Origin of the sequence: Anaeromyxobacter soli (genome assembly GCF_022808855.1) — a bacterium.
Lineage (GTDB): Bacteria > Myxococcota > Myxococcia > Myxococcales > Anaeromyxobacteraceae > Anaeromyxobacter > Anaeromyxobacter soli.
On sequence record NZ_JAKZLF010000015.1, the window covers coordinates 56,637 to 99,972 of the forward strand.

The window sequence follows — 43,336 nt, forward strand, 5'->3', positions numbered from 1 at the left end:
TCGCCGCGCGGCTGCGCGAGCTCCGGATCGACGTCGCGTTCGTCGCGCTGCACGGCCGCTGGGGCGAGGACGGCTGCGTGCAGGGGCTCCTCGAGTGCATGGAGATCCCGTACACCGGCTCCGGCGTCACCGCGTCCGCGATGGGCATGGACAAGACGGTCTCGAAGGCGATCTTCAAGGCGCTCGGCCTCGACGTCATCGAGTACCGCGCGTTCCCGCCCGGGCGCGCCGCCGAGATCCGCGCCTCGGACCTCCCCTTCGGCGTGCCCTGCGTCGTGAAGCCCGCCGGCGAGGGCTCCTCGGTGGGCGTGCAGATCGTGAAGGACGCGGCCCGGCTCGCCGACGCGTGCCGCGAGGCGGCCCGCTACAAGGGCGACGTCATCGTCGAGCGCTACGTGAAGGGCACCGAGGTGAACGTGGCCGTGCTCGAGGGCAAGGCGCTCGGCGCGATCGAGATCGCCCCCGCGAACGAGTTCTACGACTACGCCGCCAAGTACACCGCCGGGACCACCAAGTACTACTACCCGGCCCGCATCCCCGAGGCGCACGTGGCGCGCGTGATGGCCGCCGCGGAGGTCGCGCACCGCGGGCTCGGCTGCAGCGGGGTGAGCCGCGTGGACTTCATCGTGGCGCCCGACGGCACGCCGTTCATCCTCGAGGTGAACACCCTCCCCGGCATGACGGCGACCTCTCTCGTGCCGAAGATCGCCGCCGGCCTGGGGCTCGCCTTCCCCGATCTGTGCGAGCGCATCCTCGACGGCGCCGCGCTCAAGGCGTAGGCCGCGCCGCCGGCCCCTCCGCCCGCAGCAGCGCCGGGACCTCGAAGCGCCACACGTAGCCGACCCGCAGCTCGAGCGGCGGGGCGTCCGCGGTGACCCCGGCGTTCAGCGCCGCCCTGAGCTCGCCGCCGCGCACCGGCACGATCGCTCCGAGCCCGAGCACGCTCGGGCGATCGGCGAACCGCCACCCGGCGTACCCGCGCCACTCGAGCTCGACCGCCGCGCCCGACGGGCCGCTCGCGCGCAGGGTCCCGCCGTAGGCGAACGCGTCGTCCTGCCGGTTCTGCGCGAACTGCCAGGAGACGAAGCCGACCCGCCCGAGCGCGCGCAGGCGCGCCGCGCCGAGCGCGCCGACGTCCTTGCCCGCGAGGAGGTCGATCGCGTAGCCCGGCGCGTTCGTGAACCGGCGCGAGGCGAGCCCCTTGCCCGTGGCCGACTTCACGCTGAGCCGGAGGCCGATCGCGGGCGCCGCGCGCTCCCGGAGGAGGAGGAAGCGTGCGCCGAACCGGGCGTCTCCCGGGGTGCCGTCCGCACGGTAGCGCGCTCCGAGCCGGTGCTGCGTCGCCGTGGAGGTGCGCCAGATCTCGATGGGCGTCCCGTCCACCTCCAGCGCGGCGGTCTCGCGGAACGGAAACAGCAGCCGGAGGTAGGGGGTGGCGGCGTGATCCCGGAGCGCGAGGCCGGAGACCTGTGCCGCGGCGGACAGCTCCACCTCCACGCGCGTCCCGATCACGGGGTCGACGTTGGGCAGGACCGGGAGCGCGTTGTAGCCCATCATGCCGGGGACGAGCGGCCAGTCGGGCGAGCCGGGCCACGCCGCGGTCGCAGCGGCGGCGAGGGACGCGAGCAGCAGGGACGCGCTCAGCACGTTGGCTGACGCTAGGTGCGGGCGCTGCCCGCGCGCGACTCCCCGGTCGCGCCGGACGCGCCGCGTCGGCCCATCGACCGCGGGCGCAGCCCGCGCGCCCTTCCCCCGATGGTGTCGCGCGCGACGCGCATGCATGCGAGACTGCGCCGCCGCGCCCGGGACGCGGGCGCGCGACGCAAGGAGAATGCCCGATGCGCACCCCCACCCTCGCCCTCGTCGCCCTGCTCGGCGCCCTCGCCGGCCTCGCCGCCTGCGATCGCCGCCCCGGACCCGGTGAGCCGGTGAGGATCACGGTGACGAAGCGCGGCTTCGAGCCCTGGAAGGTGCAGGCGAGGAAGGACGTCCCCCTCACCCTCGTGGTCACGCGCACCACCGACGAGACCTGCGCGAAGGAGCTCGTGCTCCCCGAGCTCGGCATCCACCAGCCGCTGCCGCTGAACGAGCCGGTCACCGTCTCCTTCACGCCGGCGCGCGCCGGCGAGCTCAGGTACGCCTGCGCGATGAACATGTTCCAGGGCGTCATCGAGGTGCGGTGACGCCGGCGTGCGCCGCGCCGCGCTCCGGGTATACCTCTCTGCCGCTCTCCGAAGGTCCCCTTGCGCACGCTCCTCTACGTCCTCTCCATCATCGCGGTGAACGCGGCCTTCGTCGTGTTCCCGCCCGTCCGGCCGCCCTGGGGCGGCGTGTTCTCGTTCGCGACGCTGCTCGTGGGCGCGACGTTCATCCTGCGCGACTACGCCCAGCAGGAGATCGGCGGCAAGGTGTGGCTCGCCTCGCTCGCGGGCGCGCTCATCACCGCCGCGTTCAACCCGCGGCTCGCGCTCGTGTCCGGCGGCGCCTTCTTCGCGGCCGAGCTCCTCGACCAGCTCGTGTTCACGAAGGTGCGCGGCTCGTTCCGCGCGCGCGTGCTCTGGTCGCAGCTCGCCGGCGTGGCGCTCGACACTGGCGCGTTCCTCGTGGGGATCGCCTTCGCCCTCGGCATCCCCTGGAGCTGGGCGAGCTACCTGACCATGAGCGCCGGGAAGCTCGCGGCGCTGTCGTACCTCGCCGTCGCCCGCCGGCGCCCGGCGCCGCCGCGGGGCGCGCTCGCCTGACCGGGAGCGCGCTCGGCTCAGCGCTTCGGCGCGAGCGCCTCGAGGCGCCGGATCCACTCGTCCGAGAGGCCGCGCGCGCGGGCGCCGCGAAGCAGCACCTCCAGGTAGGCGGGTGACGGCGGCGCGTCACTCGCCAGGCGGCGCGAGTTGGTGGCGCGGTAGGCGATGGCGGGGACGTGCGGGCCGCCGTCGACCGGCGAGAGCTCCACCTCGAACGCCTCGTACAGCCCTGAGACCGCCCCCTCCCTGTGATCGGCGAGGCCGCGCGACGCGCCGGGCATGGGCAGCGCGATCCCCTCGACGACGTCGCCCGGAGAGCGGGCGAGGTTCGCCACCGCGCCTCCCCACGCGCGGGAGAGCACGTCGAACGCGAGGCGGTAGCCGACGAGCCGCACGCGCCGGGCGCCCTCGAACGACGGCGCCGCGTAGCCGTGCTCCTGGGCCCACGCGGCGAACGCCTCGCCGTCGAGCGACGAGCCGTACACGAACCAGACGAAGTCCGGCCCCGCGGTCGCCTCGTGCGCCTTGCCGAAGAGGGGGAGCTTCATGCAGTCGGCGATCTACCGCGGAACGTCGCGGGGCGCTCGTGCCCGGGAGAGGCGCGCGCCGCGCGGCGGCTTCCACGTGCGCCGGCACCCCACCTCGCCATCCATCGTGACGCCTCCGTTCTCCGGAGGGCGACGATCGCCCAGACGGCCCTTCACGGCGAGTACCCGTGCGGAGCGTGAAAGCCCATCGGCCGAACCGCGGACCCTCGGGCGGCGGCGACTGCGCTACGGCGCCCGGCCGCTCTCGCCCCGCTCGAGCCGCTCCCTGAGATCGCGCACGCCCTGGCGGTCGTCGGACCAGAGGAGCCCGAGGTGGATCGTGCGGGGCGGCACCCCGTCGTCGTCCGCGACGTCGTAGAGCGCCTTGAGCCGCCAGCGCTCCTGCTCGCAGGCCTTCTTGATCTCGAACCGCACCTCGTGGCCGGTGCGCCGCAGCGCCTCGAGCGCGGCGGCGGCTTCGTCGGGGAGGAACACGGGGGGATGAGAGCACGGAGTGACCGGCGGGCCAAGGGCGCGGGGCAGCCTCCGCTTCCCGCGGCGCGCCCTCCCGAGCGCTCGCTCGCAGCTCGCGACGGCGCCCCGGCCGCGAGCTCGCGACCGGGGCGCCGGGGTGCCGCCGAGATGATCAGTAGCTCGTGACTTCCGTCCCCCGGGTGAACTCCCGCGTCACGCCGGAAGCCGGCGTGACGAAGTCCGGCCGCATCATCTCGTTGTCCTCGTGGTCGATGATGTGGCAGTGCCAGACGTAGTTGTACGTATCGTCGCCCGATGGGTCGAACGCGAACCTCGCCGCCGCGGTGGTGGCCGTGTCGGTGGGCCCCCACCGCACGAGGATGCGCGTCACCATCCCGGGCGGCGCCTGGACGGTGTCCTTCCAGCCGCGCTCGTAGGTGACCGCGGGCAGCACCGGCCCCTGCAGGTAGGGCGTGACGTCGGGGTTTCCGCCCACGACCGGGACGCCCGTCCGGACCGGGTAATCGCGGCGCAGGGCGGTCGGGATCGTGCGCGAGGTCGCCTGCGGCGAGTCCTTCGTCCCGTACGCGAGCGGCGGGCCGTAGCCCGGACAGTAGGTCGTGCCCATGGGGTCGACGGGCGTGCAGCCCGCCGGGAAGGCCAGGGCGTACGCGGCCGCGTACTTCGCGGCGTCGAACCTCTGCCGGCTGAGGATCTGGAACTGCACGAGGTGGAGGTGGATCGGGTGCGCGTCGGCGGTGGTGTTCACGATCTCCCAGACCTCGACGTCGCCCTCCACCGGGACCTCCGAGTAGGCGAGGTCGTCACCGTCCCGAGGCGTGAAGTCCGTCCTCGGCTCGCCCATCGCCGCGACGCCGGTCCACTTCGTGTTGTTGACGAGGATCTCGAGCGGGCCACCCGGATACGCGGTGAGCGCGCCGTTGATGGGGTTCACCGCGGTCATCGGCATGCCCATCACCTCGTTGAGCGTGAGCTGCCGGACGAGATCGGGGGCGACGCTCGGCGTCACCGCGCCGGGCTGGACGAGCCGCCGCATGGGCTGCTTGCGGACGATCGCGCCGGGCGCGGCCGGATCGTAGGGGGTTCCCTGCTCCGCAGGGCCGATCTGGAGCTGGAGGATCTGGCCGGTCGTGGCGCCATTGGGCGTCTCACCCCCAGGATAGGGCGCCCGCGCCGTGTTCCGCAGCAGCAGGGTCTGGCCGGCGTACTTCGTGAAGTCGACGATCACCTCGTACCGCTCGCCCGGCATGATCACGAGCTTCTGCGGGATCGTCTTCGTCGCGCTGGGGTCGATCTTCGCGGGCGCGTCGAGGTAGCCGCCGTCGGTCCCGATCACCCACAGCGCCGGGCCGTTCACCTTCGTCTTCGGGTTCGTGAGGAAGAGCTCGTAGGTGCGCGCGTTCGAGCCGTTGAGAATGATGAAGCGGTGCCGCTTCGCCGGGATCGCGAGGCGCGGCCAAACCTTCCCGTTCACCGCGATCGCGTCGCCGAGGAACTCCGGGTTCCAGTACGGGTGCTCGGGGTTGAGCGCCCAGCCCGGGCTCGGCGCGGTGAAGCCGCCGTTCAGGCCTGCGGTGAACCAGAGCTCACCGTTCGTGTAGAACCTCCGGTCCTGGATGACGATGGGGATCGTCTCCTCGACGGCCGGCAGGAAGTCCGCGAGCTTCGCCGGATCGTCCTTCAGCGGGTACGCGCCGGCGAGCCCCGCGTAGACGTTGAGGCGCGTCGCGCCGAGCGTGTGATCGTGGAACCAGAGCGGCGCGGCCTCCTGGACGTTGGGGTACGTGTAGACGGCCTTGCCCGGCACGGCGTCCGCGGGCCCCTCGTAACCCTTGGTGTAGTACTTCGGGCCGAACCGCGAGTCCTCGCCCAGGTCCGGGGTGAACCACGAGTCCGGGGAGCCGTCGACCTCGGCCGGCACCTCGCCGCCGTGGAGGTGCGCCACCGCAGGGATCGGTCCGCCGTAGTTCGATGCGCACGGATCCCCCGGGGGCGGGTACATGACGAAGTTGTTGTTCGCGTCCTTCCACTCGTTCATCGCGGCCTTCATCATGCAGCCGAGGCTGAGGGGATCCGCCCAGTGCAGCGTCTGGTCGGTGCTCGTCCGGTACGCGTCGAGCTTCGTGGTGGCCACCGTGCCGAGCTCGTTCACGTACGTGATCTCGGTCGGGATGCCGCGCTGCGCGACGACGACGGGACCGAGGTACGTGTCGAGAGTCTTACCCGACGTCGGACAGCCTCCGGCCCGGTACGCCCACGTCGTCGTGGGGCCGTAGAGCTTCCTCGGCAGCATCTGCACCCTGACCTCGCACATGTGCAGCGAGAGCTTCCCGGGCGTCCTCGTGGAGGGGTCGTACCCGTAGTGCGTGTCGATGGTCCAGGGCGGCGTGTCCGCGGCCTCCCCGCCCTGGAGGTTGATCCGCGGTAGCTCCTCCATCCACTTCGGGATGGCGCTCCCGGCCAGCACCGTCGGCGGCACTTGACCCGCTCCAGCGCTCGCCCACCCCGCCGCCAGCAACGCCGCCACACCGCGCAGCCACCTGCCCGTCCGCCTCGTCGTCTTCATGTTTCCCCCCCTGCCGACTCCCACGACGCTAGGTGCTCGTGTGGCACGACGTATGCCGCCCGATGACGCTACGAGGAGACCCCTAGCCCAGGAGTCGAGGTACCGGCCGGGCGATGCACCAGGGCTTTCGCGGGCGTTTGGAGAATCGGTCGATCGAGGTCCGCTCGAAGAGGGGCACCGCCGAGCGGTAGAGCGACCCACGAGAGCCCGAGCGCCGGCAGGGGCGAAAGAAGGGACGGCGGCAGGTGGAGGTGGCGACGGGCGTGTGCCCGAAGATCGGTCAGTTCACTGCGGGTGACCTCGACCTCGACCTCGACCGTCCTGCCCCACACCGGCTCGGCCCTCCCCCGCATCAGGGCCGGCCAACCCGCTGATCGGACTCGCCCCTGGGTCGCGTGTAGGTCGAAAACTTGCGGCCCCCCGGCCCTCTGCCATCCTCCAACATCGGGCGATACCGCCCGGAAGCGCGGCGGCCGTGTGCGGCGGCCCCGTGACCGGGCGCTGGGGAGCGGCGGTGGCGCGGGGTCCGAACCGGCGGCGCGTGGACAGGGTTCCGGGGGAGCGGCGGCGCAAGGCCGCGGCGGCCCTCCGCTTCGCGTTTCCGTTCGCCGTGCTCGCCCTCTGCCTGGCCGGTGCCGGGTTCGGCGTCTGGCGCGTGGCGGTGGTGGGCAGCCTGCTGCGCATCGACGAGATCCGCTTCGAGGGCCTCTCGCGCGCGACCGCGCAGGAGCTGCTCGAGCTCTCTCCGGTGGCGGTGGGGGACCACCTGCTCGCGGTCGATCCCGACGCGGTGGCGGCGGCGCTGCGGCGGCACCCGTGGATCGCCTCGGTGGAGGTCCGCCGGCGGTTTCCTGCGGCGCTCGAGGTGGCGGTGGTGGAGCGGCGCGCGCGCGCCCTCGTCGATCTGGGTGCGCTCTACCTCGTCGACGAGCGGGGCGAGGTCTTCAAGCGGGCGACGCCCGGAGACGGGCTGGACCTGCCGGTGGTGACGGGTATCGGGCGCGAGGAGTGGGTCGAGCACCGGGACGACGTCGAGCCGCGCCTCGCGGGCGCGCTCGCGCTCGTCGACCGCTGGACGGAGCGCGGCCTCGACAGGCGCGCGCCCATCTCCGAGATCCACCTCGACGCGGATTACGGGACGACGCTCTGGGCCGGCGAAGAGGGCGTCGAGATCCGGCTGGGACAGGGGGAGCTTCCCGAGAAGCTCTCGCGACTGGAGCGCGTGCTCGCGGCGGTCGACGCCGAGGGGCAGCGCGCGGAAGTGCTGCATCTCGACAACCGGCGGCGCCCGGACTGGGTGGCCGTGCGGCTGTCGCGCGCGAAGGGCTCGCCTGAGCAGGCGAGCCCCTAGCGCGGGTCGAGCTTCGGCTCGCGGCGCGGCCGGTGGTCGGCGCGGCGCGAAGGTGGTGGCGGTGGTGGCGGTCCGAGAGGGCCGCAGGTTGGGCGAAGCGCGACGGCGCCAACTCGCCCGGAGGTGGTCAATGGCGAAAACCGGGGACATCCTCGTCGGCCTGGACATCGGCACGACGAAGATCTGCGCCATCGTCGGCGAGGTGACCGACGACGGCATCGACATCATCGGCATCGGCTCGCACCCGTCGAAGGGGCTGCGCAAGGGCGTGGTCGTCAACATCGACGCCACGGTCGCCTCGATCAAGCGCGCGATCGAGGAGGCGGAGCACATGGCGGGCTGCGAGATCAGCACCGTCTACACCGGGATCGCCGGCGGCCACATCAAGGCCTTCCCCTCGCACGGCGTGGTGGCGGTGAAGGACAAGGAGGTCCGCCAGCAGGACGTCGACCGCGTCATCGACCAGGCGAAGGCGGTCGCGATCCCGCTCGACCGCGAGGTGATCCATGTCCTGCCGCAGGAGTACGTGGTCGACGACCAGGACGGCGTGAAGGAGCCGGTCGGGATGAGCGGCGTGCGCCTGGAGGCGAAGGCGCTCATCGTCACGGGCGCGGTCTCGTCCGCGCAGAACATCGTGAAGTGCGCGCAGCGCACCGGCCTCAACGTCGCCGACATCGTCCTGCAGCCGCTCGCGTCCTCGCTCGCGACCCTCTCCGACGACGAGAAGGAGCTCGGCGTCTGCCTCGTGGACATCGGCGGCGGCACGACCGACATCGCGGTCTTCCACAACGGCGCGATCCAGCACACCGCCGTCATCTCCCTCGGCGGCAACCACCTCACGAACGACGTGGCGGTCGGGCTCCGCACCCCGACGCACGAGGCCGAGCGGATCAAGAAGCAGTACGGCTGCGCGATGGGCTCGATGGTCGACAAGTCCGAGACCATCGAGGTGCCGAGCGTGGGGGGCGGCCAGCCGCGCGTCCTCTCCCGCCACATCCTCGCCGAGATCGTGGAGCCGCGGGTCGAGGAGATCTTCATGCTCGTCCAGCACGAGCTGCAGAAGTGCGGGATGGAGGAGATCCTCGCCTCGGGCATCGTCATCACCGGCGGCTCGACGCTCCTCGCCGGCATGACCGAGATGGCCGAGGAGGTGCTGGGCCTGCCGGTGCGCAAGGGGATGCCGCGCGGCATCGGCGGCCTGGTCGACGTGGTGAAGAGCCCGATGTACGCGACCGCGGTGGGCCTCGTGATCTACGGGGCCCAGCAGCAGGATCTCTCGCCGTACTTCAAGATCCGCGAGGAGAACGTGTACCGGAAGGTGAAGAACCGGATGAAGGAGTGGCTCGGGGAGATCTTCTAGCCCGCGGGGAGCCTGCCATGATCGAGTACACGGACAAGCAGGACGGCGCGCGAATCAAGGTGATCGGCGTCGGGGGCGGCGGCGGCAACGCGATCAACACGATGGTCGCGGGGCGCCTCGACGGCGTCGAGTTCATCGCCGCGAACACGGACGTGCAGGCGCTCGCGGCCAACAAGGCGAGCGTGAAGATCCAGCTGGGGCGGAGCGCGTCGCGCGGCCTCGGCGCGGGCGCGAACCCGGAGGTGGGACGCACCGCGGCGCTCGAGGAGCGCGATCAGATCGCGTCGGCCCTCGAGGGCGCCGACATGGTGTTCGTCACCGCCGGCATGGGCGGCGGCACCGGGACGGGCGGCGCCCCAGTCGTGGCCGACATCGCCAAGTCCACGGGCGCCCTCACCGTCGGCGTCGTGACGAAGCCGTTCCTCTTCGAGGGGAACAAGCGCCGCAAGCAGGCCGAGCAGGGGCTCGCCGAGCTCAAGGCGGCCGTCGACACGCTCATCGTCATCCCCAACCAGCGGCTGCTCTCGGTGGCGGGTGAGAACATGTCGCTCGCCGACGCGTTCAAGCGCGCCGACGAGGTGCTGCTCAACGCGGTGCAGGGCATCTCCGACCTCATCACCGTGCACGGCCTCGTGAACGTCGACTTCGCCGACGTGCGCACCATCATGAGCGAGCAGGGCCTCGCGCTCATGGGCACCGGCCGCGCCGGCGGCGACCGCCGCGCGGTGGAGGCGATGCAGGCCGCCATCAACTCGCCGCTCCTCGAGGACGTGACGCTCGACGGCGCCACGGGCCTGCTCGTGAACATCAGCGGCGGCCCCGACCTCACCCTGTTCGAGGTGAACGAGGCGGTGTCGATGGCGCAGGCCGCGGCGGACCCGGACGCGAACATCATCTTCGGCTCGGTGATCAACGACCACCTCGGCGACGAGGTGAAGATCACCGTCATCGCCACCGGGTTCCACCAGCGGGAGGTGAAGCCCACCGCCCGGCCCGCCACGCAGGTGCAGGTGCCCATCACCGCGCCGGTCGCGAAGGCGATGCCGCCGCCGCTGCCTCCCGAGGCGAAGAAGGATCCGATCCGCCTCGCCAGCCAGACCGTCCCGGCGACCGCGCCCGCCGTCGTGCGCACGCCGGTCTCGATCCGTCGCGAGCCCGCCATCTACAAGCCGCTCGACGAGGACCAGTACGACATCCCGGCGTTCCTGCGCCGCGGCGGGCGGGACTAATCGGCCGATCATGATTCGCGAACAGGCGAGCGAAGCGAGCCCGCCGGGGCGACGCCGCGGATGCGGCGAAGCCGCTCGCGGCGGCGCACGGGACCCGGCGAGCCGGGGTGGGGCCCCGACGAGCTTCGCTCGGCGGGGCGGGGGCGCAGCCCCAGTTCGAACATGGCTGAACGACAGTGTGATTCGCGTCACCGAAGGTGATCGCGAATCACGAACTGTCGTTTAGAGCGGCGCCGGCTCCCGGTGACGCCAGGAAGAGAGCGGCCGCCCCTCGGGGCGGCCGTTCTCTTTCGATCCGCGGGCGCCCCGGTCTGAACGTCCGATCACGGTTCGCGACGGGCGAGCGACGCGAGCCCGCCGGGGCGCAGCCCCCGTTCGAACATGGCTGAACGACAGCATGATTCGCGTCACCGAAGGTGAGCGCGACCACGAGCTGTCGTTCAGCGAAGGAGCCCCGTCACGTTCACGTCGACGCGGATCGTCGCGGTGATCTCGACGGTGGTGTTCGAGGCGGGCGGCGCGCCGGTCGCCTCGATGCCGAGCGTCGGGGACTGGCCGGTGAGGTACGGCTTCAGGTCGACGTCGCCGTGGACGTCGAGGTCGAGCGCGCGCGTCCCGGCCGGCAGCGCGCGGACGCCGTGCTTCTCGGCGACGACGACGGCGGGGAGGCCGTCCGCCCGGGCGCGCAGGACGAGGTCGTCGAGCCACGTCTCGAGGCTCGCGCCCTCCCGCACCTCGAGGTGCAGCCGGCGCAGGTGCGCGGAGTCGATGTCGCCCGGGTCGATGCCCTGCGCGCGGAGCGCCTCCTGACCGCCGAGGTCGATCGGGGCGAATCCACCGATCGCCCCCGAGGGTCCGCCGCCGGGGGTCCCCGGGATGGTGAGCGTCGCGGAGCGCGTGAAGTCCACGTCGTCGAGCCGTCCACAGGCGGTCACGGCGAGCAGGAGCGCGAGCGTGGTCCTGGCCATGTCTCCAAGCTAAGGCCGGGCTTCGCGCTGGGACGCGGCGGTGAGCGGCGGCCCGGTCCGGCGGGGCCCGCCATCTACGCGCGGGGCACCTTCGCCCCCACCCGGGAGGCAAGGGCGGCGGGCTACCCCGCGGGCTCGGCCGGCTCGGGCGGGACGGGCGCGTCCGGCAGGTCCGGCGCGGGGGCCCCCGCGAGCCCCAGCCGCTCCGCGATGGGGATCTGAGCGCGGATGACGAGCGCGACGACCTCGGGCAGCGGCGCCCCGATCTCCTCGGCGCCCCGCCGGATGTACTCGCGGTCCACCGAGCGTGCGAACGCCTTGTCCTTCATCTTCTTCACCACCGACTCGGGCGGCAGGTCGACGACGCTCCGCGACGGCCGCACGAGCGCGCAGGCGCCGACGAACCCGGTGAGCTCGTCCGCGGCCACGATGGCCCGCTCCATGGGCGTCTCGCGCGGCACGCCCGTGTAGAACGCGTGCGCCCCCACCGCCTTCACGATGGCCTCGGGCCAGCCCTGCGCGCGCAGGATCTCCATGCCGCGGAAGACGTGGTCCGCCTCGGTCGGCCAGCGCTCGTAGTCGAAGTCGTGCAGGAGGCCGACGACGCCCCAGGTCTCGAGCTCGCCCGGCTCGGTCACGCCGGCGCGCCGCGCGAGCGCCCGCATCGAGGCCTCGACGGCCAGCGCGTGCCGGCGCAGGGGCTGCGTCTTCGTGTACTCGCAGAGGAGCGACCAGGCGGCCGCGCGGGAGGGGACGATCATCCCGGCATGATAGCGGAGCCCCGGGCCGCGCACCCGCGCGCCGCGCGCCGCGCGCCGACGCGCGACGCCCTACCCGCGCGCGAGGCGCGGGACGAGGAAGCGCAGCGAGGCGTCGAACCGGTAGTTGATGCCCATGTGTCCGTCCTCGAACTCCTCGTGCACGACCTCGACGCCGCCCGCCCGCAGGGTCTCGACCACCATGCGGGCGCCCCAGCGCAGGTGGTACTCGTCGCGCGTCCCGCAGTCGACGAACACGCTCGCCAGCCGGCGGTAGGCCTCGAGCGCCCGCGGCGCGAAGCGGACGGGATCGTGCTCGAGCCAGCGCGCCCACACGTCCTCGCGGACGCGACCGGAGGGCAGCTCGAAGGGTAGCGCGAGGCCGAGCGGCGCGCGCGGGTCGGGGCCGTAGTGCGCCGCCATCGCGAGGACGTTCAGGACGGGGTGGTCGGCCCCGCCGAGCTTGGTCTCCGCCGCGCGCCGCTTCGCCTCCGCGAGCCACGCCGCCGCGTCGCCCGAGGCGGAGAGCGCCGCCGCCGCCTTCGGGAGGTCGGGGAGGTAGCAGTACTCGAAGTAGGCGTCCCCCGCGTGGCAGGCGAGGTGGGCGAACACGTCGGGCCGGTCGCGGCCCATGACGAGCGCGCCGTAGCCTCCCGAGCTCTTCCCGACGATCGCGCGCCCCTCCCGGCGCGGGAGGGTGCCGAGCGCGGCGTCGACGTGGGCGACCACGTCCTCCGCGACGTAGTCCTGGTAGCGGCCCACGGCGGGCGCGTTCGTCCACTGCGTCCCGCCGAGCGCGGTCATGCCGTCCGGGAACACCCCCACGACCGGCGGGATGGCGCCCGAGGCGACGAGCGCGTCGAGCCGCTCGGGCACCGTCGGCGCGAACACCGAGGTGTTCGACCACCCGCGCGCGCTCCCGGTGAAGCCGTGGAGGAAGTAGACCGCGGGCAGCGGCGCCGCACCGTGGCCGGGCGGCAGGTAGGCGAGCACGAGCCGCCGGTCCGGATCCCCGAGCGCGTTCCCGGCCAGCGCGCGCGACTCCACCTCGAGCTCGACGAGCTTCCCGTGCATGCCTTCCCTCCCTCGCGATCGCGGCCGAAGGGGTACTCCGCGCCCGCCCGTCCCGCAACCCGCGAACGAGGACGGCCGCCCCGAGAGGCGGCCGTCCGTTGACGCAGCGGCTTCGACGCTTCGATGATCGGGCGGCTACAGGTCGAAGCGGCCGCGGACGCCGAACTGAACCCACTCGTGGGCGTCCTTGTCGGTGATGTCGGCGCTCGCGGAGTTCCCCAGGCTGTCGGAGTACTTCATCTCGCCGTAGCGGCCGACGCTGAGCATCAGGTAGGGACCGACGGCGAACCGAGGAGAGGCGAAGTAGTCGCCGCCGAGCTGCAGGTTCAGGACCTCCCAGCCGGAGAACGTGAACTCGAGCTCCTCGCCGCCGCCCTCCGCCTTCACCCGGTTCCGCTCCCAGCCGGTGCCCACGCCCGCCCAGGGCTGGAACTGGCCGGTGGTCGAGAACGCGTAGGTCGCCTGCACGCCGAGCCGCAGCACGCCGCCGGAGCAGTCCACGCCGTCGAGGTCGCACACGTTCTGGTTCGTCCCGTCGAGATCCAGCGTCCCCTTCGACCAGCCGTAGGACGCGTAGCCGCCGAGGGCGAGCTGGGGGGTCACGCGGACCATCAGGTCGAGCTGCAGCGGGATCTGGCTCTTCGTGAAGTCGCTCAGGTCGACGCTGGAGCCCCCGGCGTCGCCGCCGACGTTGCCCATCGCCGGGGCGAAGCCGAGCCGGGCGCCGAGGGAGACCTGCGCGGACGCGGCGGCGGGGAGGAGGAGGGCCGCGATCGCGGCGAGGAGGGCGTGCTTGCGCATGGAGGTATTGACTCCCGGTTGGAGACCCGGGCGAGCCTGCCCTGCCCCGCGGCGGACCGCAAGGAAGGGGTTGTCGTACAGTGAACGTGGAGCGGGGGGCGACGGCGACGGGCGGCGACGGCCGCGCGGCCGCGCGTCCCTCGGGCGCGGGACGCGCGGTCAGCTGCCGCGCGCGAGCACCACGCTGCAGCGCGCGGCGAGCTCGGTGGTGCGCGCGAGGAGCGCCTGCGCCTCCTCGTAGAGGGCGGCGGCGTCCCCATCCGCGCCGGGATCCGGCAGCTCGCCGATCTTGTCGAGCAGGTCCGAGACGCGCAGGAGGTGCTGGTGGGCGAGGAGGAGATCGCGGCCGAGCCGCGCGCCCTGGCGCGTGAAGATGAGGCCGGTCTGGAAGAGCCGCCCGAGCGCGCCGCGGTTCACGTCGGTGACCGTGCGGCAGCGGGCCTGGAAGTCCCTGAGCCGCCGCGCCTCGCGCGCTCGCGCGAAGTCCACGATTCGTGAACGTCGGCGCTGCGGACGCGGGCGGGGGACCGGAGCCATCGTGCGGGGGAGGATCGTAGGCGGGGGGCGCGGGCGCGGTCAACGCCGCGCCTCGCTTGACACCCGCCCCGCCACCCGAACGCGGTCCGGCGTTTCCCGGGTGACTCGCCAATCACCCGAGCGCGGCGGCGACGAGCTCCTGCACCTTCGCGAGCGCCCGCTCGAGCCCGGCGGGGTCCGAGCCGCCCGCCTGCGCCAGGTCCGGCTTGCCGCCGCCGGAGCCCCCGACGAGCTTCGCCGCCTCCTTCACGAGGTCGCCCGCCTTGAGCTTCGCGGTGAGATCCTTCGTGACCGCGACCAGCAGGATCGCCTTGCCGTCCTGCTCCGCGCCGAGCGCGACGACGCCCTTGCCGATCCGATCGCGCAGCTTGTCCGCGAGCTCGCGCAGGCTCTTGCCGTCGCCCTGCACGCGCACGGCGAGGACCTTCGCGCCGCCGTTCACCTCGCGCGCCTGGGCCACGAGATCACCCGACTGCGCCGCGGCGATCTTGCCCTTCGCGTCGTCGAGGGCGCGCTCGAGCTCCTTCACGCGCCGCTGGCTCTGCTCGATCTTCTGCGCGACCTCGAAGGCGCCCGCCTTGAGGAGCGCCGCCGCGCGCCGGAGCTCGTCGGCCTCGCGCTGGGAGAGCTCGACCGCCTTCGGGCCCGTGTACGCCACGATGCGCCGCACGCCGGCGGCGATCGACTCCTCGCTCGCGATCTTGAAGAACGCGATGTCGCCGGCGCGGCGCACGTGAGTCCCGCCGCAGAGCTCCTTGGAGGGCCCGATGCGGACGACGCGGACGACGTCGCCGTACTTCTCGCCGAAGATCATCATCGCGCCGGACTGGCGCGCCTCCTCGAGCCTCAGCACCGAGGTGTCCGTCTCGGCGTTCTCGCGCACGAGCTCGTTCACCCGCCGCTCGACGGCGAAGAGCTCCTCGTCGGAGAGCGGCTGGAAGTGCGAGAAGTCGAAGCGCAGGTAGTCCGGCGCCACGATCGAGCCGGCCTGCTTCACGTGCTCCCCGAGCGTCTCGCGCAGCGCGAGCTGGAGGAGGTGCGTCGCCGAGTGGTTCGCGCGGATGAGGTCGCGGCGCCGATCGTCGACGGCGAGCTCCACGACGTCGCCCACCGCGAGCGCGCCCTCCTCGACCACGCCGGCGTGGACGACGAGCCCGGGGACGGGCCGGTGCGTGTCCTCCACCCGGACGCGCACGCCGGCCGCGGTGATGGTGCCCTGGTCGCCGACCTGGCCGCCCGACTCGCCGTAGAACGGTGTCGCGGCGGTCACGACCTCGACCCGGTCCCCCTTCGCCGCCCTCGCGACGCGCGCGCCGTTCGCGACGAGCGCCTTCACCTCGGCGCGCGCGCTGGGCGCCTCGTAGCCGAGGAAGCGGATCTCGCCGAGCTCGCCCGCGATCTGCTTGTGCAGATCGCCGGTGGCCTGCTCCCCCGAGCCCTTCCACTCGGAGCGGGCGCGCTGCTCGGCCATGTGCCGGTCGAAGCCCTGCTCGTCCACGTCGAAGCCGCGCTCCGCCGCGATGACGCGGGTCAGGTCGAGGGGGAAGCCGAAGGTGTCGTAGAGCTGGAACGCCACCTTGCCCTCGATGACCGGCCGCTGGCGCTCGGGCGGCGGCGTGGCGGGCTTGCCGAGGTGCGTCTCGGGCGCCGTGAGCTTGCGCATCTCGGCCTCGAGGATCGCGAGGCCCTTGTCGAGCGTGCGCCGGAACGACTCCTCCTCCTGCGCGGCCACCTTGGTGATGAAGGCGCGGTTCTCGCGCGTCTCCGGATACGCGTCGCCCATCTCCAGCATCACCGCCTCGCACACGTCCGCGAGGAACGGCTTCTCGAGGCCGAGCCGCTTCCCGTGGCGGATGGCGCGCCGCATGATGCGGCGGAGCACGTAGCCGCGCCCCTCGTTGGCGGGGAGCACGCCGTCGCCCACGAGGAAGGTCGTGGCGCGGGCGTGGTCGGCGATGACCCGCATCGACACGTCGTCGTCCGCGTCGGTCGCCCCGTAGCGCTTCCCGGCGAGCTTCTCGATGGCGCGGATGATGTTCTGGAAGACGTCGGTGTCGTAGTTCGAGCGCTTGCCCTGCGCGACCGCCGCCATGCGCTCGAGGCCGGCGCCCGTGTCGATCGAGGGCTTGGGCAGCGGGGTGAGGCCCCCGTCGGCGCCGCGCTCGAACTGCATGAAGACGAGGTTCCAGATCTCGAGCCAGCGGTCGCAGTCGCAGGCGACGCCCTGGCAGGCGCGACCGGCCTTCTCCTCCGCGCAGGGGATGTCGTTCCCCTGGAAGAAGTGGAGCTCGGAGCACGGGCCGCAGGGCCCGGTGTCGCCCATCGCCCAGAAGTTGTCCTTCGCGCCGAGCTTGTGGATCCGCTCCGGCGGGACGCCCTGCGCCTTCCAGAGGTCGTAGGCCTCCTCGTCCCAGGGCAGGGTCCCCTCGCCCGCGAAGACGGTGGCAGCGAGCCGCTCCTTCGGGATCGCGAGCCAGCGCTCGGAGGTGACGAGCTCCCACGCCCAGGCGATCGCGTCCTTCTTGAAGTAGTCGCCGAACGAGAAGTTCCCGAGCATCTCGAAGAACGTGTGGTGACGGGCGGTGAACCCGACGTTCTCCAGGTCGTTGTGCTTGCCGCCGGCGCGGACGCACTTCTGCGCGGTGGTGGCCCGGGAGTAGTCGCGCTTCTCACGTCCCGTGAAGACGTCCTTGAACTGGTTCATCCCGGCGTTCGTGAAGAGGAGCGTCGGGTCGTTCTGCGGGACGAGCGAGGAGCTGGGGACGCGGCGGTGCCCCCTCTCCTCGAAGAAGCGGAGGAACAGCTCGCGGATCTGGGCGGCAGTCTTCATGGCGGAGAGCGTTTTCTAACAGAGGGTTCGGCGCCTGGCTACCGGCCGGAGGAGCGCTGCGCGTCCGGGAGGACGACGCGCCAGCGCCCGTCCTCGCGCACCATCTCGACCTCCGCCGGGCCGGCCGCGCCCTCGACCTGCACGGCGAGCAGCGCCGCGTCGCGCGACTCGCGCCGGACCGTCACCGAGGCGAGCCGGCCGGCCGTGGGCGAGAGGTCCCCGAGCACGAGCTCGCGGCCGGTCGCGGGCAGGACCCCGGGAGCGGCGCGCGCGGCCACCTGCCTCGCCCGCTCGTCGAGCTCGGCGCGAGAGCGCTCCGAGAGCATGCTCCACACGGTGTCGGCGTCGCCCGCCCGCGCGGCGGCGGCGAAGACGCGGTAGCGGTCGGCCGGCCCCTCGGGACGCCGGCAGGCGATGGAGAGGAGCGCGAGCAGGGCGGCGCCGAGGGCCATCCTCGTGAATCGAGCGGTCATCTCGCCAGCATAGCCGCAGGCCGTGCTTCTCCGGGCACCCGGGTCGCCGTGCCGGGCGGGGGCCCGGCGTGCGGGGCGGCGGGCGAGCAGAAACGCGCGTCGTGTGGCTCGGCCGCTCCTCGCTCGGCCAGAGTCCACATATTTGGCACCGGCGGCGGCGCAGCGGTGAAGCCCGCGCGCTCGCCCGCACCTTCGGGTGGGGCTCGCCGGCCGATGAACCCGCGCACAGCATTTGCGCATCAGGAGGGGGAGAAGAATGCAGATCCGCAAGATGGCGCTGGCGTTGCCGTTCGCGTTCGGCATCGCCTGCTCGACGTCCCACGCGAACCGCACGGCCCGGGCCGAGGGGACCACGCCCGCGACCGCCAGCGAAACGACGGCGCGATCCGGAACGCAGAGCGACACCTATGGCACCTCGGGCAGCGCGACCGCCCAGAGCCCTGACATCAAGGGACACGACAGCGACAAGGTGCTGATGGGCAAGGTCGCGAGCGTGTCGTCGAGCTCGGTCTCGATCCAGTCGGACATGGGCGACAGCAGGACGCTCCAGGTCGTCCCCGAGACGATCGTCACCGTGGACGGCCGCACCGGCCAGATCTCCGACATCCAGCAGGGCCAGGACGTCCGCGCCAGCTTCAACGAGCAGGACGGCAAGCAGGTCGCGGTGAAGATCGAGGCGGCCCCGATGGCCGGCGGGACCAGCGGTCACATGGGCGGCGACATGGGTGGCCACATGGGCGGCGACACCAGCACGCCCAGCAGCGGCACGACCAGCGACACGGGCGCAGCGACCCCGGGCACGGGCAGCGGGACGGGCAGCGGCACGGGCACCACCGGCAGCGACACCTCCGGCAGCAGCACCCCCGGCACCAGCACCCCGTCAGACACCGGCACGAGCAGCGGCTCGACGGGCACGGGCGGCGGCTACGACACGTCCGGCACCGGCACGCGCCGTTAACACAGCGTGAAGGCCTCGACGCGGCGAAGCGCGCGGAGCGGCCCGGAAGACGACGCCCCCGGCCACGCGGCCGGGGGCGCTCGCGTCTCCGCTCGCCGTCACTCCGGCTTGCGCATCCGCAGGCGCCACACCGGCTGACCGGTCTCGAGGTAGCGCTTCTCGCGCGTGGAGGGGATCTCGTCGGGCGGCCGCTCCGCGAACGCGCCGGGCCCGGCCTCGTTCTCGAACCCCGCCTCCTCGAGCCGCACCACCGCCTCCCGCGCGTAGCGCTCGACGTCGGTGCGGAAGTCGAGCAGCCCGCCGGGCGCGAGGAGCCCGAGGAGCAGGGTCGACATGCGGTCGTCGACGAGCCGCCGCCGGACGTGCCGGCGCTTCCACCAGGGGTCCGGGAAGTGGACGTGGATCGCGGCGAGCGATCCCGCGCGGAAGAGGCGCGGCGCGAGGATGCGGGCGTCGCCCTGGATGACGACGAGGTTCGCGTGCCCGCGCCGCTCCCGCTTCTCCGCGACCTCCTCGGCGAAGGCGCGCCGCTGCTCGATCGCGACGAGCGCCCGGTCGGGGTACGCCGCCGCGAACCCGAGGGCGAAGCCGCCGTGGCCGCAGCCGATCTCGAGCTCCAGGCGGGCCGCGGAGGGCCCGAGCCGGGCCGCCCAGTCGGGCGCGAGGTCGAGCGCGATGGGGGCGTCGTCGTCGTTCGAGAAGATCATGAGCGCGCCTGTTTAGCATGCTAAGAAACCCGCGTGCTCCGCCGCGCGGCCCCGGCACTGCTCGTCGCCGTCGCGCTCGCCGCCGGGTGCCGGGGGTGCGGCTGCCGGGAGGCGGTCCGCGGTGCCCCCGCGGAGCGGTTCCTCCCACCCGGCGTGCGTGCGGCGGTCCTCGCGCCGGAGCTGGGCCGCGCCGCCTCCGACCTCGCCGCCCTCCACGCGACCGCCGCGTCCTTCCCCGGCGCGGGTGAGCTCGCCGGCGTGCGCGGAGCGCTCGCCTCCCAGCTCGGCTTCGATCCGCTCGACGGCGCGAGCCTCGCCGGCGCCGGCCTCGACCCGCGCCGCGCCGGAGCGCTCGCGCTCGCGGGCCCCGGCGGCGCGACGCCGCTCCTCGTCCTGCCGGTCTCCGACGCCGGGCGGGTCGAGGCGCTCCTCGCTCGCCTCGCCCGCGAGCGGCTCGGGGCCGCGGTCCGCAGCGACGCGACCCACGGCGGCCAGGCGATCGTCGTCCTTCGCCGCGCCGCCGGCGCGGCCGCCGCCCTCTCCTACGCGATCGTCGAGCGGACCGCGCTCGTCGCGCCCGGCCCGGACGGCCCCGCCGTCGTGGCCGAGGCGGCCGCGCTCACGCCGGAGACCGCGCTCGGCGCCACCGCCGCGTTCGGCGCCGCGCGCGCCGCCGCCGCCGACGGCGCCGCCGCGCTCGTCTACGTCCCGGGGGGCTCGGCCCTCCTCGCCGAGCTGCCGCAGGCGCGCGACGGTCTCGGCATCGGGCTCTCGGCCACGAAGGATCGCCTGCACGCGCGCGCCGCGCTCCTCGCGGGCGGGCGGGCCGCGGCGCTCCGCGCCCTCGAGGCCAGCGGCTCGGGCGGGGCCACCGCCGCCCACCTGCGCGGCGACGCAGCCGTCGTCCTCCGCTGGGACGGCGATCCCGCCGCGCTGGGCGAGCGGCTCGTGCCCCTCCTGCCGGAGGAAGACCGCGCCCGCCTCGCCGCGCACGGCGTCGACCTGCGGCGCGATCTGTTCGGCGCGCTCGCCCCCGGCGCCGCGGTGGCGCTCGCGATCTCCCCGCGCGCGGCGGTGAGCGCGCTCTCGCCCGAGGCGCTCCGCGCCGACCCGCTCCAGCTCCTCGAGCTCGAGGCGATCCTGCCGGTGAAGGTGGAGGCCGAGGCCGCGCTCCGGCGAGTCGCGGCGGCGCTCGCGGAGACCGTGCCGGGCGGACCCAGGCGCGGCGGCGCGGCGCGAAGCGCGCACCGGCGCGGTGGGCTGCCGGCGGACGGCCCGGACGACGCGCTCGCCGCGCCCGACACCATCGTGCGGATGCCCACCGCCTCCGGCGAGATCGCCTGGCGGCTCGAACCGCGCGCGCACCGGCTCGTCCTCGCCGCGGGCGCGGCCGGCCGCCTCGACGCGCTCCTCGCCCGGCTCGGCGGCGAGGGCGCGGGCTTTCGCGCCCCCACCCCGGGCGCGGAGGCCGCGCTCGCGGGGGGGCTCGGCGGCGCGGTGGTGGACGTGCAGCGGCTCGTCTCGAGCGTGCGCGCGCTCCCGCCCGAGGCGTTCGGGACCGGCCCCTCGGGCTTCGTGGTGCGCGCGCTCGCGGAGCGCTTCCTCGAGCCCGCCGCGCGGCTCCGGGCGCTGTCCCTCGAGACGCGCGTCGCGCCCGGCCCGGGCGGAGCGCCCGGCGCGCTCGTGCTCGACCTGGACGTCGAGGCGCGTGCCCCCGAGGCCACGGGCGGCGGGGGCGTCCAGCGGTGATCCGGCTCCGCGGCGTGAAGAAATGCTTCCGGGACGGCGCGAGAGAGGTGCCCGTGCTGCGCGGCGTGGACCTCGACGTCGCGCCGGGCGAGCTCGTGGCCATCGTCGGGCCGTCCGGCTCGGGCAAGTCCACCCTGCTCCACGTCGCGGGCGCGCTCGACCGCGACTTCGAGGGCGAGGCGGTCGTCGCGGGGACCTCGCTCGCGGGGCTCGGCGAGGCGGCGCGCGCGGAGCTCCGCAACCGCGCCATCGGCTTCGTGTTCCAGGCCTTCAACCTGCTCCCGACCCTCTCCGCGCTCGAGAACGTGATGCTGCCCGGCGTCCTCCGGCGCGCCGGCCCGGGCGGCGGGATCGGGGAGGTCCGCGCCCGGGCCCGGGACGCGCTCCAGCGCGTCGGCCTCGGCGACCGGGGCGGCGCGCCGCCGGCGCGGCTCTCGGGCGGCGAGCGGCAGCGCGTGGCCCTCGCGCGGGCGCTCCTCTCCCGTCCGGCGGTGCTCCTCGCCGACGAGCCGACCGGGAACCTGGACGCATCGAGCGGCGCGGACGTCATCCGGCTCTTCGTCGAGCTCGCCCGCGACGGCGTGTCGGTGCTCGTGGTCACGCACGAGGAGCGCGTGTCGGACGCGGCGACGCGCGTGCTGCACCTCCTCGACGGGAGGCTCGCCTGATGGCGGGGGCCCGCGGGATCCTCTGGCTGGCAGGGGCGGCGCTCCGGGCCGACCGCCGCGGGGCGGCGGTGAACGCCGCCGCGGCCTGCGTGGGCGCGGCCGCGCTCGTCCTCTTCCTCGCGCTCGGCCTGGGCGTCGGCGCCGCGGCCCGCCGGCTGTTCCCCGCCGACGCCCGGCTCGTGGAGGTGGTCCCCGCGCGCGTCTCGCTCGGCGGGGTCCTCGGGGGCGGCCGCCTCGACGACGACGCCGTGGGGCGGCTCCGCGCGCTCCCCGGCGCGGCGGCGGCCTGGCCGCGCCTGCCGCTCGGCGTGCCGGTCTCCGCCTCCGAGCCGGCGGGAGGCCTCGGCGGACGCTGGCCCTCCGGCCTCGCGCTGCAGCTCCCGATCGTCGGGGTCGATCCCGCCCTCGTGGAGGAGGACGTGGCGCCGGGCGCGTTCGCCGATCCTCCGCCCGGCGCGCCCATCCCCACCGTCCTCGCCCGCCGCCTGGTCGAGGTCTACGACCGCACCCTCGCGCCCGCCTGGAACCTGCGCCGCCTGCCGCCGGGCGTGTCGCTCGTCGGCGTCGAGCTGCCGGTCCGGGTCGGGCACTCCGTCGTGGCCGGAGCGAGCGAGGCGCGCGTCGAGCCCGAGCGCCTCCGGCTGGCCGGCCTCTCCGATCGCGTGCCGCTCTACGCCGTCGCGGTGCCCCTCGAGACGGTCCGCCGACTCCACCGGGAGTACGGCAAGGGCGACGCGGCGTACGGCCAGGTGACGGTGCTCGCGGCGCGCCCGGAGGACGTGCCCGCCCTCGCGGCCGCCGCGCGGCGCATGGGCTTCGCGGTGGACGAGGGCGAGCGCGCGACGGCGGAGCGGGTGGCGCTCATCGTGAAGGTGACGACCGGCGCGCTCGTCCTCCTCGCCGTGGCGATGTGCGCCCTCGCCGCGCTCGCGATCGCCCAGGCGCTCTCGGCGAGCGTCCGCGGCCGGGTGCGCGAGCTCGCCGTGCTCCAGGCGCTGGGCGCGGCTCCCGCCGACGTGCGGCGGATCGTGCTCGCCGAGGGCGCGGCGATCGGGCTCGCCGGCGGGCTGGCGGGCGCGCTCGTCGCCCGGGGCCTCGCCGCGCTGGGCGACGCCGCGGCCGCGCGGCTCCTCGCGGACCTCCCCTTCCGGCCGGAGAGCTTCTTCCTCTTCCCGCCCTGGCTCCTCGCGCTGGGCGTCGCGGTCCCGGCGCTCGCCGCGATCGCCGGCGCGCTCGGGCCCGCCGCGGCGGCGGCGCGCGTCGATCCGGCACGGACGCTGTCCTGAGCGGGGATTCGCGATCACCTTCCGGGGTCGCGAATCACGCCGCCTTCGAGGCTACAGAGCCGCTACCCGCGCTCGCTGTAGACGACGAGCTTCTTGCCGACGAGGAGCTTGTGGCCGTTCGGGTTGTGGATGCCGTTCCAGCGGCAGAGCTCGGAGAGGTCCACGCCGAGCCGCTGCGAGATCGACCAGAGGGTGTCGCCCGCCTGGACGCGGTGGGTCGTGCGGGCGCGGCCGGCCGGGACGCGGACGGCGGTCCGGGCGCGGGCGCGGGCGGTGGTGGGCTCGAAGGTGGGATCACGATCGGCGGACGCCACGGCGGAACCAGCGCCGATCGGCTTCGGGATGAGGAGCTGCTGTCCCACGCGCAGCTTCTTCGCGGTCTTCATCCCGTTCATCTCCAGGATCCCCTGCATCGGGACGCCATGGCGATGCGCGATCGACGAGAGCGTGTCGCCGCGGCGGACGACGTGGCCCGCGAAGGTGAGCCGCACCTTGGGCTGCATGGCCGGCCAGCTCGCGGCGAAGGTCTCCGCGTTCGCCTTCGGGATCTTGAGGGAGTAGGGGCGCGGCGGCGTGCAGGAGCGGCGCAGCTCGGGGTTCAGGTCGATGAGCGCGCGCTCCTCGATGCCGGCGGCCTTGGCGAGCACGGAGAGCAGGGTCGCGGAGGGGATCTTCACCTCCTCGTACTCCGTCCACGACTGCTTCTCGATCTCCTCGTCGGTGAAGCCGAAGGCCTGCGGGTGCTTCGAGAGGATGGCGGCCGCCATGAGCTTCGGGACGTAGCCCTTCGTCTCGGGGTGGAGGACCTTCTTCCCCGGCTCCGCCGCCATGTCCCAGAAGTCGTCGTAGCCCGCGTCCTTCGCCCGCTGGATGCGGCCGCCGCCGCCGTTGTAGCCGGCCCACGCGAGGCGCCAGTCGCCGGTCTGCGTGTAGAGCTGCTTCAGGTAGCGGGCCGCGGCGCGCGCGGAGCGCTCCGGATCGCGGCGCTCGTCGACCCAGAAGTCCTGGCGCAGGCCGAACGCCTTGCCGGTCGAGGCGATGAACTGCCACGGCCCGGAGGCGCTCGCGTGGCTGTACGCGAAGTTGCCGAAGCCGCTCTCGATCATGGCGAGGTACACCGTGTCCTCCGGCAGCCCCTCCTCGCGCAGGATGGCCCGGTAGTGATCGAGGTAGCGGTGCGAGCGGCCGAGCCACTTCACGAAGTGTGCGCGCGCGGCGGGCGACTGGAAGAAGCGGACGTAGCCGACCACCGCCTCGTTCACGTCGATGGGGATGTCGTACTTCGCGCGGAGCTGGGCGAGGTCCATGTCCAGCTCGGGCAAGAGCTCGATGCGGCCGGCGCCGGTCTCGTGCGGCACCTTGCCCTCTACCGCCGCGTCCTTCGCGCCGTCGCGGACGTGCGCCTCCTCCTCGGCGCGGCGCACCGCCTCGATGTCCGCGGAGTCGCGATCGATCTCCTCCGCGATGGGCGGCTCGTCGGGCACGTCCGCCCAGGCCTCGATCTGCGGCGCCCGCGGCGCGGGGGCGGCGAGCTCGAGGGCCGTCTCCACGACCTCCGGTTCAGGCACGCTCGCAGGCGGCAGCACCTGCGTGGCCGCCGAGTGGGCGGCGCTGAGCGCGGCGGACCGCGAGGCGCGGGCCTCCGACGCGAGGGGCGCGGCGAGAACGGAAAGGACGAAAAGGGACAGGCGCGTCGGTCGCATCGCTCCTCGGCTGCTCAGGCGCCGGCCAGGGGGCCGGAGCCTCTCAGGGTTGACATGGTAGCGGCCAAACTACTGGGGTCAAAATCATGCGCTCGCTCGCCTACTTGCTCGGCTGCCCGTGGCCGGGGCCGAGGATGAGGGCGCGGTAGCGCGCGGGGTCGAAGCGAACCGACGCCTCCGGCGTGTGGCAGGCCCGGCAGCGCGTCGCCGGGACCTCGCGCGCGATGTGGCCGGGAGGATCCCGGACATGCGCGCTCGCTGGCCCGTGGCACGCCTCGCACTGAACCGCCTCCCGGCCCGCGACCTGCGCCACGCCGCACGCGCCGCCGGGCTCCTTCCAGCCGGTCACGTGACAGCGAACGCAGGCGAGGTCGAACTGCCGCCCTACGCGGACGAGCGTCTCGTACGCCGCCGAGTGGGCCGTCGTCTGCCAGTGAGACTGCGCATCGGGGTGGCACGCACGGCAGGCCCCTTTGCTGGCGCCCGCTCCGACGTACGACGAAACGCCCTTCGCCGGCGGGGGGCAGACCTCCCCGCGCGAGCGGGCGCGGGCGAGGTTCACCGCCGCGACCTCCCGGTAGTGCGCGTCGATCACCCCCCGGACGGCAGGGTCCTCGGGGATGTCCTTCGTGAGCGGGACGAAGCTGACGCGGAGCGCGGGCCGATCCGGCGGCGCCTCCGGGAGCGCGGCGGCGCGAAGCTCGCGCTCGCGCGCGTCGAGCTCGCGGAGCTTCGCCTCGAGGGCGGCCGCGAGCGGCGCCTGGCCCGCCGCGCGCGCGCGCGCGAGCCGGTCCGCGTACGCGGCGCGGCGCTCGGCGACGAGCGCGAGCTCCTCGTCGCGCTGCGACGCGCCCCGCAACACCTCGAACGGGCGGGAGAGATCGCCGCGCAGCCACAGGTCGATCCGCGCGAGCGACTGCCCGCGACCGGCCACCTGCACGACCGGGACCGGGGCCTCGAGCACGGCCCGGTCCTGGTCGTCGTCGATGAGGCGCTCGCGGTGGGCGGCGAGGAGGAGCGCGAGGCCCGCGCGGCGCGCCTCGTCCGCCCGGTCCAGGGCGGCGCGCGTGCCGCCGGCGTGCACCACCGCGACGCGCACCGGCGCAGAGGGCACCTTCCCGAGCGAGCCGAACCCGACCTGACCGCCGAGCACGGTCCCGTCCGTGAAGGGGATCCCGGTGGACCTCGCGAACCGCTCGCCCAGGAAGAGGTCCCGCTCGCCGGCGACGGCGGCGGCGAGCCCGAGCCGGCGCATCACGGCCCCGAGCGTGCGGGCGCGGAGGACGTCCTGATCGTGGGCCTCGGCGTCGGGAGGGAGCTCGAAGAGCAGGTCGCCGCCCGCGACGAAGAAGGTCGGCGTCCCCTCCGCCCGGATGCGCGCGAGCACCGTGGCGGCCCGGGCGAGGCCGCCCCGCTGGTCCTCGCTGCACCCGCACGGCTCCAGATAGCCCCCCACGTCCGCCGCATAGACGAGGGTCACGCGATCGGGGAGGCGGGGCTCGGGCCCGGACGAGGGCGCGGCACCGGCCGGGGCGGCCGCGACGGCGATCACGGCCGCGAGGGCGATCGCGGGGTTCGAGTTGCGCATGGGGGCTTCGCGGCTTAGCAGGGAACCGCCGGCCGCCTCGCGAATTCCAGGTTTCCCGCCCGTCGGCGGGAGTGCTAGATCCCGGCCGCCGCCCACGTTCCGCATGTCCGTCCAGATCGGCCCGTACTCGTTCTCCGGCAGGTTCTTCCTCGCGCCGCTCGCCGGGGTCTCCGACCGCCCGTTCCGCGCCATCTGCCGCGCGATGGGCGCGAGCTTCGCCTACACCGAGATGGTGAGCGCCCACGGCCTCGTCCACGGGACGCTCCAGACGGAGAGCTACCTCGATCGCGAGCCGGACGAGGACCCCTTCGCGGTGCAGATCTTCGCGTCCGAGCCGGACGTGCTCGCCCGGGGCGCGGAGGTGGCGGTCCGCGCCGGCGCCGGGATGATCGACGTGAACATGGCGTGCCCGGTGAAGAAGGTCTGCGGGACGGGCGCCGGCGCCGCGCTGGGGCGCGATCCGCGCCGCGTCGAGGAGGCGGTCCGCGCCATCCGCGCGGCGGTGCCGGTCCCGGTCACCATCAAGATCCGCGCCGGCTGGGACGACGCCGAGCTGAACTGCGTCGAGGTCGCGCGCGCCGCCGAGGCGGGAGGCGCCGCCGCCGTCGCGCTCCACGGCCGCACGCGGAACCAGATGTACTCAGGGCGCGCGCGCTGGGACCTCGTGCGCGCGGTGAAGGCGGCGATCTCCATCCCCGTCCTGGGTTCGGGGGACGTGTGGACGGCGGACGACGCGCTGCGCATGCGCGCGGAGACCGGCTGCGACGCGGTCCTCGTGGCCCGGGGCGCCTGCGGCAACCCCTGGATCTTCCGCGAGCTGCGCGCGGCCGAGCTCGGCGCGCCCCGCCCTCCGCCGCCCACCCGGGACGAGTGGGTCGGCACGGTGCTCCAGCACGTGCGGCTCCAGGTGGAGCACCGGCGGCGGCAGCGACCCGGCGACGATCCGCGCGAGGCCGAGCTGCTCGCGATCCGTGAGCTCCGCAAGCACCTCCTGTGGTACACCCGCGGCCGCCGTGGCGGCGTCCACTTCCGTCGCGACGCCGACCGCCTCAAGACCGCCGCGGACGTCGCGCAGGTCATCGAGGAGCACTTCCCGGCCGGCGGCGCGAGCTTCGAGCTGGACCCGGGGTTCCGCCGCGAGGAGGAGGGGGAGTGAAGCCCAGGGCCCTGCTGCTCGCCGACTCGGCCGAGCTCGCCGGCGCGTGCGCCGAGGCGGGCTTCGAGGTCGAGCGCGCGCAGACCGTCGCGGAGGGCCGCGCCCTCGCCGCGCGCGAGAAGTTCGCCATCGTGGACGCACGCATCGCGAGACCACGCCCGCTCGACGAGGAGCTCCAGCACCGCGTGGAGGCGTTCTTCGAGCGGCTGCGCGGCCACCCGGCCGGCGGGCTCTACGACTCGGTCATGCGCGAGGTCGAGAAGCCGCTCATCGCCGGCGCGCTCGCGCGCGCGAACGGCGTGCGCGCCGCCGCCGCGGCGGCGCTCGGGATCGATCGCGGCACGCTCGTGCGCCGGATGCGGGCGCTCGGGCTGGACGACACATGACCGAGCTGCAGTCCCTGGCCACGTACACCGGAGCGATCCTCGCGGGCGCCCTCGCCGGCGGGGCGCTCCCGCTCTTTGGCGCGATGCGGCGCTCCGACGTGCTGCTCTCGTTCTCGGCCGGCGTGATGCTGGGCGCCGCCTTCTTCCACATGCTCCCCGAGGCGGTCGAGGCGGGCGGCGCGGCGGCGCTGCCGTACGCGATGCTCGGCTTCCTCCTCCTCTACCTGCTCGAGCGCTTCGTGCTCGTGCACGTCTGCGCCGAGCCCGGCCCGGGCGGCGTCCCGGAGCTGGACCCGCACGTCCACGGCGCGCCCGCCCACGTCCATGTGCACGGCGACGCGACCGGCTGCGGCGTCCACACGATGGGGCTCGCCGCCTTCGTCGGGATGAGCCTCCACACGATCGTGGACGGGTTCGCGCTCGGCGCGGCGAACGTGGAGGCGGAGCTCGGGCTGCTCGTCTTCCTCGCCATCCTCGCGCACAAGATCCCGAACGCCTTCTCGCTCTCGGCGATCCTGCGCGCCGAGGGCTACACGCGCGGGCGCGCGCTCGCGATGAACGCCGCGTTCGCGCTGATGGTGCCGCTCGGCGCGGGGCTGTACGTCCTCCTGCGCGAGACGGTGCACGTGGAGGCGTTCACCTCGATCGCGCTCGCCGCCAGCGCGGGGACGTTCCTGCACCTGTCGCTCTCGGACATCCTCCCCGACCTCCACCGCCGCGGCGTCGCGCGCTGGCGGCTCTCGATTGCCATGATCGGCGGGCTCGTGCTCATGTGGGCGCTGCGCCTCCTGCGCGCGGGGCACGGGCACTGAAGACGCTCTCGGCCAGCCCGACGCGCTCGCCTCCTCACCCCACGGGCGGCTGCTCCCTGTGTGGCCCACCCGCGGCAGCCCGATCCGTTCCTGGCGATCGGCGCAGGAGGGGTGGAATGAGGCGGCGAGGGGAGGCTCCGATGAGAGGGTTCGTCGACGACATCGAGGACAGGACCGAGGAGAACACCGACTTCCGGCGCGTGCTCTACACCGGGAAGAACCTGCAGCTCGTGCTGATGGCGCTCCGCCCCGGCGAGGAGATCGGCGAGGAGGTCCACGAGGACCGGGACCAGTTCTTCCGGGTGGAGAAGGGACAGGGCGAGGTCTCGATAGACGGCAAGCGGACGAAGGTCGAGGGCGACTCCGCCATCGTCGTCCCCGCCGGCGCGCGCCACAACGTCCGCAACACCGGCGACGAGCCGCTGAAGCTGTACACGATCTACGCGCCCCCCGAGCACGTGGACGGGACCGTGCACGCCACGAAGGCCGCCGCCGACGCCTCGGAGGAGCACTTCGACGGACGGACCACGGAGTAGCGACGATCGTCGTCACCGCGGCAGCGCGAGCGTGAACACCGTCCGCTCGCCGGGGGCGGAGCGGACCTCGAGCGTGCCGCCGTGCGCGATCGCGATCGAGCGGGCGATGAACAGCCCCAGGCCGAGGCCGTCCTTCCCGCCGGCGCGGTCGCGCTCCCCGCGCCGGAACGGCTCGAACAGCGAGGGCTGGAGCTGCGGCGGGATGGGGGCGCCCTCGTTCGCGACCTCGATCACCGCTCGCTCGGCGTCCGCGCGCCACGAGACCTCCACCGTCGAGTCGCGCGGGCTGTAGTCGAGGGCGTTCGAGAGGAGGTTCGCGACGATCTGGCCGACGCGGTCCGGGTCCCACTCTCCGTGCACGTCCGGCGCGCCGGCCGCCCTCACCGCGCGCCCGGGGTGGGCCGCCTCGCACTCCTCGGCGACCACCTTGCACACCGCCCCGAGATCGCAGCGCCGCGGGCGGAGGGGGATCCCGGAGCCGCCCCGCACGCGCGCGTAGTCCACGAGCACCGCGATGATGCGCTGCATGCGGTCGGCGTTCCCGAGGATCCGCTCGCCGAGCCGCGACGCCGCCGCCGGATCGCCGGCCTGCCGCAGGAGGAGCTGGGCCGAGGCCGTGATCGCGGAGAGCGGGTTCCGCAGGTCGTGGCCGACGATCCCGAGCACGTTCCGCTGGAACTCCGCGGCCTCGCGCTCGGCGGTCACCTCGCGCACCAGCAGGCCGAGCCCGAGGGTCGCCCCCGCCACCCGCACCGGGTACCAGCTCTCGACCCAGTGGCGCAGGTGCCCGGGCGCGGCCGGCGTCTCGCCGGAGAGCTCGACGTCGATCTTGGGCTGGCCGGTGCTCAGGACCTCGCGGAACGCAGCCTCGACCTCGTCGTGCGGCATGTCCGGGAGCAGCTCACGCGGCCGCTTTCCGACGTGCGCCTCCGCCGGGACGCCGTTGATCTCGGCGAGCACGCGGTTCACGCGCGCGAAGCGCAGCTCGGGGTCGAGGAGCCCGATGCCGAGCGGCGCGTTGTCGAAGATCGCGTCCAGCACCGCGCGCACGCGCGCCTCCGCGGCGCGGGCGCCTCGCTCGGCGTCGAGCAGGCGCGCGCGGTCGAGCGCCTGCGCGCACTGCTGCGCGGCCGCGAGGATGAGCTCGCGCTCCTCGCGCCGGAACGCCCGCTGCGCGTCGAAGGCGAAGGACACGGCGCCGAGCACGCGGTCGCCGAGCTTCAGCGGGAGGGCGGCGAGCGCCTTCATCCGCGCGGCGTGAGGCGCGTAGCGGGGCAGCTCCGGGAAGGCGGCGAGGAGCTGCTCGGCGGTCTCGATCCAGATCGGCTCGCCGCCGCGCGCGGCGGCGGCGCCCGGCAGCGGCGCGTCGAGCGGCAGCGTGGCCAGCCGATCGCGGACCTGCTCCGCGCCGCCGATGGCGGCGGCCATGTGCAGGCGCCCCGCGGCCGCGTCGAGCACGTAGGCGACGGACGAGGACGCCCCGAGCGCCTCCTTCGCCTGCGAGACGAGGACCGCGGCGACCTCCGACACGGTGCTCGCCCCGGACAGCGCGGCGGTGACGGCCTGGAGCCGCTGGAGGCGATCGCGGGCCTGCTGCGCGCTCCGGCGCTGCGCGCGCTCCGCGTCGAGGAGCTGGGCCCGCTCGAGCGCCTGGGCGCAGTGCTCGGCGACGGAGAGGAGGAAGGCGCGCTCGTCGGGTTCGAAGGCGCGCGGCTCGGAGAACCCGAGCGAGAGGACACCCAGCACGTCCCGGTCGGCCCCGGCGATGAGCGGCAAGGCCACCCCGGCGCGCACCCCGTGCTCGGCCGCGATCTCGGACATCTCCGGGAAGTGCGCGTGGAGCTCCTCGTGCGAGCGGAACCAGACCGGCCCCCGGCTGCGGACCGCCTCCGCGACCGGGAGCGGCGCCGTGACGGGGACCCGCCCGAACCGCCGCCGGATCGCCTGCACCCCCGCCTCGTCGATCACGACGAGGGCGTCGCCCTCCTTCGTCCGGAAGGTCGTCACGCTCGCGCCCGCCGCGACGCGCACCCGCTCCACCACGACCCGCGCGATCTCCCGGGCGCCGCCGGCGCGCGCGAGCGCCGACGTCACGTCCTGGAGGAGCCCGAGCCGGAGCGCGATCGCCTGGGCCCTGTCGCGGGCCCGCTCCATCTCCTCCTCACGCTGGCGCGCGCCGCTCATGTCCGTCACGAGCGCGCAGACGCCCGGGCGACGGCCGTCCAGCTCCGGCATGGGGATGTACGAGCAGATCCAGCCGCGGGCGCGGTCGCCCGGAGGCGTTCCCTCGATGGGCACGTTGGTGCGGGGCTGCCCGGTCTCGAGCACCGCTCGCACGGCGGCCTCGACGCCCTCCACCGCCGCCCGGCGCGGGTCGTCCGGCCGGAGCTCCAGGATCTCACCCAGAGAACGGCCGACGTGCGCCTCGGGCGAGATCCCGTTCCAGGACGCGATCGCGTCGTTCACCCGCAGGAATCGAACGTCGGCGTCGAACAGCGCGATCCCGGTCGGCCCGTCCCACAGCGCGTCGATGAGCGCGCGCTTCAGCTCGCGGATCCTCGCCTGACCGGGTTCTTCGCCGCGCATGGCCGAACCGTCGAGCGTCCCCCTCGCTCACTTCTACGCCGCCTGTCCGTGCGGACGCACGCGTTGGAGCTTTGATCCCCAACGGAGTGCGGGCGACTCCCACGGTCAAGCGACGGCGACCTCCGGCGATCGCCGGATGCGAGGTCACGCGCAGCGGAGGGCCTCGGCGAGCGCTCGCGGACCGTGGCGAAACGCCTCGATCGCCTCGTCGGCCGGCGAGCGCCCGGACGCGGCGCGCTCGGCGAGCGGCGCCAGCCAGACGCGCTCGTCCTCGCCCCGCTGGCCGCAGCAGCTCTGGCGGCAGAGGCCGCCCGATGCGGCCTCGAGGAGCACGCGGGCGAGCTCCTGGATCGAGCGGCCGTCCGGTGCGCGCCCGGTCAGCCCCTCGCGCCCCGCGGTGCGCGTCAGCGACCGGCGCTCCGCCACCGTGAACGACCTCACGACGTCCCACGCCCAGGCGCGCGCCTGGCGGTCGTAGAGGATGCCCTTCCAGAACGCGAGCAGCGCCTTCGCCATGGGCGCGGAGCAGGAGTCGGCGCCGCGCACCTCCACGACGCCCTTCACCCGCACCTCCGGGAACACCGTCGTGAGGTGGTCCTCCCAGTCGGAGATCGTCGCCCGCTCGCCGGAGAGCCCCTCCGCGAGGAACTGCCGGAAGGTCCTGCCGCCCGTGTCCCGGTACGCGCCCGCGCGGCGCAGGAAGATCATGGGGACGTCGAGCGCCCACTCGGCGTAGCGGCGGTACGGATCCTCCTCGAACCCCGGCTCGAAGGCGAACGGCAGGATCCCGCAGCGCGCCGGGTCCGTCTCCTCCCAGACGGCGGTGCGGTAGCTCTTCCAGCCGATCTCGCGCCCCTGCACGATCGGGCTGTTCGCGTAGAGCGCGACCACCGCGGGCTGGATCGCGAGCGCGACGCGCAGCTTCTCAGCGAGGTCGTTCTCGCCCGAGAAGTCGAACGACGCCTGCGCCGACGCGGTCATGGCCATCATGTCCGGCGCGAGCCGGCCGCGGGCCGCGAGGAACGGGCGCATCACCTTGTAGCGGTTCTTCGGCATCCAGGGGCTCTCGGACGGCGTGCCCCATGGCCGGTACCCGCCGGCGAGGAACTCGACGCCCAGGTCCCGCGCCAGCTCGGCGCACTTCTCGATGTGCCGGTCGAGCTCGGCGGCCACGACGTGCACGTCGGCGAACGGCCGGCCCGAGAGCTCGAGCTGTCCTCCCGGCTCGATCGAGATCGTGAGGCCGTCGTTCTGGGAGGCGATGATCCGCCCCTCCTCCTCGAACGGCTGGTAGCCGAAGCGCGTGAACCCCCGGAGCACCTCCGCGACCCCGCCCGACCCCTCGTACGGCAGCGGCTCGAGCGTGCCGGCGCGGAGCATGAGCTTCTCGTGCTCGAGCCCGACCTTCCAGCTCTCGCGCGGCCGCTCGCGCGCGCGGAACCACGCGACGAGGTCTTCGACTCCGGCGATGGGCGGCGACTCGTGGATGCGGGCGTCGAGCGACATGCGGGCGGACTCTATAACGCCGCCCCGGCCCGCCCCCTGCGGAAATCTCGAGCCCGCGGACCGCCCGTCAGCGCTCCTCCGCGCGAACTCCTGCGCGGCCGGTGGCTGGTGGAGGGGAGAGGAGATCCTCGAGGAAGAACGCCGCGAGCTCCGCGCGCCCGGCGAGCCCGGCCTTCCGGTAGACCGCGAGCGCCTGCTGCCGCACCGTCCGCTCGCTCGTCCGCCGGAGGTCCGCGATGTCCTTGGAGGCGAGCCCCTTGAGGAGCAGGAGCGCCACCTCGCGCTCGGCCCCCGAGAGCCCCCACCGGGCGAACTGGTGATCGATCGCGGCGCCGAGCCCACGCACGTGCTCGTCCGACTCCAGGCGGAACCGGGCGAGGTCCGCCTCCGCCCGGCCCAGGTCCCGCTGGAGGGATCGCGCGCGCCTCCGGGCGACGAGCAGCTGGCCCCACAGCACGACCGTCCCGGAGAGGGCCGCCGCCATCACGGCCACCTCGAGGAGGAGGTGGGCGGTGGAGCCGCCCGCGCCCGCGTCGCTCACCACGTCGAGCCCGACGAGCAGCGTCACGGCGAGGAGGATCGCGGCGGGGACGGCGAGCATCGCGGGGCGGACGACCCCGTCATCCGCCGCAGGCGAGCGGGCGAGGTGCTTCATCGCGCTCGGGTTTTCTTCGTGCGTCATCCGTCGGATGGCGGCCGGACGCCCGCGCCGCCAAGGTCGCGGGAACCACCGGAGAGCGAACCATGCCGACCCTACCCCTGCACCCCGCCATCGTCCACCTGCCCCTCGGCCTCGCGCTGGCGATCCCGCTCGTGGCGCTCGCCCTCGCCATCGCCCACCTCCGCGGGCGCGTTCCCCGGATCGCGCTCGGCGTCCTGGTGGGGCTGCAGGCCCTCCTCGTCGCCTCGGGCGTGGTCGCGATGCAGCTCGGAGAGCGCGACGAGCGGCAGGTGGAGAGGGTCGTGGCGGAGCGGGTGATCGAGGCCCATGAGGAGCGTGCCGAGATCTTCGTCTGGGCGGCGGGGGCGGTGCTCGCCCTCTCGGCGGCGCTGCTGCTCGTGCCGGCGCGCCTCGCGCTCGGGCTCAGCGCGGCCGTCGCCGCGGGGACGATCGGCGTGGCCGCGCTAGGGGTGCGCACCGGCTCGGCGGGCGGCGAGATCGTGTACGCGCACGGGGGCGCGAGCGCGTTCGGGCCGTCGCCCGCGACGCCCGGAGGCGCGGTCGCTCCGGTGTCCGCACGCGCGTCGCGCGACGACGACTGACGGGCCCTCGGCCGGACCCGGCGAGGTCACCGCTCGCCTGCGACCCCGAACCCGGGTGTGGGTGCGGGCATGAAAACCACCCCGAGACGTTCTGTCCCCTGGCGGCGGGGGGTCACCGTTCTGCTTGCGGACCCCTACCCCCCACCCTATCCTCGGACGATACGTAGGTTTTCTCGCTTGCCCGCTCAAAGACCTCCCACGCCCAGGCGCCCCCGAATGATCCGCCCCTTCCGGCTGCTCACCACCCTCGCGGCCACGGCCGCCCTCGCGCTCGGCGTCACCGTCCGCTTCGTACGAGCGGAGCCCGAGGTCCCGCCGGCGGCCGTGGCGTATCGCGGCGCCGTCCCCGCGCACGCGAAGGCGGACGGCGCCGGCGAGTACCGCCTCGATCGCCTCCCGATCCTGTCGCAGGTGATCCTCGCGGTGAAGGACAACTACGTCGATCCCTCGCGCTTCGACCCGAAGCAGATGGTCGTGTCCTCGCTCGAGAGCGTGGAGCGGACGGTCGCCGAGGTGATGGTCCAGGGCGACGCGAAGTCGCCGAAGCTCACGCTCACGGTGGGCGCGGCGCAGCGCGAGCTCGACCTCACCGGCGTGGACTCCATCTGGAAGGTCCGCACCGCGCTCGGCGAGGCGATGGGGTTCATCCAGGAGCACCTCGTCGCGCACAAGGAGCTGAAGGAGATCGAGTACGCGGCGGTGAACGGGCTGCTCTCCACGCTCGACCCGCACACGAACCTGCTCGAGCCCAAGTACTTCAAGGAGATGAAGCTCCAGACCCGCGGCGAGTTCGGCGGGCTCGGCTTCGTCATCGCCATGCGCGACGGGAACCTCACCGTCGTGAAGGTGCTCAAGAACACCCCGGCGCAGCGGGCAGGCATCAAGGCGCGCGACGTCATCGCCCGCATCGAGGAGCAGTCCACGGTCAACATGGACCTGCAGGACGCCGTCGACCGGCTGCGCGGCAAGCCGCAGACGAAGATCTCGATCACGGTCCAGCGCAAGGGCACGGACGCCCGCAAGCTCTCCCTGCTGCGCGAGGTCATCAACGTCGAGACGGTCGCCCAGGCGAAGCTGCTCGACGGCAACATCGGCTACGTCCGCCTGTCCCAGTTCTCGGCCAACACGACGCGCGACCTCCTCACCGCCCTCCAGCAGCAGCGCGCCCAGGCGGGCGGCAAGCTCGAGGGCCTCGTGCTCGACCTGCGCGGGAACCCGGGCGGCCTGCTCGAGCAGGCGATCCAGGTCTCGGACCTGTTCCTCTCCCAGGGCGTCATCGTGAAGACGGTCGGCGGCGGCGACCGCCAGCGGATCCACGAGGTGAAGGAGGCGAGCGGGGAGACGAGCGACCTCACGAGCCTGCCCCTCGTCGTCATCGTGAACAACAGCTCGGCCTCGGCGAGCGAGATCGTCGCGGGCGCGCTCAAGAACAACGGCCGCGCGCTGGTCATCGGGCGCCAGACGTTCGGCAAGGGGTCGGTGCAGGTCCTCGACGACCTGAACGATCCCACCGGCTCGGGCGAGCAGTCCGCGCTCAAGCTGACCATCGCGCAGTACCTCACCCCCGGTGACGTGTCGATCCAGGAGGTCGGCATCACGCCGGACGTCATGCTCCTCCCCGGCCGCGCGCTGAAGGAGCAGGTGAACTTCTTCGCGCCGCCGCGCTCGATGGGCGAGGTGGACCTCGACCGTCACCTCATGAACCCCGCCGACTCCTCGCCCGCCGAGGTCGCGAAGGCCGAGGCCAAGAAGAAGCGGGTCGAGAAGGCGCCCCTCGAGCTGCGCTACCTCCTCGACGAGAAGGAGGACCAGGTCGCGAAGGCGCTGAAGCGCGACGTCGCCGCGCAGGCCGCGGAGGCCCACGACGAGGGCATCGAGCAGCAGCTGACGCCCGAGCAGATCGAGGACGAGGAGGCGGAGGCCGATCCCGACCGGCTCGTCGAGGACTACCAGATCCGGTTCGGCCGCGAGCTCCTGAAGCGCTCGCCGCTGCCGGATCGCGCGCGCCTCATGGAGGCCGCGAAGGCGCTCGTCGCCGAGCGCCAGGCGCAGGAGGAGACGCGGCTCGAGAAGCGGCTCCAGGAGCTGGGCGTCGACTGGGCGCCGGCCGCGCCGACGCAGGGCCGCGGGGCGGCGCGCGCCGCCGTCACGCTCACCCCGGCGCCGGGCAAGGATCACCGCGCCGGCGACACGGTGCCGTGGACGGTGACCGTCGAGAACAAGGGCGACGCGCCGTTCCGGCGCCTCCGCGCCTGGAGCACCGCCGAGAAGAACCCGCTCCTCGACCGGCGCGAGTTCGTGTTCGGCAACGTGCCGCCGGGCGAGCGGCGCAGCTGGACGGTGCCGCTGCGGCTGCCGAAGGGCATGGACAGCCGGCGGGACGAGATCTCGCTGCACTTCGAGGACGAGGGCGGCCACGCCCCGGCCGACCTGGCGACGAGCCTCGGGGTGGTCGAGGTGCCGAAGCCCGTGTTCGCGTTCAGCGTGCAGATCGAGGACCGCCAGGGCGGCAACGGCGACGGCCTCGCGCAGCGCGGCGAGACGTTCGACGTCCGGGTGGACGTCCGCAACGCCGGCACCGGCGCGGCGGGCGACAAGACCTGGGTCTCGCTCAAGAACCTCGGCGACGACAAGGTCTTCATCAAGAAGGGGCGCGAGGCGCTCGGCGCGCTCAAGCCCGGGGAGACGAAGTCCGCGCGCATGGAGGTCGAGCTGCGGCGCGGCTCGAAGAGCGACACGCTCCCGCTCCGCGTGATGATCGTGGACGAGAAGATGGAGGAGTACGTCTCCGAGAAGCTCGACTGGCCCGTCGCGAAGGACGAGCAGGCGCGCACGGCGGCGTCCGGCTCGGTCCGGGTCGAGGCCGCCGAGGCGACGCTCCGCTCCGGCGCGAGCGCGTCGTCGCCGGCCATCGCGACCGCCAAGCGCGGCGCGGTGATCCCGGTGGACGCGAAGATCGGCGAGTTCTACCGGGTCGAGTGGCAGAAGGGCCGGTTCGCCTTCGTCCCCGACTCCGAGGTGCGCGCCGCGCGCGGCCCGCGCTCCGGCGTCGTCGCCGCCGCGTGGCAGCGCGAGCCGCCGCGCATCGCGCTCGTCCCCGATCCGCAGAAGGGCGCGCCGGTGGTGGAGGGGGATCACTGGAAGCTGCAGGGCACGGCGCTCGTGCCGCCCTCGTCCGATCCGGACGCCCGCCTGCGCGACGTGTTCGTGTTCGTGAACGAGCAGAAGGTGTTCTTCAAGGTGCTCCCGGAGAGCACGGCCGCCGCGAAGCTCGACTTCACGGCGGACATCCCGCTCGAGACCGGCAACAACGTGGTCACGGTGTTCGCGCGGGAGGACGACGAGTTCCAGAGCCGCAGGAGCATCGTCGTCTACCGGCGCCCGGCCGCCGAGGTGGCGACGGACGGCACGCAGAAGACGAGGCAGGCCCAGTAGACGGAGCTGCTGGCGGGTGGTGGGAGCGGAGGGCCGCGCGGCGACGCGCGGCCCTTCGTGCATCAGCCCGCGGCGGCCCGCAGCCGCTCGTTCTCCGCCTCGAGCGCCGCCACCCGCTCCTGCAGCCGCGCGAGCGCGGCCTCCACCTCGGCGGCGTCGAGCTTCCGCGGGATGTGCTGCGGGCAGTTCACGTCCCAGGCCTCCACCGTGAACAGGACCGCCTGCTCGGGCGTGGCACGGTAACCCTCGGGCATGAGGCGCGCGACGAGCGCGGGATCGTCCTCGACCACCCGGGCGCGTCCCCAGATCTTCACCCGCGTCCGGGTCTCGTAGTCCATGAGGAAGAGGAACGCCCGGTCGTTCTCGGCGAGGTTCCCCGTCGTGACGTACTGCCGGTTTCCCCGGAAGTCGGCCCAGGCGATCGTGTGCGGGTCGAGCACGCGGAGGAAGCCCCTCGGACCGCCGCGGTGCTGCACGTACGGCTGACCCGCCGCGCTCGCCGTCGCGAGGTAGACGCTGTCGCGCTCCGCGACGAACCGGGCGAGCTCGTCGTCGAGCTCCGTCCCGAAGCCTCCGCGGCGCTCCAGGCGCGCGTAGGCCTCCCGCGATCCCCTGCGGGCCTGGACCGCCTTGACGGCCGGCGTGAACGCGACGTCGCTCGAGGGGCGGTGCATCTCGCGGCTCCTTGCGGGTGAGGTGGGGTCCGGCCGGTCTCCCGTCCGGACCCCAGGGTTCGGTCACGCGGCCTTCGCCCCGCTCGCGTGCACGACGGGGAAGTCGATCTCGGTCCCGGCGACCTCGTTCAGATAGTTCGTGAACACGGTCAGCGCCGCGTTCGCGACGAGCTCGACGAGCTGCCCGTCGTCGAGGCCGGCGGTGCGAGCCTCCGCGAGATCGGCGTCGTCGACGCGGCCGCGCCGCTCGATGACGCGTCCGACGAACCGCAGCGCCGCCTCGTCGCGCGGGTTCGAGGCGCGCCCCTGCCGCGCGCGCTCGAGCTCTGCGGGCGGGAGCCCGAGCCCCGCCCCCAGCGCGCTGTGGGCCGAGAGGCAGTACTCGCACCCGTTCGCCTCAGAGACGGTGAGCGCGATCTGCTCGCGCAGCCGCGCACGGATGCGTCCTCGCGCGAGCGCGCCCGCGAGGCCGAGCACGCCCTCGAGCGCCGCGGGCGACTGGGCGATCACGCGGTAGAGGTTCGGGGTCGCGCCCAGGCTCCGCTGCACGCCTTCGAGCAGCTCGCGGGCACGGCCTTCGGCGGTGGAGGGATCGACGGGGGGAATGCGGGACATGGCGTCTCCTGGTGGGGTGAGGCCGCACGAGGTGCGGCGCGTGGGTGCCCATGGAGTTGCGGCCGCGAGCCCGCCGGAACAATGGACGCTGTCGCAGGACACTCTTGCGCTCGGGGGAATGACGCATGGACCGGATCGACGCCTGGGCGACGTTCGCCGCGGTGGCAGAGGGACGGAGCTTCGCCGCGGCGGCCCGGCGACTGGGGCGGTCGCCCGCCGCCGTCACGCGGGCGGTGGCCGCGCTCGAGGAGCGGCTCGGAGCGCGGCTGCTCAACCGCACCACGCGCTCGGTCGCGCTCACGGACGTGGGCGCGCGCACGCTCGAGGCGGCGCGGCGCGCGCTCGCCGGGTTCGAGGAGCTGGAGGGCGCCGCCGCGGCGGAGCGGCAGGAGCCGCGCGGGCGGCTGGGCGTGACCGCGTCGGTCGTGTTCGGGCGGCTGCACGTGCTCCCGATCGTGCAGGCGTTCCTGCGCGATCACCCGTCGGCGAGCGTGGAGCTCCTCCTGCTCGACCGCGTGGTGTCGCTCGTGGACGAGGGGCTCGACGTGGCGGTGCGCCTCGGCCGGCTGCCCGACTCGTCCCTGAAGGCCCTCCGCGCGGGCGAGGTGCGGCGCGCGGTCTACGCGAGCCCCGGGTATCTCGAGGCGAACGGGACGCCACGCTCGCCGCAGGCGCTCGCGAGCCACGCGTGCGTCGCCTGCACCTCGGTGACGCCGGCCCCCCATCGCTGGACGTTCGGGCGCGGGGGCCGGAGCTTCGCCGTGGCCGTGTCCCCTCGCCTCGTGGTGAACACGGCCGAGGCCGCCATCGACGCGGCCGTCGCCGGGCTCGGCCCGACGTGCGTGCTCTCGTACATGGTGGACTCGCACGTCCGCGCCGGCCGGCTGCGGCGGATCCTGGAACCGTACGAGCCGCCGCCCGTGCCGGTCCAGGTGGTGATCCCGGCGGGCCGGTTCGTGACCCCGCTCGTGCGTGCCTTCGTGGACCGGGCCGTGGAGGCGCTGCGCGAGAAGCTCGGCGCGCTCGCCGCCTGAACCTCGCCGGCACCCTGTCACGGACAGGTCTCGGGGAAGTTCGCCGCCCCGCTGACGAGCTGCGCCGCCGGGTCGAGCGGCGGCGCGAACGGGACGTTCTCGTCCACGAGCACGTGGCCGTGCACGTCGGTCGCCCGGATCGCGAGCGGCCCGGCGATCTGGACCCCGGCGCCCACGAACAGGTTCGTGCCGCTCCGCTCCAGGGTGCGGAAGGTCGCGTCGCCCGCGCCCCGCGCCTCGAGGGCGGCGATGGGGTGGCGGTGATCCATCGGCACGATCCCGAACCACCACGCGTTCGAGGCGGGGCTGAACCGGTAGCGGATCGGGCCGTCCACCGGACAGGGCACGGTGCGCCAGGTCACGTCCACGCGGCCGGCAGCGGGATCCGCGACCCGCGCGAACGTCGCTGCGCCGAGATCGAGCGCGGCGTCGGCGCAGGAGGGACAGGAGTCCACCACCACCGCGGTCGCCTTCCCCAGCGGCCCGGTGATCTCGAGGCAGGTCCCGCACGCCGCCGAGGCGGCGAACACCACGGGCGAGACCGCCACGGCGAGGGCCGGCGCCGGATCCCACCCGCACGCCCCCACGCCCGAGGCGTCGTAGGAGGTGGCGCTGCCGGTCTTCTCCGGGCCCGCGGGACAGAGGGCCGGTCCTCCCCCGCCTCCCGGGTCGCCGCCGTCCTTGCCGCCACCTCCGCAGGCGGAGAGCGCGAAGACGAGCAGGGACGCGGTGATCCGGGAGCATGGGCGCATGGGCTTCGGTGTTTGCTGCGGGGTGACCTCGCGCGCAACCCCGGCGCGGGGTGAACGAACCGTGAAACCGGATGTGCGCCCCGGGCGCACATCGCGGAGCGGCGGGAGCGGCCGGCGCCCGGGTCGGGCGGGCCGGATTTTCCCAACCCCTCGCCCCTCCGCTAGAATTCGGCACATGGCGGAGGTGAGAAAAGACGCCTCCGCCCCATCCTCCGCCCCCGGGACGAGGAGCGGGGCGGGGTTCGAGCTCCGCCTCGAGCGCGGCGGCGCGTTCGTCCGGCTCGCCGATCAGCCCATCTCGCCCGGCGTGCGGCTCGAGGCGCTCACCCTCGAGGTCCCCGACGTCCGCTTCCCGTTCGACGTCGGCAAGGGCTCGGGCCAGTTCCGCCACCGGCTCTCCGACCTCTTCGAGCTCTCCATCGCGATCGAGCCCGGCGTCGCCGAGGCGGCGCTCGCGTCGGCCAGCCTCGCCGCGTTCGGCGTCGAGGACGTGCGCATCGCGCTCCGCCCCGGGGCGGCGGAGATCGCGGCGCGGCTCTCGGGCGGACCTCCCTTCACGCTCCTCGCCGGGCTCGTCCCCGCAGGCGCGCAGGGCGCCGCGCTCGTGTTCCACTCCCCGCGCGTCTACGGCCCGGCGCCGATCCCGCCCGCGATGCTCCCCCACCTCGCCCGCGGCGTGCTCGATGCGGTCGGCGGGGAGGCCGTGCTGCGCGATCCGCTCCCGGTCCTCCTGCGGCGCGTCCTCGCGCCGCGTGGCTGGAAGCTGCCGCGCGCGGCGGGCGTCCCGCTCTCGCGCGCGGAGATCATCGAGGGGGCCGTCCGGCTCGCCTGGAGCCGCGGGGCGGCCGGCCCGGCGGCGGTCTCGCCCGAGCCCGAGCTCCTCGCGGCCGAGGAGGGCGCGCGGACCTTCCGCGAGGCGGAGGCGCGGCTCGCCGCCGGCGACGCAGCGGGCGCACGGGAGCGGTACCTCGCCGCCGGCTCCGCCGCGAGCGCGCACCCCTTCGCCGCCGAGCGGCTCCTCTCGCTCCTCGCCGCGGAGGACCGCTTCCACGACGAGGCGCTCGATCTCGCCGCCGAGTGGCTCGCGCGGCGCCCGGGGTTCTTGCCGGCGCTCGCCGCCGAGGCGTCGATCCGGCTCGCCCGCGGCGAGCCCGAGAAGGCCGCCCGCGCGCTCGCCGCCCTCGCCACCGGCGCGGCCGCGCGGGGCGAGACGTTCTCGGCGCTCGCCGCCGCGGAGGTCGCCCTCGCCCTGCCCGGCGCGGCGCGCGAGGACGCGCTGCGCGCCGCCGAGCTCGCCCTCTCCGTCCGGCGCGATCACGTCCCGGCGCTCCGCGCCCTCCGCGCGCTGGCCCTCGCCGCGGGGGACCGCGAGGGGCTCCTCCACGCGCTCCGCCGGCTCGTCGCGCACGATCCCGACGCGGCGGAGAAGGCGCGCGCTCACGCCGAGCTCGGCGCGCTGCTCCTCGAGGCGGACCCGCCCGCCGCGCGCCTCCACCTCGACCAGGCGCTCCGGCTCGCGCCCGAGGATCCCGGCGCGCTCGGCGCGCTCGCGCGCGCGTGCAGCGCCGCGGGCGAGCCGCTGCGCGCGGTGCGCGTCCTCGAGCGGCTCTGCGCGGCCGAGCTCGCGCGCGGCGATCGGGCCGCGGCCGCGGCCGCGGCGACGGAGGCCGGGGTCCTCTGGGAGGAGCGGCTCCAGCACCCCGAGAACGCGCTCCTGCGCTTCCGCGAGGTCTGCGAGCTCGCCCCCTCGCCCGACGCGCACGCCCGCGCGGCCCGCGCCGCGGAGGCCGCCGGCCAGTGGGCGGAGGCCTCCGAGCACCACGCCGCCGTCGTCGCCGCGCTCCCGCCCGGCGCGCCGGGCGCGGCCGAGCTGCTCGTCCGCACGCGGCTCGCGCTCGCGGACGTCGCCGAGCGGCGCCTCGCCGATCCCGCCGCGGCCGTCGCCCACCTCGAGGCCGCCGCCGCGCTCGCGCCCGACCGCGCCGAGCTCCTCCGCCGGCTCGCCGCGCTCCACGGGACGCTCGGGCGGCACGAGGGCGTCCTCGCCGCGCTCGACCGCCTCGCGCCGCTCGCGTCGCCGGGGCCGGAGCGCGCCCTCGTGCTCGCCGGCGCCGGCCAGGCGGCGCTCGAGCTCGGCCGCGCCGCCGACGCCCGCAGCCGCCTCGCCGCCGCGCTCGCCTCCGACGAGCGCTGCCGCCCGGCGCTCGAGGGG

37 protein-coding genes and 1 pseudogene (1 of these 38 running past the window's edge) are annotated in these 43,336 nt (G+C 74.5%); 18 read left to right on the plus strand and 20 right to left on the minus strand.

Translation table 11 applies throughout. From position 1 onward, the window contains the following. Nucleotides 1–779, plus strand: the 3' portion of a protein-coding gene (locus MLV88_RS12365) for a D-alanine--D-alanine ligase (protein ID WP_242339168.1). 148 nt of this gene lie to the left of the window's left edge; 779 of the gene's 927 nt are visible here — the last part of the coding sequence; its start codon lies beyond the left edge, outside the window; its stop codon occupies nucleotides 777–779. Here the strand turns inward: MLV88_RS12365 and MLV88_RS12370 are convergent. Then, nucleotides 769–1,647: a hypothetical protein gene (locus tag MLV88_RS12370; protein ID WP_242339171.1), complete on the minus strand. Its 879-nt coding sequence runs from the start codon at nucleotides 1,645–1,647 to the stop codon at nucleotides 769–771. The two genes, MLV88_RS12365 and MLV88_RS12370, sit on opposite strands and share 11 nt — an antisense overlap. Before the next feature lie 191 nt (nucleotides 1,648–1,838). Here MLV88_RS12370 and MLV88_RS12375 point away from each other — a divergent pair, with 191 nt between their 5' ends. Beyond that, nucleotides 1,839–2,183 carry a cupredoxin domain-containing protein gene (locus tag MLV88_RS12375; RefSeq protein WP_242339173.1) on the plus strand — a complete coding sequence of 115 codons (345 nt, stop codon included), beginning with the start codon at nucleotides 1,839–1,841 and terminating at the stop codon, nucleotides 2,181–2,183. A 60-nt stretch (nucleotides 2,184–2,243) separates the two neighbouring features. Then, a complete protein-coding gene (locus tag MLV88_RS12380) occupies nucleotides 2,244–2,741 on the plus strand; it encodes a hypothetical protein (RefSeq protein WP_242339175.1) in 498 nt (165 codons plus the stop codon). 17 nt (nucleotides 2,742–2,758) lie between these two features. On the opposite strand, the gene MLV88_RS12385 is transcribed toward MLV88_RS12380, so the two are convergent. From MLV88_RS12385 to MLV88_RS24170, 3 genes are all read right to left on the minus strand, one after another. Continuing rightward, nucleotides 2,759–3,289 (minus strand): gamma-glutamylcyclotransferase, encoded by a 531-nt coding sequence (locus MLV88_RS12385; RefSeq protein WP_242339178.1) that lies wholly within the window; start codon nucleotides 3,287–3,289, stop codon nucleotides 2,759–2,761. Between the two features lie 225 nt (nucleotides 3,290–3,514). Continuing rightward, nucleotides 3,515–3,763: a hypothetical protein gene (locus MLV88_RS12390; RefSeq protein WP_242339181.1), complete on the minus strand. Its 249-nt coding sequence runs from the start codon at nucleotides 3,761–3,763 to the stop codon at nucleotides 3,515–3,517. A 151-nt stretch (nucleotides 3,764–3,914) separates the two neighbouring features. Further along, complete coding sequence (locus tag MLV88_RS24170) at nucleotides 3,915–6,329, minus strand: multicopper oxidase family protein (protein WP_279324270.1); 2,415 nt, start codon at nucleotides 6,327–6,329, stop codon at nucleotides 3,915–3,917. Nucleotides 6,330–6,870: 541 nt separating this feature from the next. Here MLV88_RS24170 and MLV88_RS12405 point away from each other — a divergent pair. From MLV88_RS12405 to ftsZ, 3 genes are all read left to right on the plus strand, one after another. Beyond that, nucleotides 6,871–7,680, plus strand: coding sequence for a cell division protein FtsQ/DivIB (locus MLV88_RS12405; RefSeq protein WP_242360616.1), 810 nt, complete (start codon nucleotides 6,871–6,873; stop codon nucleotides 7,678–7,680). Nucleotides 7,681–7,810: 130 nt separating this feature from the next. Further along, nucleotides 7,811–9,040, plus strand: coding sequence for a cell division protein FtsA (gene ftsA / locus MLV88_RS12410; protein WP_242339185.1), 1,230 nt, complete (start codon nucleotides 7,811–7,813; stop codon nucleotides 9,038–9,040). 17 nt (nucleotides 9,041–9,057) lie between these two features. Next, entirely contained in the window at nucleotides 9,058–10,269 is a 1,212-nt protein-coding gene (gene ftsZ, locus MLV88_RS12415) for a cell division protein FtsZ (RefSeq protein ID WP_242339187.1), read from the plus strand. A gap of 440 nt (nucleotides 10,270–10,709) precedes the next feature. Here ftsZ and MLV88_RS12420 read toward each other — a convergent pair whose 3' ends face one another. From MLV88_RS12420 to MLV88_RS12450, 7 genes are all read right to left on the minus strand, one after another. Continuing rightward, a complete protein-coding gene (locus tag MLV88_RS12420) occupies nucleotides 10,710–11,237 on the minus strand; it encodes a hypothetical protein (RefSeq protein WP_242341193.1) in 528 nt (175 codons plus the stop codon). 122 nt (nucleotides 11,238–11,359) lie between these two features. Then, on the minus strand, nucleotides 11,360–11,998 hold the full coding sequence (locus tag MLV88_RS12425; RefSeq protein ID WP_242355368.1) for an HDIG domain-containing metalloprotein: 639 nt from the start codon (nucleotides 11,996–11,998) through the stop codon (nucleotides 11,360–11,362). A 69-nt stretch (nucleotides 11,999–12,067) separates the two neighbouring features. Further along, complete coding sequence (locus MLV88_RS12430; protein WP_242355370.1) at nucleotides 12,068–13,069, minus strand: alpha/beta hydrolase; 1,002 nt, start codon at nucleotides 13,067–13,069, stop codon at nucleotides 12,068–12,070. A 135-nt stretch (nucleotides 13,070–13,204) separates the two neighbouring features. Next, nucleotides 13,205–13,870 carry an outer membrane beta-barrel protein gene (locus MLV88_RS12435; protein WP_242355372.1) on the minus strand — a complete coding sequence of 222 codons (666 nt, stop codon included), beginning with the start codon at nucleotides 13,868–13,870 and terminating at the stop codon, nucleotides 13,205–13,207. A gap of 159 nt (nucleotides 13,871–14,029) precedes the next feature. Further along, nucleotides 14,030–14,359, minus strand: coding sequence for a hypothetical protein (locus tag MLV88_RS12440; protein ID WP_242341197.1), 330 nt, complete (start codon nucleotides 14,357–14,359; stop codon nucleotides 14,030–14,032). Between the two features lie 160 nt (nucleotides 14,360–14,519). Further along, entirely contained in the window at nucleotides 14,520–17,237 is a 2,718-nt protein-coding gene (alaS, locus tag MLV88_RS12445) for an alanine--tRNA ligase (protein WP_242355373.1), read from the minus strand. 38 nt (nucleotides 17,238–17,275) lie between these two features. Continuing rightward, the gene (locus MLV88_RS12450; protein WP_242341199.1) at nucleotides 17,276–17,710 is read right to left on the minus strand and encodes a hypothetical protein; all 435 of its coding nucleotides are present in this window, start codon (nucleotides 17,708–17,710) and stop codon (nucleotides 17,276–17,278) included. Between the two features lie 256 nt (nucleotides 17,711–17,966). Between MLV88_RS12450 and MLV88_RS12455 the strand changes: the two genes are divergently transcribed. After that, entirely contained in the window at nucleotides 17,967–18,668 is a 702-nt protein-coding gene (locus tag MLV88_RS12455; RefSeq protein WP_242355375.1) for a hypothetical protein, read from the plus strand. 98 nt (nucleotides 18,669–18,766) lie between these two features. On the opposite strand, the gene trmB is transcribed toward MLV88_RS12455, so the two are convergent. After that, nucleotides 18,767–19,375, minus strand: a complete 609-nt coding sequence (gene trmB / locus MLV88_RS12460) for a tRNA (guanosine(46)-N7)-methyltransferase TrmB (RefSeq protein WP_242355378.1) — start codon at nucleotides 19,373–19,375, stop codon at nucleotides 18,767–18,769. Nucleotides 19,376–19,408: 33 nt separating this feature from the next. Here trmB and MLV88_RS12465 point away from each other — a divergent pair, with 33 nt between their 5' ends. The 3 genes from MLV88_RS12465 to MLV88_RS12475 are packed head-to-tail and all read left to right on the plus strand — an operon-like array spanning nucleotide 19,409 to nucleotide 23,078. Further along, nucleotides 19,409–21,124, plus strand: a complete 1,716-nt coding sequence (locus MLV88_RS12465) for a hypothetical protein (RefSeq protein ID WP_243337612.1) — start codon at nucleotides 19,409–19,411, stop codon at nucleotides 21,122–21,124. Further along, nucleotides 21,121–21,792 carry an ABC transporter ATP-binding protein gene (locus tag MLV88_RS12470; RefSeq protein ID WP_242340271.1) on the plus strand — a complete coding sequence of 224 codons (672 nt, stop codon included), beginning with the start codon at nucleotides 21,121–21,123 and terminating at the stop codon, nucleotides 21,790–21,792. The genes MLV88_RS12465 and MLV88_RS12470 overlap by 4 nt, the downstream gene beginning before the upstream one ends. Beyond that, the gene (locus MLV88_RS12475) at nucleotides 21,792–23,078 is read left to right on the plus strand and encodes an FtsX-like permease family protein (RefSeq protein WP_242340270.1); all 1,287 of its coding nucleotides are present in this window, start codon (nucleotides 21,792–21,794) and stop codon (nucleotides 23,076–23,078) included. Before MLV88_RS12470 ends, MLV88_RS12475 begins: the two co-directional genes overlap by 1 nt. Nucleotides 23,079–23,140: 62 nt before the next feature. Here MLV88_RS12475 and MLV88_RS12480 read toward each other — a convergent pair whose 3' ends face one another. Both MLV88_RS12480 and MLV88_RS12485 read right to left on the minus strand, forming a co-directional pair. Continuing rightward, nucleotides 23,141–24,781, minus strand: a complete 1,641-nt coding sequence (locus MLV88_RS12480; protein WP_242356221.1) for a lytic transglycosylase domain-containing protein — start codon at nucleotides 24,779–24,781, stop codon at nucleotides 23,141–23,143. A 100-nt stretch (nucleotides 24,782–24,881) separates the two neighbouring features. Beyond that, on the minus strand, nucleotides 24,882–26,369 hold the full coding sequence (locus MLV88_RS12485; protein ID WP_242356224.1) for a cytochrome c family protein: 1,488 nt from the start codon (nucleotides 26,367–26,369) through the stop codon (nucleotides 24,882–24,884). A 103-nt stretch (nucleotides 26,370–26,472) separates the two neighbouring features. Here MLV88_RS12485 and dusB point away from each other — a divergent pair, with 103 nt between their 5' ends. The 4 genes from dusB (at nucleotide 26,473) to MLV88_RS12505 (ending at nucleotide 29,259) form a co-directional block, all read left to right on the plus strand. Further along, nucleotides 26,473–27,525 (plus strand): tRNA dihydrouridine synthase DusB, encoded by a 1,053-nt coding sequence (gene dusB / locus MLV88_RS12490; RefSeq protein ID WP_242356225.1) that lies wholly within the window; start codon nucleotides 26,473–26,475, stop codon nucleotides 27,523–27,525. Beyond that, a complete protein-coding gene (locus MLV88_RS12495; protein WP_242340266.1) occupies nucleotides 27,522–27,911 on the plus strand; it encodes a helix-turn-helix domain-containing protein in 390 nt (129 codons plus the stop codon). Before dusB ends, MLV88_RS12495 begins: the two co-directional genes overlap by 4 nt. After that, nucleotides 27,908–28,723 carry a ZIP family metal transporter gene (locus MLV88_RS12500; protein ID WP_242340265.1) on the plus strand — a complete coding sequence of 272 codons (816 nt, stop codon included), beginning with the start codon at nucleotides 27,908–27,910 and terminating at the stop codon, nucleotides 28,721–28,723. Before MLV88_RS12495 ends, MLV88_RS12500 begins: the two co-directional genes overlap by 4 nt. A 140-nt stretch (nucleotides 28,724–28,863) precedes the next feature. Next, nucleotides 28,864–29,259 carry a cupin domain-containing protein gene (locus MLV88_RS12505; RefSeq protein ID WP_242340264.1) on the plus strand — a complete coding sequence of 132 codons (396 nt, stop codon included), beginning with the start codon at nucleotides 28,864–28,866 and terminating at the stop codon, nucleotides 29,257–29,259. A 12-nt stretch (nucleotides 29,260–29,271) separates the two neighbouring features. Here the strand turns inward: MLV88_RS12505 and MLV88_RS12510 are convergent, their stop codons facing one another. The 3 genes from MLV88_RS12510 to MLV88_RS12520 all read right to left on the minus strand — a co-directional run bounded on the left by MLV88_RS12510 (nucleotide 29,272) and on the right by MLV88_RS12520 (nucleotide 34,006). Beyond that, nucleotides 29,272–31,845, minus strand: coding sequence for a PAS domain-containing protein (locus MLV88_RS12510; protein WP_242356231.1), 2,574 nt, complete (start codon nucleotides 31,843–31,845; stop codon nucleotides 29,272–29,274). 144 nt (nucleotides 31,846–31,989) lie between these two features. Beyond that, nucleotides 31,990–33,351, minus strand: coding sequence for a glutamate--cysteine ligase (locus MLV88_RS12515; protein WP_242356233.1), 1,362 nt, complete (start codon nucleotides 33,349–33,351; stop codon nucleotides 31,990–31,992). A gap of 67 nt (nucleotides 33,352–33,418) precedes the next feature. Then, nucleotides 33,419–34,006 (minus strand): helix-turn-helix transcriptional regulator, encoded by a 588-nt coding sequence (locus MLV88_RS12520; protein ID WP_243337615.1) that lies wholly within the window; start codon nucleotides 34,004–34,006, stop codon nucleotides 33,419–33,421. Between the two features lie 89 nt (nucleotides 34,007–34,095). Between MLV88_RS12520 and MLV88_RS12525 the strand changes: the two genes are divergently transcribed. Both MLV88_RS12525 and MLV88_RS12530 read left to right on the plus strand, forming a co-directional pair. Beyond that, nucleotides 34,096–34,614: a hypothetical protein gene (locus MLV88_RS12525; protein WP_242356238.1), complete on the plus strand. Its 519-nt coding sequence runs from the start codon at nucleotides 34,096–34,098 to the stop codon at nucleotides 34,612–34,614. 216 nt (nucleotides 34,615–34,830) lie between these two features. Continuing rightward, nucleotides 34,831–38,049: an MXAN_5808 family serine peptidase gene (locus MLV88_RS12530; RefSeq protein ID WP_242340259.1), complete on the plus strand. Its 3,219-nt coding sequence runs from the start codon at nucleotides 34,831–34,833 to the stop codon at nucleotides 38,047–38,049. A gap of 62 nt (nucleotides 38,050–38,111) precedes the next feature. Here the strand turns inward: MLV88_RS12530 and MLV88_RS12535 are convergent, their stop codons facing one another. Together MLV88_RS12535 and MLV88_RS12540 are read right to left on the minus strand one after the other, a co-directional pair. After that, the gene (locus tag MLV88_RS12535) at nucleotides 38,112–38,723 is read right to left on the minus strand and encodes a pyridoxamine 5'-phosphate oxidase family protein (protein WP_242340258.1); all 612 of its coding nucleotides are present in this window, start codon (nucleotides 38,721–38,723) and stop codon (nucleotides 38,112–38,114) included. Between the two features lie 63 nt (nucleotides 38,724–38,786). Beyond that, complete coding sequence (locus MLV88_RS12540) at nucleotides 38,787–39,338, minus strand: carboxymuconolactone decarboxylase family protein (protein ID WP_242340257.1); 552 nt, start codon at nucleotides 39,336–39,338, stop codon at nucleotides 38,787–38,789. Nucleotides 39,339–39,463: 125 nt separating this feature from the next. On the opposite strand from MLV88_RS12540, the gene MLV88_RS12545 reads away from it, so the two are divergent. Beyond that, nucleotides 39,464–40,372, plus strand: a complete 909-nt coding sequence (locus MLV88_RS12545; RefSeq protein WP_242340256.1) for a LysR family transcriptional regulator — start codon at nucleotides 39,464–39,466, stop codon at nucleotides 40,370–40,372. A 17-nt stretch (nucleotides 40,373–40,389) separates the two neighbouring features. Here the strand turns inward: MLV88_RS12545 and MLV88_RS12550 are convergent, their stop codons facing one another. Further along, nucleotides 40,390–41,124: an expansin EXLX1 family cellulose-binding protein gene (locus tag MLV88_RS12550; RefSeq protein WP_242340255.1), complete on the minus strand. Its 735-nt coding sequence runs from the start codon at nucleotides 41,122–41,124 to the stop codon at nucleotides 40,390–40,392. Between the two features lie 175 nt (nucleotides 41,125–41,299). Here MLV88_RS12550 and MLV88_RS12555 point away from each other — a divergent pair. Then, a pseudogene (locus tag MLV88_RS12555) lies at nucleotides 41,300–43,336 on the plus strand (hypothetical protein); the annotation flags it as partial.

Bases quoted from the DNA above. Each gene is read 5' to 3' on its own strand.
- MLV88_RS12375 (WP_242339173.1), top strand. From the start codon at position 1,839: ATGCGCACCCCCACCCTCGCCCTCGTCGCCCTGCTCGGCGCCCTCGCC.
- MLV88_RS12385 (WP_242339178.1), bottom strand. From the start codon at position 3,289: ATGAAGCTCCCCCTCTTCGGCAAGGCGCACGAGGCGACCGCGGGGCCG.
- MLV88_RS24170 (WP_279324270.1), bottom strand. From the start codon at position 6,329: ATGAAGACGACGAGGCGGACGGGCAGGTGGCTGCGCGGTGTGGCGGCG.
- ftsA (WP_242339185.1), top strand. From the start codon at position 7,811: ATGGCGAAAACCGGGGACATCCTCGTCGGCCTGGACATCGGCACGACG.
- ftsZ (WP_242339187.1), top strand. From the start codon at position 9,058: ATGATCGAGTACACGGACAAGCAGGACGGCGCGCGAATCAAGGTGATC.
- MLV88_RS12420 (WP_242341193.1), bottom strand. From the start codon at position 11,237: ATGGCCAGGACCACGCTCGCGCTCCTGCTCGCCGTGACCGCCTGTGGA.
- MLV88_RS12425 (WP_242355368.1), bottom strand. From the start codon at position 11,998: ATGATCGTCCCCTCCCGCGCGGCCGCCTGGTCGCTCCTCTGCGAGTAC.
- MLV88_RS12430 (WP_242355370.1), bottom strand. From the start codon at position 13,069: ATGCACGGGAAGCTCGTCGAGCTCGAGGTGGAGTCGCGCGCGCTGGCC.
- MLV88_RS12435 (WP_242355372.1), bottom strand. From the start codon at position 13,870: ATGCGCAAGCACGCCCTCCTCGCCGCGATCGCGGCCCTCCTCCTCCCC.
- alaS (WP_242355373.1), bottom strand. From the start codon at position 17,237: ATGAAGACTGCCGCCCAGATCCGCGAGCTGTTCCTCCGCTTCTTCGAG.
- MLV88_RS12450 (WP_242341199.1), bottom strand. From the start codon at position 17,710: ATGACCGCTCGATTCACGAGGATGGCCCTCGGCGCCGCCCTGCTCGCG.
- MLV88_RS12455 (WP_242355375.1), top strand. From the start codon at position 17,967: ATGCAGATCCGCAAGATGGCGCTGGCGTTGCCGTTCGCGTTCGGCATC.
- trmB (WP_242355378.1), bottom strand. From the start codon at position 19,375: ATGATCTTCTCGAACGACGACGACGCCCCCATCGCGCTCGACCTCGCG.
- MLV88_RS12475 (WP_242340270.1), top strand. From the start codon at position 21,792: ATGGCGGGGGCCCGCGGGATCCTCTGGCTGGCAGGGGCGGCGCTCCGG.
- MLV88_RS12480 (WP_242356221.1), bottom strand. From the start codon at position 24,781: ATGCGACCGACGCGCCTGTCCCTTTTCGTCCTTTCCGTTCTCGCCGCG.
- MLV88_RS12485 (WP_242356224.1), bottom strand. From the start codon at position 26,369: ATGCGCAACTCGAACCCCGCGATCGCCCTCGCGGCCGTGATCGCCGTC.
- dusB (WP_242356225.1), top strand. From the start codon at position 26,473: ATGTCCGTCCAGATCGGCCCGTACTCGTTCTCCGGCAGGTTCTTCCTC.
- MLV88_RS12500 (WP_242340265.1), top strand. From the start codon at position 27,908: ATGACCGAGCTGCAGTCCCTGGCCACGTACACCGGAGCGATCCTCGCG.
- MLV88_RS12505 (WP_242340264.1), top strand. From the start codon at position 28,864: ATGAGAGGGTTCGTCGACGACATCGAGGACAGGACCGAGGAGAACACC.
- MLV88_RS12510 (WP_242356231.1), bottom strand. From the start codon at position 31,845: ATGCGCGGCGAAGAACCCGGTCAGGCGAGGATCCGCGAGCTGAAGCGC.
- MLV88_RS12515 (WP_242356233.1), bottom strand. From the start codon at position 33,351: ATGTCGCTCGACGCCCGCATCCACGAGTCGCCGCCCATCGCCGGAGTC.
- MLV88_RS12520 (WP_243337615.1), bottom strand. From the start codon at position 34,006: ATGAAGCACCTCGCCCGCTCGCCTGCGGCGGATGACGGGGTCGTCCGC.
- MLV88_RS12525 (WP_242356238.1), top strand. From the start codon at position 34,096: ATGCCGACCCTACCCCTGCACCCCGCCATCGTCCACCTGCCCCTCGGC.
- MLV88_RS12530 (WP_242340259.1), top strand. From the start codon at position 34,831: ATGATCCGCCCCTTCCGGCTGCTCACCACCCTCGCGGCCACGGCCGCC.
- MLV88_RS12535 (WP_242340258.1), bottom strand. From the start codon at position 38,723: ATGCACCGCCCCTCGAGCGACGTCGCGTTCACGCCGGCCGTCAAGGCG.
- MLV88_RS12540 (WP_242340257.1), bottom strand. From the start codon at position 39,338: ATGTCCCGCATTCCCCCCGTCGATCCCTCCACCGCCGAAGGCCGTGCC.
- MLV88_RS12545 (WP_242340256.1), top strand. From the start codon at position 39,464: ATGGACCGGATCGACGCCTGGGCGACGTTCGCCGCGGTGGCAGAGGGA.
- MLV88_RS12550 (WP_242340255.1), bottom strand. From the start codon at position 41,124: ATGCGCCCATGCTCCCGGATCACCGCGTCCCTGCTCGTCTTCGCGCTC.